The organism is Paenibacillus nicotianae (genome assembly GCF_042681745.1).
Lineage (GTDB): Bacteria > Bacillota > Bacilli > Paenibacillales > Paenibacillaceae > Saccharibacillus > Saccharibacillus nicotianae.
Genome location: NZ_JBHUGF010000010.1, coordinates 2,722,285 through 2,779,955, shown reverse-complemented (window position 1 = coordinate 2,779,955; position 57,671 = coordinate 2,722,285). Strand labels below are relative to the sequence as shown.

Sequence of the window (57,671 nt, the reverse complement as noted above, 5' to 3'; positions counted from 1 at the left end):
GTGAGTTAGTGCATATGTTAATGGAGATTGTCGCCAAAGGTGGTAATCTAGCATTAAATGTAGGGCCACAACCGGATGGACGTTTGCCAGAAGGAGCTATCGATCGGATCAAAGGATTGGGTGCTTGGCTAAATGTATACGGAGAAGCGGTATATGGAACACGCAGTGTAGCGCCTGTGTATACACAAGGGTGGGCATTTACAGGCAAAGCCGCTCAGCAGACAGTCTATGCTTCATATTTGTATGCTAATGAAGCTATAGTTGTTCCGTCGACTATAAGTATTCCTTATATGGAACAGATCGCAAGTATCGATTTGTTAGGAGAAGAAGTTATCGAAGGATTAGACTTTGAACAAAATGAAGAAGGTATTGTAGTGAAATTGCCTGCTTCTGTAACCGATGTAACGATAGCACCGATAGCTCATGTATTTCGTATTCAACAAGCTTAAAAGGTAATATCGGTCTATACAGCAAAAAAAGAGTGGTTATCCTAAACCACTCTTTTTTTTTGTTCAAATATAAGCTTAAAAACGTATAAAAGAACGTATGTTCGATTAATAATCAAAAAAATAATACATCTCTGGTGGGATGCCGGTTCGTTTGGCAAAAGCTTCGGTCGTTTCTCCTATTCGTTGTTCTTGGCCAACAGTTAATAAAGTAATCGCAAAATAGTTGGCTTGTCGTTCTAATTTACCCGGCCAGAAGTAAGAATGTTCTTCTAAAAAAAAGCGGTTAATGCCTTTATGCAGTCGGTCATGTCCAAGTTCATGTGCACATACGAATCGCTGCCATTGATCCGAAAGCCCTTCATTAATAATAATAAAGCGTCGTCTCAATTTTTTGTAATACAATCCCTTGGTTGATTTCCCAAGATCCATGTAGCGAATATGTATGCCGAGCGCTTCAGCAATTTCAAAAGGGCAATTGGTTTTATATTTGCGGACCAGATGAGCTGCGTTCTCTTCCATCGTTACAAGCCACCTCCGAGCGCTTAATCGAATAAGCGCGACTTCTTCTAGTCTAATAAGAAAGTGATTTTGGCAAAGCAAAACTTCTTTCGTTCAAGCGCCTGGCAGTAAAAGCGCATTTCTTCTATAGAATCATTACGTACTTACTATATATGAGATCAAGTGTTTACTTGGACGTAGAATCATCAGAAGAAAGAGGTTTACGTTTGTTCATTTGCTTGGCTTCCCAGAACAAACCGGTTAATACATCTTTGATCCGTTGCTTGTCTTCATCATCAAGTGGCACTCCATCAAACATTAATTCACCATCTTCCTCTAACATCTTTTTAAAATCTCTTTTATCACGCGAACTTGCCCACTCTGGAATTTGTTCTGCTTCTTCAGGGCGCAAATAACCTGCTTGATCCATCATTTCGGAATAAGAAATAGCTAGTGCTTTAGCTAGTTTTTCAATCGTTTGTGGCTTAGGCACACCACGTCTACCATTTTCGATCCGCGAAATTTGTGAAGTGCTGATGCCGGCGATCTCTGCCAACTGATTAATACTCCAGTGTTTTTGCTCACGTATTTGTTTCAAATATAGACCAAATGAAAGATTATCCACCGACAATACACCCTTTCTATAGGTACACTTGCTAAATATTCAATGAAAGTAAGAACACTTATAATATACCCTAGTATTGCCATTAGGTAAACATACTCTTTTATTTCTTTGCCAAAAGGTATGGGTTCGTAAGCAAAAGCGAGATAACTTATGTTTTTTGTGCGAAAATCGCTTTATTTCCGATTTTACCAATATTCTCCGGTATGATATTGTAAAAATATAAAATACGAACAAAATACGAACAAGATCAATAAATTGGAATTTTTAAAAGGTTTAAAAGATAACAAAAAGTGATTTAAGATTTTTTCATTGCCAAAAGGTAATATTTAAAACACCTAAAGTATTGCCAGGTGGTTGTATTTTTTCAGCTCCGTTCTACTTTATAAATATACTAACCCTATTAAAGGAGTGTTGTCTCATGAATTTATTAACTGCTCTGCCTGAATTAGATCGTCGTCAAACTCGTACTGCTGTAGAAGCGGTATTTGAAAAATATCGGATTTACAAAACGATTACTTTTGAAATGCGTGAAACGTCAGTGACTGCTTCTTATCAAGAACGGATGCATGGCCCGACGAATGTAACTAGCGATTCTACAGCAAATGCGGCTATCTATAATGTCGATACACCAGCCGCTCGTCGTGCTTATTGTGAGCGGGTAGAAGCGATTGTAGAACGCTTGGGCGAACGCGAGCAATTGTTGCTTAAAGAGCGCTATCTCAAATACGATGATGTATTCGATTATAAAGTGTACAGTTATTTGTTCGATCCGCCGATCAGTAAAGACACTTATGTTAAAGTCAGAACCAAAGCTTTTTACAAAATGGCGTTAGCACTTGCCGATACAGGGATGATCAAATTGGATGAATTGATGCCCAAAAAAAATCGTACCCGTCGCAGTACAGAAGTCCCTTATAGTTCATAATCGTTACATCGTTAAATAGATCAATTCGATCATTAGAATCAAGCTAGCTAACCCAACAGTAAAGTGGAATATAGATTATGAATTGTGTTACCTTTAGACAGAACTCAATCGAAATGAGGGAAATCAAATCATGAGCCTAAAAACAAAACCTGCATGGTGGATCAAAGTCGCAACAGCATCTGTGTTGCTTTGTGCAGTAGATATCGTACGTTCTCGCAAAGTCGTCAGTCAATCGTGTCCCCAGGCTATCGATACATCGACAGGCAACCATCCAGTGAAATAAGTAATATTCAATCATATAGAAGTCGTCCCAAACGTTTGCTTACGAGCAGACGTTTTTTTGTTTTTATTATCTATGCTTTTAATAATAGATTTCAGTATTCTATTCGAAATGGAGCGGGATAATGATGTAATAACAGAACGAATATAGCTTGATTCGCTAATAGGGCTAAATTGTTTTCACCTTCATTTATATAGAAGAAAAGAATTCACTCAGGCACAAAAAGCGCTATAAAGCCTTTTATATCAACGAAAATCAAGCATATCGAAAGGGGTTCCAATACATCTCCTTTTTACCGCTGTAAGTCATCTATTAACCGTCCTTTTTTCGTCCGATACACCGTCTCCATTAGGAGAAAAACGAGGTAAGATTGTATTATCGGAAATGAAGCAAAAGGAACACCGCAGGAGCATGAATGCTCCAGAACCCATTGCCTAGGAAAAAGGCTTGCTTGTTATCAGTACTATAGATAAAGCTAAAATAGCGGTGTAAAAATTTCTTATTTCATTTCCGACAGTTTATAACCGAAGGAGGTGAGTATCCTTCTCGGTAAAGGAGGAACAGAATTATGGATGCACAAGAAGTCATCCATCAAGTACAACTGTCTTTGACAACGAAATTTCCTGATGTACCGTTCTATCGTGCTGATCAGCATGAGACACAACAACCACGTATTGAATATCGATTAGTCTCTGTAGATTTTACCAGAGAGCGTAGCGATCGTTTTGTGCGTATGTATACATTAGAAATTCGTTATATTCCTAAGACAGGAGAATCACCAGATCATCATACTGAATCTTTATTTGAAGCTTTAGAAACGATTGGATCTGACAACACATTATGTCGTGCTAGTGAGCTTCGTTGGGATACTGATGATGGAATACCACGTATGCGAGTCAATTATCCTGTGCGAACTGTCAAGCCTCCATTACCAGGTGTATTAATGGGAGAATTGGATCAACATCTTCGATCAGTACCACAACGTTGAGCAACTATAACAAAAGCGTTCCATTCAATTAAGAGATGAAGGAGACAATTTGTATGGCAACAGAAACAACCACGTATCGCAAAGAACAATTTATGCAGGCAAGTCAATTTACACGTTTAGAAAAAGATGTATTAGCTGGCCTTTTAGAAGAAGATAGTGCATACACGATGGAACAAGCAAAAGAACAACTAAACCAATTTATGAATGAGGAGGCCAAATAAATGGCTGGTGGAACATATACTACACAAAACAAAATTCGTCCGGGTGTCTATATTAATTTTGTATCAGAGGGTCAATTACCAGGTACTTTAGGAGAGCGAGGAACAGCAAGTATTGCTTTGAATCTTGACTGGGGTGCTCCTAAAAAAATGGTAACTATCGTGGCAGGTGACAATACTCAAAAAACATTAGGCTATGATTATACTTCTTCTCAAATGATGTTAATTCGTGAAGCACTTAAACGTGCACAGAAATTGATTGTCTATCGTCTAAACGATGGAGAAAAATCAACCGTTAAAGCAGGTGTTTTGACTGCTACTGCTCGCTATGGTGGTATTCGTGGTAATCAATTAACAATTACTGTCGAAAAAAATATTAACAACGAGACGTTATTCGATGTTAGTACTTTGCTAGATGGTTCTAGTGTAGATAAACAAACAGTAAGTAACGCAAAAGAACTGGTAGCTAATGATTATGTTGTATTTGCAGGTGAGGGTGCTTTAACAGCTACTGCTGGGGCTCCATTGGTAGGTGGTACAAGTGCAACAGCAACAAATGCTGATCATACTGCTTATTTGGCAGAACTGGAAGCATTGGAATTTCAAACGGTTGGTTTAATTTCGGATGAAGCTTCCCTTAAATCTGTGTATGCTGCTTATATTAAGCGTCTACGTAATACAGAAGGTAAAAAAGTACAAGCTGTTCTTGCCAACTATCCAAATGCCGATCAAGAAGGTGTAATTAGTGTGAAAAATGGTGTTGTGCTTACAGATGGAACAGTACTAGATGCTAAAAAATCTGTAGCATGGGTAACAGGAGCAACAGCAGGAGCGGCAGTCAATTCTTCCTTAACCTATACAGCATATGATGATGCTGTCGATGTAAACGGCAAATTGACACATTCAGAAACAGAAGCGGCATTGCAAAAAGGTGAATTTGTATTTACGGCTGTGAATGATCGTGCTGTAGTTGAGCAGGATATCAATACATTTGTATCTTACACACCTGAGAAAGCACGTCATTTTGCTAAAAATCGTGTGGTGCGTGTATTGGACAGCATCGGTAACGATATGAAACGCATTTTCGAATCGTACTTTATTGGTAAAGTAAATAACAATAACGATGGTCGTAGTCTGTTCCGTTCGCAATGTATTGCTTATCTGGACGATCTACAAAATATTGGTGCAGTGCAAAACTTTAATGCTCAAACAGATATCACAGTGACTGCTGGCAACGAAGTAGATAGCATTGTTGTTGAATTAAATGTACAACCGGTTGATTCCGTTGAAAAAGTATACATGAAAGTGAAGGTGGTTTAATATGACATTTTTAAAAGCAAAAGATACCATTTCAGGGCAAGAAGGACGCGCATTTGCTACTATTAATAATCAGGTTGAAGAGATGTTTTATATCAAAACATTAGAAGCTACAGTAGAAAAGCAAAAAGCAGAAGTGAAAACACTAGGTAGACGCGGAGTGCAGCATAAAGCTACAGGATGGTCAGGTTCAGGTACAATGACCATTTTCTATATGACTTCACGTTTTCGTCAAATGATGTTGGATTATATGAAAACAGGCGTAGATACGTACTTTGATATTGAAGTCACAAATGAAGACCCTACATCTAGCATTGGATATCAAACTATTACTTTGCGTGATGTTAACTTGGATAGTGTAATTATGGCTTCTTTGGACACAGAATCAGATGCGCTAGAAGAAGAAGTAGCATTTACGTTCGATGGTGTAGATATTAATAACAAATTTGGTACACCTGCTCTATAATGGATTAAATTAATACGGATAACAACGTATTTATAATATATAGATCAATGCCTGATCTTCTCATAATGTGATTCGATACAGAGTCGCAACTATAAGAAGATCAGGTTATTCTATATTCTTTTTCGAACACTGTAAATTAAACTATTACCTAACCTTCAGGAGGAATTATTCATGAGTGAATTAAGCTTATTTTTTGCACAAAACGTATCATCTGACGTGGTAGAAGAATTTATTGTATCTTCACGATTTAAAGATGCAGAGGGTAAAGCAGTATCTTGGAAATTGCGTAGCATGAACGAAGATGAGAACCAGGAGTGTCGTAAAGCCGCTACACGCAAAGTTAAAGGAAAAAATGGGGTATACACACCTGAAATTGATCCGAATGAATATATGGCTAAATTGATGGCTGCTAGTGTAACTTACCCTGATCTTAAAAATTCAGATTTGCAAAAATCTTATGGTGTATTAGGAGCAGAATCTTTACTTCGTAAAATGCTGTTACCTGGTGAATTTGCAGCTTTAGGTGAACGTGTACAAGAATTGAACGGTTTTAACCGCGATATGAACGAATTGGTAAATGACGTAAAAAACTAATCAAAGAGGGCGATAGTGAAGCAAACTTTGCCTACTACGCCCTCCACGAACTCAACATCCTTCCACACGATCTGATGAACATGTCCCCATACGAACGTGCCGCTATCTATGCAATGATCTCTATTCGTGTAGAAGCGGAGAAGAAGGCGCAGAAAAAAGGGAAGAGGCATTAGTGTTATAAGTTAAGGAGGTGGAAAAGTGGGAGATATTAATAATATTGTAAATAAATTTAGTTCAACATTAAAGTCAGCTTCTCTTTCCGCTAGTAATATAGTTATTAAAAATTATAATAAAGCTCAACAAACTTTTTTTGGTACACTGCTAAAATATGAATCTAAATCTTTTAATGATTATTATATGAATGGTGCTATTAGAGGCTATGTAAATATGTCTCAAAAGATAAGCGAAGTTATAGCAAAGCAAAAATCTTTAAATGATAATGTTAGTGAAGGGAGTAAAAAAGCATCGTTATTAGGTTCGGCTTTTCAATCCATTGGGAATGAACTTAATAAAAAAGCTATTGCATTATTTGAGGTGCTTATAAAGCCTGATTTTAGTCAAGCAAAAGCAGCTATTGTTAGTGCAGCAGAAGATCAATCTACAAAACAAGTATTTATAGCTAGATCAGGTAATCCAGAAGTTGGCGGAGCAATGTTTGAACAATTCAAACAGGATGCAATTAACTCAGGAGCAAATGTAAAAGAAGCTTTAAAAGGCGCACAAATATTTATGTCTGGTGCCGAAAATACAGACCAGATTAGAGAACTTAATAATATGACGGTTAGGTTGAAGAAATTATCTGGAGCTGGTCAAAGCGAATCAGAGATAGCTAATGTTATTTATGGAGGTATGCAAGGTAGAACTGCACCTTTAACCGCTTTCAATATCCCAGCAACTGAAGATGAGAGTAACAAACTGCTTGAATTAGGAAAGTCAGGAAATGTTGATGGTTATATCTCAGCTATGAATGAAATTATGAATAAACGAGGTATGACTGAAGAAGCTTTAAAAACAATGATGGACGCACCAACCGAACGTTGGGGAACTTTGATGACTAATTTCAATATGACAATGATTGATATTGGATCAGGGGCATTAGCAGCCTTACTACCATTATTAGATACGTTAAACACAGCTTTTCAAGCAGGTACATTTCAACCTTTCTTTGATATGCTTACTACTGGACTGGCATCGATGGCTGCAGATTTTGTATGGTTGATTACTATGCTTCCAGCAGCTTGGCAAACTGTAGTGAATTCTATTTCTATATTAGGTTTAGTTTTATATAATGTTTTGAATATTATTATTGGAATGATTCCTTTTATTTTAGGATTAGCAGTAGTTTGGGCAATATTGAACGCGGGTATGATTTTAGGTGCTATTAGTGCTATGCAATTTGCTATTGCTCAAAGATTAGCAGCTATTGCAACAAATATAGTTACTATAGCTCAAAGGATATTTAATTTTGTAATGGCGGCTAACCCTATTGGATTTGTTATTGCATTAATCTTTGGTTTGATCACAATGTTTATTGCATTAGCAAGTGTTAGTGGTGGGGTTAAAGAAGTTTTAAGTAATGCTTTTGGCTTTATTATGGATTGTGCTGAGAATGCTGTGAATTTTATACTCGCCGTTATTAATGCAGGAATTAAAGGCATAAATACAGTTTCTGGATTTTTTGCTGATTTACTTGGAATAGAATCGAAAGAAATTCCATTGATTGAGGCTACAGCAGATTTTTCGGGCATTAAAAAGTCAGGTCAAAATTTCATTAAAGATTTTTCAATGGATAAGCTTACAGACTCATTAAGCCTTGATAATTTGCTAGGTAGTTCTCCAAAAATAACCAAAGATACAAGTGCTGCAAGTCAATTCAAGCAGGAATTACCAAAAGGAACCGGAGCTACTATGCCATCTGCCGGCATGCCTTCGACTTCTAGTGCTATGCCAGCGATGTCCTCACCAACAATGCCTGCAACAGTTGATAATGTAAACAATGTAAATAATGTTGGTAACATTGAGGGAACTGTTGATATTTCAAGTGAAGATCTCAAAATGATGCGGGATCTAGCAGAACTCCAAGCAATCCAAAATTTTGTAAGTCTCACTCCTACTGTACAAGTTACTACAGGCGATATTAACAGTGGTGCTGATCTGGATACGATTGTTGGACATATTGGTCGAAAACTAGAAGAAGAATTTGTATCGACAGCTCAGGGGGTGTACATCTAAATGGAAGAGTACGGTTTTTTTCTGAGTTTTAATAATGAGACTGAAGTGATGAGACTTCCTGTAAATCCAGAAAAACTAGAAATCAACGCATCTGGAGATGGGAAATCATACAATATTGTTGATCTAGGTGAGATCAATTCGATTCAGCCTAATAAATTGCGTGAGCTTACACTAGAAAGTTTTTTTCCAGGACAACGCTATCCATTTGTAGTAGGTAATACTTTATATACTCCTTATCATTATGTTGAAATGATCCAAAAATGGATGGAGAAAAAGAAGCCTCTTCGATTTGTATTCTCAGGACTCAATGTACCTGAATCCTCTCTCGATGAGAAAATCAAATTAAATACACAGATTGGAGATATCGAATCTGAACGATTTCGATCAAATGAAGCATTTATGGCGATCAATATGGCCGTCAGTATCGAAAAATTTGATTGGTCCATTGTAGCTGGGGATTCAGGAGATATTCAATTTAAGTTATCTTTAAAAGAATATGTTTTTTATCAAGCATTGAAACTCAAATTTAAAGAAGCTAAAACAGAAGTCAAAAAAAAGCGTGCAGATACGAAAGAAGCAGCAAGTACGTATACGTTAGTAGCTGGTGATTCACTCTGGAAAATAGCTAAAAAAAAGCTAGGTGATGGTAGTCGTTATCGAGAAATTCAAAAATTGAACAAAATTTCAGATAGTGATCTTCGTAGACTTCCTATAGGTAAAGTCATCAAATTGCCGCAGAAAGAGGCAGCTAAATGATTAAACTATATATTGATAATAAAATGGGTAAAATGTGGGATGTCTCTAATATTGTAACTGATATCACTTGGAAAACCAGTCGTACAGGCAAACCAGCTACTCTTGAATTTACACTTGTAAGTGATGGATTATATCAATGGAAAGATTTTGATGTACAAAATGGATATATTGTTCGATTTAGTCATAACTTAAAAAATCTTTTTTATGGATATGTTTTTTCAGTCAGTACAGGTACAGATAATGAGATCAAATTAACGGCATATGATCAAGTACGATATTTATTAGGAAACGATACTTTTGTATTTACAAATGTAACGGCAGACGAAGTAATACGTACTATTGCGGTTAAAAATAATTTACAAATAGGTACACTTGCAAAAGGTAGTTACGTTATTCCTTCTATGATCGAAGATAATAAAAAACTATTAGACACGATCATGAAAGCTCTAGATTATACGTTAGCTTATGGTACACAATTACTTGTTTTCTATGATAATTATGGTCAGCTTACACTAGAAAGTAATACAACCACTGAACCAGTCGTCGTTTTAGGAAAAGGACATTTTTTATATGATTATTCGATTAAGAAGAGTATCGATTCAGATACGTATAATCGCATCAAAATGTACAAAGACAACAAAAAAAGTGGTAAGCGAGAAATTTATATTGATCAAGATAGTCAGAATATTGCAAATTGGGGCTTACTACAAAAATATGAAAAAGCTGAAGATAGCTGGAATGATGCACAAATCAAAGAAGCTTCCGCAAAAATGCTTACACTGTATAATCGTGAACAAGTTAGTTTATCGGTAGAAGCATTAGGTGATCATCGCGTGCGTGCTGGCAAGTTTGTATATATTTTATTAAATGAATTTAAAAATCAAGTGTATCTTGTTGAAGAATGCAGTCACAAATTTTCTGGGGGCGAGCATACCATGTCCCTTGATGTGAAGGTGGTGTAACCAATGTTAGATATTATTCGCAAGGCAAGTCTTGGAGCGGTATCTAATACGAATCCAATGGCAGCTTTGTATGGGACCGTTCTTAGTATTTCACCATTAGAAATCAGCGTAGAACAACGCTTCAGTTTACCTGCTTCTGCATTAGTTATTCCTGAGACTATCTTGAAACTTGGATTACAACCAGGAGATCGAGTATTGTTACTTCGTATTCAGGGTGGACAAAGTTATGTTGTACTAGATCGCGTGGTGGACAGTCTATGATTCCTATTGGTTTACAACTACCACCAGAACAAACAATAGATACTGAAGCAGTCACAATGCCAGGTTTAACCTATCAGGTCGATTGGGAACGTGGTGTGATTACAGGGATGATTGATGGATTAGATTCGATTCGTCAGGCTGTACTAAAAATACTCAATACAGAACGTTATCAATATCTGATCTACAGCGAAGATTATGGCACAGAATGGCAACAGATTCTAGGACAAGATCATTTATTTGTTCGTGCTGAGATTCAGCGTATGATCACAGAAGCGTTACTGCAAGATGATCGTATTGAGCAAATTGTGGATTTTCAGACGTATTGGACATCTGGTGAAGATATTCGAGTGAGCTTTACGGTACAGACGCGATATGGCTCGTTTCAAATTAATGAGGAGGTGAGTTAAATCTATGTATGAAACACAGACCTATGAGGTTCTGCTTGAACGTATGTTAGATCAAGTGTCTGATAAATTAGATAAGCGTGAAGGCAGTATTATCTATGATGCATTAGCACCTGCTGCGATTGAGTTAGCCCAGATGTATGCAGAATTAGACATACAAATGAATTTGTCTTTTGCAGATACAGCAAGTGGTGAATACTTGGAGAGACGTACAGCAGAATATGGAATCAAGCGTCAAGCTGCTACGTATGCTGTACGTAAAGGTTTGTTTTTTAAAGGAGACGGTAGCAAAGTAGATGTTGCTATTGGTATTCGTTTGGCAAGTGGAGATTTAATTTATGTGGTTAGTCAAAAACTTGCATTAGGTGAATATGCATTAACTTGTGAAACAGCGGGTGAAGCAGGGAACTCGCCTTCTGGCACACTTTTACCATTAGACTATATTCAAGGTCTTGCTGTAGCAGAGTTAGGAGAAGTCCTTGTACCTGGTGAAGACATCGAAAATGATGAAACGTTACGTGCTCGATATTTACAGGCGATCAATGAGCAACCGTTTGGAGGTAATATCTCAGATTATAAGAAAGAAATTAATGAAATTGAAGGTGTAGGTGGAGTAAAAGTATTTCCAGTATGGCAAGGTGGAGGTACAGTAAAATGTACAATTATAGCAAGTAATGGTCGTGCGCCTTCTACAGAACTGTTACATCGTGTTCAGACTATTATTGATCCTACTGTAAATCAAGGAGTTGGGATTGGAATTGCTCCTATTGGCCATCGAGTGACTATTAATGGAGTAGAGGAAATTCCCATTACTATTAGTACACGTCTAGTACTTGAGGCTGGAACAACAATAGGACAGATTGAAGCGGATCTCAATGATACTCTATCTGCATATATCAAGGAATTGACAACATCTTGGAAAAATGTAGAACAAATTGTTATTCGTTTGAGTCAATTAGATGCACGTATTGTTAGTGTGCGAGGAATTGCAGATGTCAACAATACAAAAATTAATGGAAATGCGAATAATTTTACTCTTCAGCCAGAACAAATAGCAATTTGGGGAGGAGTCGATAAGCTTGAGTAAAAGGCTAATGCACTATGAGCCAGAATATTATCATCAAATTCGTGAGTTTATGGCTTTGTTAGATGTTGAAGAACCAGAATTAGATCTTTTAGAAGAGAGACGTATTCGCTTACTAGAAGATCAATTTGTTATGACCTCTAGTGAACGTTCTATTCGTCGTCGAGAGTTGCAATTACGCATTCAAGCTGATCCGACAAAAGAATCGTTAGATTTTCGGCGCCGTCGAATCATTAACCGTTATACAACTAAACCTCCTTTTACAATCCGTTATTTACAACAAAAGTTAGATCAATTGCTAGGTACAAATAAAGCTATTGCAACAGTAGATATTCAAAATTTTATTTTAAAAATCACTGCAAACCTTACAGATACATCGGTATTTAATGAAGTCAATTATACGGTTCAAAGTATCAAACCTGCTAACTTATTATATGTACAAGGGACTTCTTTGCAAGAGTCACTAATTTTAGAAGAAAAAGCTTATCGCTCAGTGACCACGCGTAATACTAAATTATCTACACGTTGGAAATTGGGAAGTACTCCGTTTGCCGAGCAAGGAGAGGAGATTCGAGTTATATGATTACAACTAAATATCTACAAGAAGTAGCTGCTTATACAGATCGACGTATTGCAAAAGTTACTCTTAACGAATCATATGATATTACAGCGTTTACAGTAAAAAAAGTATCGACTTCAACGATTGAACTTGAATATATGATCAAGTCTGCAGATATCAAAGCCGTGTCTTTATTACAACTCAAAGCTAGTAATGGAGATGTAATTAGTAGCAGTGAAGTGTATATTCCTGTTGTAGCAGATACGGTCATCAAACAATTTATCGAAGTGAAAGGAGCTTAAATATGGATTATCAGGCAAAAACAGACTGGTCTTATAACGATACTGTAACAGAACAAGATATGAATCGAATCGAAGCTGGTCTTGGCGATCTACATGAACGTTTGGATGTTGATTCCTATGAACAACTGACCTTAAAACCAGGTCTACAAATTGTAAATGCTAAAAAAAATTCACCTTTTCAATTAACAGGTTTAAAAGGTCGAACATTAATCAATTTACTTGGACGGACAGGTGGGATGGAAAGTTTAAATGGAATTTTTGTTCATAAAGGTAATATGGTTTTAGATTCAATTAATAAAACTTTAGGTGAAAATAGTCTTAAAGTTACAAGTGCAGCTCAATCAGAAGGGGATTCAGGTATAGCCTATATTCCAATCAATAATTTGAAATCTGGAAGTTATTATGTAGTCATTGCAGATGTTAAAAATGGTAATAATGCTAACGGAATTTATGTAGGATGGGGTGGAGGATTCGGTGGATCGTATACTTCTGCTACAATTGCTGGAAATCAATTTACTACAGTATGGAAAAAATTCAGTCCAACTACTGTATTATCAGGTAATATTGATCTTGCTGTACAATCTATTGCTGGAAAATATGGTTATTTCGATTCAGTACGTGTATATGAGCTAAATAGTGACGAATATAAATCAATTGATAATCTTACAGCAGATCAAGTTAATCAGTACTATCCTTATGTAGATAGTATTTCTCCTGTACGTAATCCATATGCTATTGCTTACGGTGAAAACTTGCTACCTGCTTTGCAAGAGCAAGAATGGAAAAATTCAGAAGGTACACCAGTCGTTAATAATCGTTATAGTGTAGATGTGAGTAATACTAATAAAATGATTCTTAGTTATATTGATGTTATACCTGGAGCTATATATACACTGTCTGCTATTTCTAGCGCTTCTACTGGGCGCATTTTTGTGTATAATATGAATGCTTCGGTACCCTTAGCAGATACTGTAGGAAACGGATTAATATCTGCAACATTTACAGTGCCATCAGGAGTAAATGTAGTTGAAGTAAGATTATTAGGTACAAGCCCAGCTACTGTAAACCTTTCTAATATTATGTTGAACACAGGTGGTAAAGCTAATTTATTTAAACCACGCGAAGATTCAATGTTAGCTCTACAAACAGATCTGTATGCTAATCCAGTCACAGGAGAAGATGCAGATGAAGTATTTGAAAGAGATGGTCAATACTTTCGATTGACTAAATGGAAAAAGCTATTATTAGATGAAAAACTAAATTGGCAACCTTTTGCTTCATTGGCAGGTATAAAAATTGTTAGAGTTGACGCATCTAATTTTAATACTATTTTTGATGATGCATCCACTTATTTTGCCACTAAATATGATGGGGCAATTTTAGATCATAAATTTTCTACTGATAGTAAAGATCAAGTACAGCTTAATACAACAAATGAAGGTAAACGTTTATTCATTTCTATTTCTGCAACTGATAGTGGTTGGGGTGATAACTATACTCCAACAAAAGACGAAATTAAAGCCTATTTTCTTGGATGGAGAATGTATGATAGTTCTGATAGTTCAGGTAATACTTCATATAATCGTACAGACGGAACTAAGAAAGCTTGGACAGTTCTTGCAAGTTATAATAATACCGATTATTCAGGCTCAGTTACAATTGTACCAAACACAAAACCTGAACTCATCAATATTGTCTATCGTCAAATCAGAGATGTTTCTCCTTATCAGTTAGTCTATAAGTTAAACCAACCTATTATTGAACCTATTACATCTGAAGGGCAAATTGATATTGTATTAGGTGATAATCAAGTTGAAGTTGGAGTTGGAATTGTTTTAAGAGAAATGGCTAAGCCGCAGATAACTGTTAATGCTTATTTTATAAATGCACCAGGGATTGTAAGTTCATATTTGAGAAATAAAGTTTCTAAATTTTTAGCTATTTATAAAAATAACCACCGTGATATTTGGGGTTGGGAGAATGTTAATATTACCGGCGCGCAAGCAGGATTAGATGCATATAAGTATGATGAGAATGCTGCGTACACTACCACATATATTATGCAGAAAAAATACCCTGTTCCTAATTTTAATGGTTATTGTGCAACAAATGAGAAATCATTGTTAAGTAATATGTTGGATATAGTTAATAAAAATACTACTCGTCTTTCTGTAGTTGAAAACAAAAAGGCAGATATCGAAAACTCTTCATGGATTCAGCCCACATTCCAAAGTAGTTGGTCTCCTTTTACAACAGGGTATACTAATGGTTACAAAAAAATTGCGGGTACAAATATGGTTGTTTTTCATTTCTGTTTATATGGAGGATTAACTTCTATTGGTACAGTATTTTTTAGATTCCCAGAAAATTATCGACCAAAGCAAAATGTTATTTTTACAGGATTTAGTCGAAATGGCGATAGCTCAGTTTTGGCAACTACAGCTTTTGAAATTCGTAGCACAGGATATGCGCTTGTTGGAACAGGAGTTCCACAAAACGGTGCGTATATGGTTAGTGGTATTTTTGAAGCTGAACAATAAAAGGAGGTTAATTCCATGAAAGCTGTACCCAAAGTAGATGCAACTGGTCTATATATTGAAGATGTTATTCAGGACGATGCCTTTAGTGGTATCGTCCCTTTTTATACCGATCCAACAGATACCGAATCTCCTGTAGTTAGTTATCTAATCGGAATTGCTGTTCCATCTGGACTGTATCATCCCAAGTGGGACTTGGACAATGAGCAATGGGTGGAAGGACTAACACAAGCAGAAATTGATGAATTGAAAAAATCATCGAATAATCAACCTACAACGGATATAACCCAAATCCAGCAAGAACTAACGAATACCCAACTGGCACTTACGGATACATTTGAAAAGTTAACTGCTTCTCAACAAGAGACCACGAATTTACAATTAGCGGTGGCTGACCTATATGAACAATTAGCTAGCATTACTTCTGATCAAGGAGGTGGCAAGTAATATGGCTGCGATTTATGTGAGTCTAATTCAAAAGGGTCTGAAAACAATAGAAGATGTGCCTACGTATCAAGGAATGCGTAATCAGGTGCAACAATTATTGGATAATGTAAAAGAAGCTTAAATCCAACTATAAATAAACCAAGTCTTCAAGCCTCCGGCACTTTGCCTGGAGGCTCTTTTTTAACCTAAATAGAGCACCATACTAAACAATAACAGGAGGAAAGGTCCATGGGTGGGGAGGTTGAAGCCATTGTCAAATCGGTATCGACTGGTGCGGGGGCCATGATCGGGTACTTTTTCGGGGAGTGGAGTGTAATGATCAATCTACTATTGATGCTTGTCATCGTCGATTGGGTAACAGGATGGGCAGCTGCATGGATTAATGGAGAGTTAAAAAGTCGGACAGGTTATAGAGGGATTGCTCGCAAAGTCGCTATCTTTGTGATGATCACGATCGCTCATTTTATCGATAAAGCGGTAGGGGATCTGCATTATTTTCAAGATGCTGTTATTTTTTTCTATTTAGCGAATGAGTTATTATCTGTGATCGAAAATATGGGGCGGATGGGGGTTCCTATGCCTAAAGTGTTACGTCATGCTGTCAAAATATTTGAATCGCACAGTGGAGAAGATGAACCGAATGAAGAGTCCAATTCTTCTTTGAATCGTTCTACACCTTCTTCGACAACCGTCACATCTACAACGACTAGACAGATTGAACCTGACCAAAATGGACATGTAGAGCCTGTCGATTCCCATAATAATCAATCTGACTCTTCCAATCCGACAGCAGACGATAAGCCAAAGCAAGATGAAGATACAACCGTTACCGACGAATTGTCTCCAATGACACAAGCGGAGCGAGATCAGCAATTTGTACGCAAAGAAAACACGTTGGAAAATTTTATTTTTCCAGAGTAATAGTATCTGCTCGCTACAATCTAGGTATTGATCTCAAACCAAATGTAATGCGATATCGGGCAAGATTTTCATACTATTTGTAAAGCAAACAGGTAAAACCAATAGCGTACTACATGCAAATCAAATCACAATATTTATCTACAAATAAAGCAGAAAGAAGGTGAATCGATGCAACCAAAAACAGCAGATGGTGCACAAGGAATTGATGTCTCACACTGGCAAGGCAATATCGATTGGAACAAAGTCAAAGCCGCAGGCAAACAGTATGCGTTTATCAAAGCGACTGAAGGCACGCGTAATAAAGATGTTCGTTTTATAGCCAATATCAAAGGCGCAAAAGCGGCTGGGTTGTTGGTAGGTGCTTACCATTTTTTGAATGCCACCAGTACAAGTATTGCCCAGCAAGAAGCTGCTCATTTTGTACAAAGACTGCAAGAAATTGGCGGAGCTAAAGCCTTAGATTTCCCACCTGTATTGGACTACGAAAATAATCCAAGCGGACTGAGTAAAAGCTCGATCAATGCGATTGCTAGAGCTTTTTTAGAAGAGGTGGAACGTCTAACTCATATTCAGCCTATGATTTACACAGGTAATGCATTTGCTGCTAATTTTGATAATTCACTGAGCAAGTATTCATTATGGATCGCAAGATACAGTAATACTCGTATTCCTGACGATTGTACTGCATGGCAATCATGGGATTTCTGGCAATACTCTGATTCTGGATATGTGAATGGGATCGGTGGCAATGTAGATCTCAATATTTATAAAGGTACATTAGCACAATTAATTTCTAGGTACACCAACAAGGAAGACCATGAACCGGTAGAGGAGGGAAAAGAACCAATGACCGCAGAAGAAAAAAAAGCTTTTCAAGCATTAGAAGCGACTGTAAAAGTACAAGCAGATCGTATTGCTGCATTAACAGATAGTCGTGATCTACTCAAAACCAGTATTACCAAAGTAGATACGCGTATCCAACGTATCGAGCAAACGCAAAAAATGGATATTCCTACATGGGCCAAAGAAGCTGTAGATCGCGCAGTATCTAGTGGTCTGATTCAAGCTGCAGAAGGCGGAAGTTATGACTTTTATCGTTTACTCACAGTGCTACACCGTAAAGGTCTGATATAAAAATCATCTTCGTACTAAAGAAAGTTCCAATCATGTCATAACGATAGCTAACTAAACAAAATAAAACGTAACACCAATAACTTTTTGGTGAAAAAGGAAGGAGTCGTAAAATGGAAGAATTAAATAATGTGTTAGCATTTGCCTCCACCTTGTCGCTGATTGTATTAGCACTTGTGCAAGCACTCAAAACAGCAGTAGCTATCCCTAAAAACCTAATTCCAGTGATCGGTATTGTGATCGGCGTAGGTATTGGAGCAGCCGCTTATCCGTTTACAGAATTGGGATTAGTTCCTCGTCTGTGGGCAGGTGGACTTGCTGGATTGTCTGCGACAGGATTATTTGAATTAGCTTTTAATCCAAAAGTAGGAACGAGCAAAAGCAATTAATATAGTAATATACAGACCGTATCATCGAATGAATAGGTGCATGAACAATAAAAAGAACATTTTTATATCACTGTATTGATAGATGAGTCAGCCCTATCTAATTTATGCTACAACCGTATATCTATATTGTTGAAGAGAGTAGCAGAGTCAAAGTCATTTGATAATTATTGAATACTTCTGCTGGTTGTATGATTTCTTAATGTTCTCAAATAAACAACAAAAAAAGGATCTGGAAAAATCCAGATCCTTTTACTTTTTGCATTGAAGATTATTAAAGTGTCTTAGGGTATACACTTTTTAGTTTACATATATATGCTGACTGGTAAAGTAGCTATACCCTTTTTTGATTTAAGAAGCTACTGTAGCTGTTGCCGCAGGTAGTTTGATCTTTTGACCAGGATAAATCCAGTGTGCATTGGTAAGATCGTTCAGATCGCGTAGAACTTTCCATGTTGTACCATGATCTACAGCGATTGAATACAACGTATCCCCAGCTTTAACTACATATACATCGCTTGCTGCCGGAACCGGTTTGGCAGGAGTTGGTTTAGCAGGCGTTGCAGGCTTAGTTGTAGAAGGCTTAGCAGGAACCGGTTTGGCAGGTGTTGCAGGCTTAGTTGTAGATGGTTTAGCAGGAACAGGCTTCACTGGAGTTGCAGGTGTTGTTGCTTCACCTGTACTTGATGCAGGAGTAGCTGCTTCTGCAATCCGTCCATCTGTTTGAATATTAACTTTGCCCAAAGATTGCATATACTCGATCAATGCTTCGTCTAAAGAACCATAGATACCTGTTTGTGCTTTGCCTTTGAACATCGTGTATTCGTCTCCACCTACAGCCATAAAGTCATTCGTTGCAAGACTATATGTTGCTTTTAGATCAAGTGGCTTGCCACCTACAGTTACAGAGTGGACACGTTTACCTTTTTCTTTCGCTGTATCGATTTTGTAAGTCATTCCAGATACTTGTGTAAATGCTCCTTTTTCGTTCGGGAAATCACTAGCGCCGTTGTTCAATGCCGCTAACAGTTCAGCACCAGTGACATTGATTGACACGATTAGATTACCAAAAGGAAGAACAGTGATAATATCACCTTTGGTTACTTTACCCGCAGCGATTGAAGCACGAATACCTCCGCCGTTAGTAATCGCTACATCTGTACCCGCTGTTTTGCGCATAGCATCTGTTAACAGATCACCCAAATTCGTTTCACCTGCACGAACTTTAGTACGCTCACCATCTAATTTGACAGAAGATTCAGCAACGGTTTCTTCAAGGATCGATTTTTGTGATTCTTGAATAGAATCTACAAGTGCCGCTACTTTAGGATCTGGAGTAACATTTGCTGCTGCTTTTTCGTCTAATACATAAGCTTGTTTTTTCGTGACTTTACCGCCGTCTACCCATAGATCGACAACACCCATATGTTCACCATATTCGCCTGTGCTTGCGATCAGGGTTCCATTTTCAGTTTGCCCGTTTTCAAGCAAAGTATGACTGTGACCATCGATAAATACATCGATACCCGGCACTTCTTTAACTACTTTCAAGCTTGTATCTGTGCTTGATTGATCCATACCCAAATGTCCCAAAGCCACAATAACATCTACTTTACCTTGTAATTCAGCTACCATTTTTTTAGCAGCTACCGCAGGATCGGTAAATTCAACATCGGTTACATTTTTAGGATTTGTTTTGTATGCAGTCTCAGGCGTTTCTAATCCGAAAATACCAATTTTGACTCCGTCTACTTCACGAATAATATAAGGCTCAAAAGGAGCTGTTCCATCTTTTTCAACAATATTAGAAGAAATAATAGGGAAGTTCGCCATTTTGGAAAGCTCTAGCAAACGATCATAACCATAATCAAATTCATGGTTACCTGGCTCCATTGCTGTATAGCCCATTAGATTCATCGTTTGAATAACACTTTCGCCTTTAACCAGTGTTGCAAAAGAAGTACCATGAATCTGATCTCCATCATCTAACAACAACGTATTCGGATTCGCTTCACGATACAAATTAGCGATTCCAGAAAGTTTGGCATAGCCCATATAAGGCGTAGCTTCTGTAGCATGAGCATGAACGTCGTTCGTATGTAAGAGAGTGATATGTGTTCCAGTACCAGCATCTTGTTTAGCCTGCTGAGTAATACCTTCTACCGTTAGTGTTGAAGGTGCGGCCGCAGATAGAACACTGGAAAAGCTCAAAGTTAGCAATGCTGACGCGGCAAATGATAAGACCGTTTTCTTTGTAAACATATAAATGAAATGCCCCCTTTTATTTGGTATTCTCCTTATTCTATCAGTTAATTGTTAACGGTGTCACTAGATTTGAACAAACTATTTGTAAAAAAGTATAAAGAAAAGTTAGTTAATATGACATTATATACATTTGTCCCAAAAAATATTGTTGTTATAGGTTTTTAAAATCAAAGTATATTGATAATTTGTAGAGAACTTATCGCTATATAAAAGAATTTAAATATAAATAAAACGCAATAATTCGATATTACTGTCGTTTGATGTAGCCTTTTGTAACAAATAAACGTTTTATGTGAAAAAACATTGCCAAACAAGTAACAATGATGTAGATTAAGTTCAACCTGTGGTCAATTCCAATTTTAGACATCATTCTCAAAATACATATACAAGAGAATATGCTGGAAAAAAGAATTGAGTACGTATCCATGATTTTCTAATTCAGAAGGGAGTTTGTTGCTTGTGAAAAAGGGATTATTGCTTATGTTTACGTTGATGCTTACATCTGTGTTATTGTTGGCGGGTTGTACAGGAAATAAACCATCTACAACAGAACCTGAAGCAAATGGAACAGGAGAAACCGCTGGTACTGGAGGCGGAACACTAATTGTAGGACGGGGTGGAGATTCAGCCGCACTTGATCCAGCAATCGTTACTGATGGAGAATCGCTCAAAATTGCCCAACAGGTTTTTGATACATTATTAGATTACAAAGAAGGAACGACTGAAGTTATGCCATCACTCGCAGAAAGTTGGACGATTTCAGACGATGCGTTAACGTATACATTTAAATTACGCGAAGGTGTCAAATTCCATGACGGTACCGATTTTAATGCCGATGCTGTTGTGTTTAACTTCAATCGCTGGAGTGACACTAAAAGTAAATACAAATTTGAAGGGGACTCCTTCGATTATTATGATTCCATGTTTGGACCGGAAGAAGATCGTGTTATTGCAAGCGTAACTGCAACTGATCCAACAACGGTTGTTTTCAAATTAAATAAACCACAAGCTCCTTTTCTACAAAATCTAGCAATGACTTGCTTCGGTATTGCGAGTCCAAAAGCAATCGAAGATGAAAAAGAAAATTTCAAATCCAATCCAGTCGGTACAGGCCCATTTGTATTTAAAGAATGGAAACGTAGCGATTCAATCACACTCGACAAAAATCCTAACTACTGGCAAGAAGGATTGCCAAAAATGGATCAAGTCATTATCCGCTCGATTCCCGATAACACTGCTCGTTACAATGCCCTTCAAAATGGCGAAATTGATATGATGGAAGATTTAAGTCCAGATGACTTAGCAAGCTTGGAAGCGAATCCAGCACTTCAAAAAATCAATCGTCCACCATTCAATGTTGCTTATCTAGGTTTCAATACAACCAAAAAACCATTTGATGATCCTAAAGTACGTGTAGCACTAAACTATGCTGTTGATAAAAAAGGTCTGATTGATGCGTTCTTCGCAGGCCAAGCAGAACCGGCAGTCAATCCAATTCCACCAACTTTATGGGGATATAACAAATCGGTTGAAGATTATCCGTATGATTTAGCAAAAGCGAAGCAATTACTTGCTGATGCAGGTTATCCGAATGGACTTGATCAAGAATTAACGTTCTATGCTATGCCTGTACCACGCCCTTACATGCCAGATGGACGTAAAGTAGCTGAAGTTATTCAAGCTAGCTTTGAACAAATTGGTGTCAAAGTAAAAATTGAATCTCCAGAATGGGCGACTTATTTGGAAGATTTGAAAAACGGTACTAAAGATGATCTGTTTATTATTGGTTGGACTGGTGATAATGGAGATCCTGACAATTTCTTCTATCCATTACTTGATAAAGATTCTATTGGTGGTAACAACTATAGTCAATACGATAGTGAAGAATTTCATGATCTAATTGTCAAAGCTCAGCAAGAAACCGATCAAGCAGAACGTAGTAAATTGTATGAACAAGCTCAAGTCATTGTGAAAAAAGATGCGCCGTGGGTTCCATTGGTACATTCTACGCCACTACTTGCAGCTAAAGCTGAATTGAAAGGGTATGTACCTTCACCAACCGGCTCAGAAGCATACACCAATGTCTACATCGAACAATAAAAGCATGGTAGGTGATCAGCATGGGCTCTTACATTTTAAAGCGTCTGATTGTACTCATTCCAGTATTACTAGGCATGACTATTATTGTATTTTCGATTATCCATGCGATTCCAGGTGATCCGGCAGATACGATTCTAGGGGAAAAAGCAACAGAACAGTCTAAGCAAGCTTTGCGTGAACAGTTAGGATTAGACCGTCCGTGGTTAGAACAGTATTTTGCTTATTTAGGTGATTTGCTGACAGGTGATTTAGGAAGTTCGATCCGTACAAAGGAGCCTATTTCGCAAGAAATAGGTCCTTACCTGGCGGCAACGATGGAATTAACAGTAGCTAGTATGCTGTTTGCGATAGTGATTGGTGTTAATGCAGGCATTATTAGCGCTTGGAGACACAATTCGTGGTTTGATTATATCTGTATGATTATTGCGCTAGTTGGCGTATCGATGCCTATTTTCTGGTTAGGATTAATGGAACAATGGATTTTCGCCAATAAACTGCATTGGTTGCCTTCGATTGGACGTGTGAATGTACGTGAACCGTTAGAAACAGTGACAGGGTTCTATGTGATTGATGCTATAATTTCAGGGCAAACTGCGCAACTATGGACAGTAATCAAACATCTTATTTTGCCTTCTATAGCATTAGGAACAATTCCGATGGCGGTTATAGCAAGAATGACACGTTCCAGTATGCTTGAAGTCATGCAGTCTGATTATATTCGTACCGCCAAAGCCAAAGGATTATCTCAATTTTATGTAGTATACCGGCATGGATTGAAAAATGCGTTTATTCCAGTCTTGACGGTTATTGGTCTACAGACAGGTGCACTTCTTGGTGGAGCTGTACTAACCGAGACGATTTTTGCTTGGCCAGGCGTAGGTAGATATATTTATGAAGCAATTAGCAATCGTGATTATCCGGTAATCCAATCAGGCATTTTAATTATTGCTATCATTTTTGTTGTTATTAATCTGCTGGTGGATCTGCTGTATGCTCTGTTTGATCCACGTATCCAGTACAAGTAAGAGGTGATCTGATGACACAAGCAACCCTGAATACCGGATCAGGAGGCAACGTCAAACATATAAAGTCTGGTCCCTGGCGTGATGGAATACGTTCATTTATGCGTAACAAAACAGCAGTGGTCGGATTAGCAATTGTCGTATTCTTCATTATACTGGCTTTACTTGCACCACTTATTTCGCCTTACGATTACAAAGCACAGGTATTGTCTGAACGTCTGCAAGCGCCATCAGCTACACACTGGTTTGGCACAGACGATCTAGGCAGAGATATTTTGACCCGTACATTATATGGAGCACGTATTTCTTTATGGGTTGGTTTTGTATCTGTAATTGGTTCTATTATTATCGGTACATTTTTGGGAATACTGGCAGGCTTTTATGGTCGCTGGGTAGATATGCTAATCTCGCGTGTATTTGATATCTTGTTAGCATTTCCAGCTATTCTGTTAGCGATAGCAATTGTAGCGATATTAGGGCCTTCTCTGCAAAATGCGCTGTATGCGATTGCAATCGTCAATATTCCAACCTATGGTCGATTGGTACGATCGCGTGTGCTTTCACTACGACAGGAAGAATTTATTACCGCCGCTCGGGCGACAGGTGTTCGAGATGTACGGATTTTGTTCCGACATATTTTGCCGAATAGCCTTACGCCGATTATTGTACAAGGAACATTAGGAGTAGCAACAGCGATTATAGAAGCAGCCGGACTAGGATTTCTAGGTATGGGAGCTCAACCACCTGAACCGGAATGGGGCAAAATGTTATCTGATTCGCGTCAGTTTATTCAGACCGCTCCGTGGACAGTGATTTTTCCAGGGGTATCGATCTTGCTCACTTCGCTTGGATTTAATCTAATGGGTGATGGATTACGAGATACATTTGATCCGCGGATGAAACGCTAACCTAGCTACTGTTTTGACAAAATGAAAAGAAGATATGCGAACCGATTGTAGGTCCGTATATCTTCTTTTTTGATATCCAATCCAAGAACGCTAAATTTTTTTCTTCTATATATACAGTAAATTTGTAACGTATATTTTTCAGTGTAAAATGGGTATAAATAGTTTACCATCTAGATAAGCATGTATTTGTGAAAATGCGTTACTTTGCGAAGTGAGCAAAAATGTGTATAATCGCTCCAACCATGTATAGACAATAGATATAGAGATATAGGAGAAACCATATGGAAAATAATTTAAAATCAATGCGTGAACATCGTCAATATGCAGAAGACAAACATGAAGCTTCACGCGAAGCGTATGAACGTGATTATTCGCGATTAATTCATTCACCAACTTTTCGTCGTTTACAAGGAAAATCACAGGTATTTGGAGCAGGAACCGGTGATTATTACCGTACACGATTAACGCATTCTTTGGAAGTGGCACAGATCGCAAGACAAGCAGCCAAAAGTCTACTCAGTCGTTATCCTGAAATCGATGAATCGGCTGCTAGCAATCCCGGTCTGATTATTCATCCTGAAGTTGTAGAATGTGCTTCGATTGCTCATGATTTCGGGCATCCGCCGTTTGGACATAAAGGAGAAGAAGTACTGGAAAGTATTTTAGAAAATTTAATTACCGAAAAAACGCAAAAAGCTTTAAAAGGCAAAAAAGTAACACCTGCTGAACGGGAAACTGTACGTCAGCAAATGCGAGAAAAATACGAACATTTTGAAGGCAATGCTCATAATTTTCGGTTGATTATGTTTTTGGAAAAACGTGAAAATTTGGATGGGCTGAATTTGTGCGATGCTGTTCTACTTGGTATCAACAAATATCCTTATACCGGAATTGTGAACAAAAAAGGGCTGTACCATCGGGAATGGCAATATATTAACCAGATTCGTCAGCAATGGCAAATTCCAGATCGTAAAATTACACTGGAAGCTCAATTGATGGATTTGTGTGATGATATCGCTTATTCTGCTCATGATTTAGAAGATGGGATCAAAGCAGGCAAGATCGAAGTGCATGAACATTTTATGCATGATCCATATACACACAAGTTAATTATCGAAAAAATCATGACACTTGAAGATCGCTTCTGGTTAGGATGGAGTCGTGAAAGTATAGCAGCTAAAGTAGATGAAGTCTTAACAGCATACTTGCGTATTTGGCGTGAAAAGTTGCCTGTTTGTGATCACGATTTCTCACGTACTCGTCGCGAAGTCAAAGCCTACTGGGTAAGTCATTTTGTGAGTCATCTCGGTGTGATTGATGATGGGAATTGGAAAAAGGTAACTTTTATCAATGATCAATCAGAAGATGAAGATTTGTTGCGAACAGTGAGTGTGCTCAAAAGTTTTGCATGGGTGACAATGATTCGTGATCTACGGGTTCAGCGATTGCAAAAACGCAGTGAATGGATTATTCGCCGCTTATGGGATGCTTTTCTTGATCAAGAATCGTCGGTTTCGATTATTCCTTCCGATTGGCTGCAACGATTTGAGCGTGATCAATTAAGCCCGAATCCGGTATGGACATGGGAGCGAATGGTCATTGATTATATTGCAGGAATGACCGACGCATTTGCTGAGAAAATATATAATGAATTATACGGACTCAAAGTGGGTTCGATTTACGATCTAGATTAAACATCATAGAAGAGGTGAAACCATGAAAGCATTACCGCTTGGCATTCTGGATATGTCACCTGTATTAGAAAGCGTATCGGTTGAAGAAGCATTACAACAATCGGTACGATTAGCGCAAATGGCAGAAGAACAAGGATATGAGCGATTCTGGTTATCAGAGCATCATGATATGCCAGGGCTTGCTTGTACAGCACCTGAAATATTGATCACTCATATCGGAGCGCATACATCAACTATTCGTCTAGGTTCTGGTGGTGTATTATTGCCTCATTATAGTGCACTCAAAATCGCAGAAACGTTTCGGATGTTATCTGCGTTATATCCAGGTCGAATCGATCTCGGGATAGGACGTGCACCCGGTGGATCTGCTCATGCCTCGATTGCACTAAGTGGCAATTATTTAGAACATGTTTCTCAGATGCCTGCCTTAATGCAAGATCTTACTCATTTGTTGCAAAATAAATATGAGATTGAAGGCGGAGCTGTTCATGCTAGACCTATTCCTGCACAAGAGCCAGAATGTTGGTTACTTGGCACCAATATCAAAAGTGCAGGTCTAGCTGCTGAATATGGAACAGGATATGTATTTGGTTACTTTATGAGCGATAATGATGGTCAGAAAGCGATCGAGCATTATCTGGAGCACTATCAAGCGACATCTTTACAGTCTCATCCTAAAGTCATGATGGCAATCTCTGTGATTTGCGCAGATACGCAAACAGAAGCAGAGCAGTTGTATGAGCAGTGGAAAAGTAATTCTCAAGCGCCGGGCGGAAGTACAGACGAAATTCCAGCTCCTATAGTAGCAAGCACCGAAACTATTATAGAGCAGTTACAACAATTACAGATTCAATATAAGACGGATGAACTACTGCTTATTTGTCCATTGAAAACGTATGATGAACGTATTCACGTATATCAAAAAATTGCAGAAGCCAATCAATCGGTATCTTCTATTTCTTTATTATAAAATACTAATAATTGGAAAATAGTAATAGTACACAAAAGGTAGACAAAGCTGAATAAATAATCGAATGATTGAATAAAGTGTACTTTTTTAGAACAAAAAAGACTCGTCCTTTTTATGGGAACGAGTCTTTTTATTGTTTTATTTAATATTTTTTACCATAATCAACTAGATTAATAGGAAGAGTTTGATCATTTTGATAAGCTTTCAAATTGGCTAGAAAAATATCCAATACACGTTCTGTATAATGTTCATTGCTACCAGCAATATGAGGGGTGATAATCACTTGATCCATGTTCCATAATGGATGATCTTCAGGTAAAGGTTCAGGGTCAAACACATCAAGCCCTGCTCCTGCAATTACTTGATCTTCTAAAGCTTGAACCAATGCATCGGTGTCCACTGTAGAACCACGTCCTACATTTATAAAAATAGCATTTTTCTTCATCACTGCAAAACGTTCTTGATTAAACAATTGCTTCGTCTCATCGGTCAATGGCAAAATATTCACCACATAATCTGCTTGAGCTAACGCATCATCTAATTGATCCATTGTATACATCTGTTCGATATATTCTGTTGCTTGGCCAGAACGACGAACACCGATCGTATGCATACCAAATGCTTGAGCAAGTCTTGCAGTCTCCTGTCCAATATTGCCAACACCGACAATAGCAATCGATTTTCCTTTTAGTTCGGTAAACGTTCCACTGGTATCCCATGTCTGCTGACTCTGATTACGAATCGCTTGATGAAAGTTACGAGAGAACGACAACATATATCCAAAAATTTGTTCTGAAATAGGAACGGTATGTACACCGTTAGCGCTGGTCAATTGGACTTGCTTATGACTCAACTTTTCTAAAGGCATATTATCTACGCCTGCTGACCAGGTTTGAACCCATTTAACTGGACAGTCTTCTGCAAGAATATAATCGGCTAGCTTTTTAGACCAGCCTACAATAATTTCGGCATCCTGAAAAAGCGAAGCATCTGCTTGTTTGGCAGGAACAGCTTTCAACTCATAATGGGGAGCTGCCTTTTGAATCTGTTGTTTTTGAGCTTCATCTAGTTCTTGTAGAAATACAATGGTAGACATGTTGTTCCCTCCTTGAGTAGTAAAGCTTGAATAGTTATTTCTTTTTTAAATGATATCAAATAATAACCCGCACACCAAATTAGAAGCAGTAGAGGAATGTAGTGTTTTGCAGATTTAGATCAATTGGTGTATACTAAGTGGAAGTAATGATAGAACGTGTGTTCGTTAAAAAGTGTTTGAAGTAGAAGGAGGTTATATGGATCATGGGTACACAAGCAGGACAAGAGCGTGTTTTTGTTGCTTTGCGGATAGGTCAAGCAGCGGCAGAATCTTTAAGTGATTGGAGCGCTTCACTACATGAGAAATATAATTTTCGCAAATGGACACATGCAGAGGATTTACATATCACTATTCAGTTTTTAGGTGATGTATGGGTAGAACAACTACCTCTATTGCAACATGCTATTGCTCAGGTAGCAGCACAGACTCCACCGTTTGCTTTACAGGTGGGATCGTTAGATACGTTTGGTCTGATCGAAGCACCGAGAGTATGGTGGGTACATCCTGAAGGTGATCTTCAATCATTGTATATTCTTCAGCATCAGATAGGACAAGCTTGTACAGATTTGGGATATGTACCGGAAGATCGTCCATATCGTCCACATATCACCATCGCTCGCAAATATAAAGGTGAAATTCCTTTTTCAGAGCTGGATCATACATTTCAGTTGCCACCTGTTGGATGGCAAGTCACCGAGATGGTATTGTGCAAAATACGAGTAGGACAGCAGCCTTCATATGAGAATATTGCTACTTTTCCTTTTGGAAAAGAGTAACCTATGCCTAATATTGGCTTTTTGTCAATTTGACAAAAGATAAGTAACTATACTACTATACGTTCTGCTGCAATTTTGTAATTGAAGGCGGGATGGAAACTGAATTTTCGTTCGTAAGAAAATTCAAATTAGATTAGTAACTTCGGCTTGTAATCGCATATTTGATTGAATCATAAATTGAAAAAATGATTCAAAATTTGAATGTTGGTGTATTCAAATGAAATCGGATAGGTTACATAGAGGATGGAGTAAGCTAACAATATTGGAGGAAAAAAATGGAGTTTATTAAACGCAACCAATGGATTACGCCTTTGCTAGGCGTGCTTTTTATATTTGTAATGTCTATGCCTTTCTGGATGGATAACCGTACAACCAAAGAAGAATCTTTTACTCAATTGCCTATATGGGGAACTAAGCCTGTAGTAGCGTCTGCTTCTCCGCTTGAAGCAAGGACAAGTCTAAGTTTTGTCACCTGGAATAATACACATACCAAAAAAGTGATTAAACAAGTCAAAGCAGAAACAACAGCAGCACAGATCAAAGCTCTTAAAGCTAAAAAATTAGCCAAACAAGCAAAATTGAAAGCAGCGAACGCGCGTTCAGCCAAAGCGAAAGTATCGTCTGGTATTGTAACAGCAAGTTCGTCTATTCATGATTCAACTCCAACCCACTTATACTTTACTCGGACCGAGCTACTTAACCAGAAGGAGAAATCCGAAGCAACCTGGACCTACGCAATGTCTAGTAAAGATCGGCTACTGTTAGAACGTATCGTTATGGCAGAAGCTGAAGGCGAACCGTACGAAGGCAAAGTGGCAGTTGCCAACGTTGTCTTAAACCGGCTACGGTCAGCTAATTTTCCCAAAACTATCAAAGATGTAATTTATCAAAGATACCAGTTTTCGCCTGTAAACAACGGTAGATTTGATCGTGTTAAGCCTAATGCTGAGTCTGTTCAAGCAGTAAGTGCAGCTCTATCCGGTCATAAAGAAGTGCCTGATAATACGTACTATTTTGTGTCCTTGTCTTTGGCGACAGATGATACGATAGAACGTACGCGTACCAAAGTTGTGCAAATTGGACACCATACTTTTTTTAAATAAAACCACGAAATTGGCTGGTTTGTTTTAGTTTGCTGTTTTCTAGTTTATAAGAAGTAGAGGAATTATACTTTCGTTGGTGAGCATGCTAAACTCAATGCGGAGTATATTAATTTATTTCGGAGGTGCATTTATTTATGAAAATCACATATTATGGCCAGTCTTGCTTGCTGGTTGAACAAGATGGGAAATCAGTTATTATTGATCCTTTCCTTTCAGGAAATCCACATGTAAATGTTGCTCCAAAAGATATTAAAGTAGACGCTGTTATTTTAACGCATGGTCATGCTGATCATTTTGGAGATACGGTAGAAATCGCTAATAATAACAATTGCCCTGTGATTGCAGTCGTAGAATTGGCTCAATATACAGCAGGTAAGGGTGTTGAAAATACAGTAGGAATGAACCTCGGTGGTAGCAAGCAATTCGACGGGTTCAAAGTGAAGTACACGCTAGCATTCCATTCTTCATCGATTGAAGAAAATGGTCAAAATATTTATCTGGGAGAGCCTGCGGGTATTCTGTTAACGATGGGTGATAAGACGTTATATCATGCAGGAGACACAGCGCTATTTGGAGATATGAAATTAATCGGTGAATTGAATACGATCGATATCGCTGCATTGCCAATCGGAGATTTCTTTACGATGGGGCCTGATGATGCATTGATTGCAGCAAAATGGATCAAAGCTAATCAAGTCATTCCTGTTCACTACAATACATTCCCGCCTATCGAACAAGATGCAGAAGCATTTGCAAAAGAGTTAGAGCGTGAGGGCATCAAAGGTTTGCCATTAGCAATCGGTGAAAGTGTAGAGATCTAATTCTGTTCAGCAGATTCACTTTGTAATAAAAGAATAAATCTTTAGATAAATAGTACAAAGCAGTATCCAAATTAAAAGCCTACCTTTACTATAAAAGGGTAGGCTTTATTTATTTGCAGCAATAACGATAAAATATATAGATAAAAAGTATGTATTAATTATTAATTTTAATGTATAATAATACACTATATTGCTAAGAAGTTAATGCGATACGTTATTGCACTAATGCTTTGACGCAAAATAATATTTTATCAGAACTATAAAAATTTTGAATTGCCACGATGTCAGGTCAGTGTTAAAATGAGATAACTAATCCAGGGTAAAAGCAAATGCTTATGCTACGTATAATCTCTACTAACAGAGATTCGGATAATTATACTTCTACTATTCATTTCTAATATTATATTCAGATAGGCTGCTTCCAACCATCTGTATCGTTATTTACGTATGCAGGTCGTGATGATTGGAAGAGCAGCCTGTTTTGTTATACCCTATCCTTTGAAATTGCGATATTCACTGTCGTCCTCGTAGTGCCGTCCACTGGCTGTTCTCTTGACATCTCACTTCATAATAGAAAGGTTGCGTATTATGAACATTACTGGTTTGCCTCCAAAACAGGGGCTTTATGATCCTCAATTTGAAAAAGATGCTTGTGGTATGGGTTTTACTGCACACATCAAAGGAACACCTAGTCATCAGATCGTTAGCCAGGCGCTAACAATGCTTGAAAACATGGAGCATCGTGGCGGTCAGGGTAGCGAGCCAAATTCCGGTGACGGAGCCGGTATTATGGTGCAGATTCCTCATCGTTTTTTTGTTAAAGAAGCAAAAGCACTTGATTTTGAATTGCCTGAAAAAGGTCAGTACGGTGTAGCGATGGTGTTCCTCTCCCGTGATGAAGAACTACGTAACCGTCATGAAGACATGCTGAAAGATATTATTGCGCAAGAAGGACAAGTTCTTCTTGGTGTGCGTACTGTACCTACAGATGACAGTACACTTGGCAAATCGGCAAAAGATGCGAAGCCAGTCGTTCGCCAATTTTTTATTGGACGTAGCTCAGAGTTACAAGCTCAAGATGAATTATCGTTTGAACGTAAATTATATGTGATTCGCCGTTTAGCAGAACGTCATATTCGCTTTGCGAGTGAACCGGGTGGAGAAACATTCTATATCCCGAGTTTGTCTTGTCGCAAAGTGGTATACAAAGGCATGTTAACAACGATTCAAGTAGGCGAGTTTTATTTGGATCTACGCAATGAAGAGTTTGAATCTGTTATGGCATTGGTTCACTCTCGCTTTAGTACAAATACATTCCCAAGCTGGGATCGTGCTCACCCTTATCGCTTTATGATTCACAATGGTGAGATTAATACGATGCGCGGAAATGTAAACTGGATGCATGCTCGTCAATCGCTCTTCGAAAGCGAAGTATTCGGTGATGATATCGATAAAATTCGCCCTGTTATCAATCCAGATGGATCAGATACAGCGATGTTTGATAATACATTAGAGTTCTTATATTTGAATGGACGCTCATTGCCACATGTCGCTATGATGATGGTTCCTGAACCGTGGAGTAACCATGACAGCATGGATGCGAAGAAAAAAGCATTTTATGAATATCATAGTTGTCTTATGGAACCTTGGGATGGACCGGCAGCGATGGCATTTACCGATGGGATTCAGATCGGAGCAACACTTGACCGTAACGGTCTACGTCCAGCGCGTTATTATGTGACCAAAGATGATCGTATTATTTTGTCTTCTGAAGTCGGTGTACTGGATATTCCAGCAGAAGATATTCTGTATAAAGACCGTCTGCGTCCAGGACGTATGTTGCTTGTAGATACAGCAGAAGGACGCATTATTTCAGACGAAGAAATCAAAGATAAAATTGCTTCTGAGCAACCGTACGGCGAGTGGCTTGAAGAGCATTTGATGAATCTGGACGAGATTCCAGATGCACCGGAAGCGATTCAACCGGATCATAGTAATATTGAACAATTGCAATTATCGTTTGGTTATACATTTGAAGAATTGCGTAAAGTGCTAGAGCCTATGGCATCTACAGGTGCTGAAGCGATCGGTTCGATGGGATATGATGCACCGCTTGCGGTACTGTCTGATCGTCCGCAACGACTATTCAATTATTTCAAGCAGATGTTTGCACAGGTAACCAATCCGCCGATCGATTCGATTCGTGAAGAGATTGTAACGTCAACAGCAACATCAATTGGCCCTGAGCGTAATCTACTAGATCCACAACCGGAAAGTTGTCGTCAGATTATTTTGAATACACCGGTATTGTCGAACGAAGATTTTGCCAAAATCCGTCATGTTCGCCGTCCTGGATTCAAAGCGATGACGATTCCTATTTTCTATACAGCAGCAGAAGGCGCAGAAGGATTACGCAAAGCATTAGACAATCTATGTGCAGCAGCAGATCGTGTTATTCGTAAAGGTCATAATTTCTTGATTCTTTCCGATCGTGGTGTAGATAAAGAAAATGCAGCGATTCCTTCCTTGCTTGCAGTCGCTTGCTTGCATCACCATTTGATTCGTCAAGGAACAAGAACAAAAGTTAGTTTGTTGCTTGAATCTGGCGAACCTCGTGATGTGCATCATTTTGCATTGTTGTTAGGTTACGGAATTAGTGCGGTCAATCCATATCTGGTGTTTGAATCATTGCAAGATATGATCAAACAAGGATTGTTACGCGGTATTTCACACGAGAAAGCTGTGAAAAACTATGTTAAAGGTGTTACCAAAGGGGTCACTAAAATCCTTTCTAAAATGGGGATTTCGACTATTCAATCTTATCGTGGCGCACAGATTTTTGAAGCTGTAGGATTGAAGCAAGACTTTGTAGATCAATACTTTACATGGACAGCTTCACGTATAGGCGGTATCGGTCTGGAAGAAGTAGCCGCAGAAAGTCTGTCTCAGCATAACCGGGCATTTACAGACAAAGACGGCAACGATAAAGTACTGGATTCCGGTGGTGACTATCAATGGCGTAATGATGGAGAAAAGCATTTATTTAATCCGCAAACGATCCATTTGTTACAACATGCAGTCCGTACTGGCGATTATAAATTGTACAAAAAATATGCAGCACTAGTTGAAGGCGAGAATGAACAACGTCTGACACTTCGTTCGATGCTCAAATTCAAACCAAATGGCGCACCTATTCCTTTGGAAGAAGTAGAGCCATTGGAATCGATCTTCAAACGCTTCAAAACAGGCGCAATGTCATTTGGTTCGATCAGTCAAGAAGCGCATGAAAGTCTAGCTATCGCGATGAACCGTATCGGTGGTAAAAGTAATACCGGTGAAGGTGGCGAAGATCCTGCTCGTTTTGTACCGGATGCCAACGGAGATTCACGTCGTAGTGCAATCAAACAGGTAGCATCTGGACGATTTGGTGTTACATCGAATTATCTGGTCAATGCTGATGAAATTCAGATCAAAATGGCGCAAGGTGCGAAGCCGGGTGAAGGTGGACAGTTGCCAGGTCGTAAAGTATATCCGTGGGTAGCAGAAGTTCGTGGTTCTACACCGGGTGTAGGTCTGATTTCGCCACCACCGCATCATGATATTTATTCGATTGAAGATCTAGCTGAGCTGATCTATGATCTCAAAAATTCAAACCCACGCGCAGATATCAATGTAAAATTGGTCGCTGAAGTAGGGGTAGGTACGATCGCAGCAGGTGTTGCTAAAGGTCGTGCAGATATTATTTTGGTTAGTGGTTATGATGGCGGTACAGGTGCATCTCCGCAAGGATCTATTCGTCATGCAGGCTTGCCGTGGGAACTGGGTCTAGCTGAAACACAGCAAACATTGATTATGAACAATCTTCGTGACCGTGTTGTGTTGGAGACAGATGGTAAAATGCTAAGCGGACGTGATCTAGCTGTAGCTGCTTTATTAGGTGCAGAAGAATATGGTTTCTCTACAGCACCACTTGTAGCATTAGGCTGTATTATGATGCGTGTCTGTCAGATGGATACTTGTCCTGTAGGTGTAGCGACACAGAATCCAGAACTTCGTAAAAACTTTACAGGTGATCCTGATCATGTTGTAAACTTTATGAAATTCGTAGCTGAAGATTTCCGCGAAATTATGGCTGAACTTGGATTCCGTACCGTTCAAGAAATGGTTGGACGTATGGATTGTCTAGATGCTGTAGATGCGGCAGAACACTGGAAGAAAAAAGGTCTGGATCTATCTGTATTGCTACATGAGCCTAAGCTTGCAGAAGGTAGTGAGCGTTACAGAATCCAAAGACAGAATCATCAATTGGAAGAGACGCTGGATATGCAACAATTGGTTCCACTAGCAGCTCCAGCTCTTGAAAATGGTACTTCTGTTGAAGCTGACCTTGCGATCTGTAACGTGAACCGGGCGACAGGTACGATTTTGGGTAGTGAGATCACACGCAAATATGGCGCAGCAGGTTTGCCGGAAGATACAATCACTTTTAACTTCAAAGGATCAGCAGGCCAAAGCTTTGGTGCATTTGTTCCTAAAGGAATGACACTCAAAGTCGAAGGCGATTGTAATGACTATGTAGGTAAAGGATTGTCTGGTGGTAAATTAGTCGTTCGTCCAGATGCCAAAGCTACATTCGTAGCGGAAGATAATATTATTATCGGAAATACGGCTCTATATGGCGCTACAAGCGGTGAAGCGTATATTAGTGGTATCGCTGGTGAGCGGTTCGCTGTACGTAACTCTGGCGCTAATGTAGTCGTTGAAGGCGTAGGAGATCATGGTTGTGAATATATGACCGGGGGACGGGTTGTTGTATTAGGTAGTACAGGACGTAACTTTGCAGCAGGGATGTCTGGTGGTATTGCGTATGTGCTTGATCCAGATCGTAGCTTTGTAGAGCGTTGCAATCTTGAAATGGTTCTACTGGAATCGATTGAAGAAGCGGCTGAACTGGAAGAAGTACGATCTCTGATCGAACGTCATGTGGAGTATACGGGTAGTCAAGCAGGGCAGCGTGTATTGCAAGACTGGAATCAACAATCTCAAGACTTTGTACGTGTTATCCCTAAAGACTACAAACGGATGACCGAGCAAATTCAAAAAGTTCACGATACAGGTCTAACAGGCGAAGCAGCATTACTTGCAGCCTTTGAAGCCAATATGCGTGAACTGGCACGTTCCGGTGCGTAATATGTTAGCATCGTTGGGATGGTTATTAGCTCTTTTCGATTTTATAGAATAGAAAAGGATTATAGCATCTCAAGTTATCTTTATCTCAATAACCTATTGAAGAACCTGTTGTTACTGGAATGATCCAGTCAACAGGTTCTTTTTTTATGTCTGTCTTGAACTATGATACACTGGGTAAAGAATGGCATAGATATTCGCTATTTAGATTGATACATAGAGCAGGAGGAGAAAATATGGAATCCAATTTCGATACAGTGAGATCTTCTACAGAACAACATATGAAAGATTCACTCACAGATACCAAAGCCTCTCATGAAGCAGGTCGTTTACCTGTTGTTCAATTTGTAAATGTAAGCAAAGTGATCGGTGGCAAAACGTTAATTAATCATTTGACACTAGATATTCCCGCAGGTAAAGTATTTGGATTTCTAGGGCCTAACGGTGCAGGGAAAACGACGACTATTCGTATGATGGTAGGTCTGATGAGTATGACAGAAGGAGATATTTTGATCGAAGGTCAAAGTATTCGCACTCATTTTGAAGAAGCCATCGCTAAAGTAGGCGCAATTGTCGAAAACCCAGAAATGTACAAGTATATGACAGGTAGACAGAATCTAATGCAATATGCACGTATGTCTCCTGGGGTAGAACCAGAGCGAATTGATGAAGTGATTCAATTCGTAGGGCTAACCGGACGTATTCATGAGAAAGTAAGTACCTATTCGCTAGGTATGCGTCAGCGCTTGGGAGTGGCGCAAGCCTTGCTTCATCGTCCCAAATTACTAATTCTGGATGAACCGACCAATGGACTTGATCCACAAGGGATACGAGAACTACGCGATTATTTACGTGCATTAACTCGTGAACAAGGAACAACAGTATTTGTATCCAGTCATTTGCTGGCTGAAATGGAATTGATGTGTGATGCGATTGCTGTGATTGATGGTGGGAAATTAATAGACGTACGTGAACTGCATACCACTCAAGAAGCAGAAGCAGATCTAATAGCGAAAATAATAGTTGTTTTTGAACTCGATCAACCTGAATTAGCTGTTCAATTAACGTCATCTGGAACAGTAGAAGGAAATACATGGACAATTGAAGCAGACCGTCAAGAAGTAGCACAACTGAATACATTGTTTGTTCAAAATGGAATAGCTGTGTATGCGATTCGTCCGATCAAACGTAGCTTGGAAGATCAATTTTTAGAATTGACGCGAGGAGGACAATTATGATGAATTTCTGGAGACTGGTACATAATGAAAATCTCAAAATTGTACTGAAAAAGTCAACCTGGATTTTGAGCATTTTAATGATCATCGGTTCACCTATTGTACCGATTTTCCTCAAGATTATAGATGTTCCTTTTAATGCATCAGGCGCACTGTATCAGTCATTTATTTTATATTTTATTGTAATTATGTTATCGCTTATTATTGCTTCTGAATCGGTATCAAGCGAATTTTCAAGAGGAACGATTAAGCTGTTATTGATTCGTCCATGGGATCGTTGGAAAATTTTATTATCTAAATATATTTCTGTGATTTTATTTTCATTAGTGGCTACCTTATTATTTGTAATATTGAATGTCATTTTTGCTTATATTTTGTTTCCAACTTCTTCTGAAAGTAGTATTGTATCAGGAGCTACACCTGATCTTTTACTGACTATTCTATACAATTATATTCGCGCTTTAGTCTTAATTACTGTTGCCTTTATGTTGTCCTCGTTGTTCCGTTCTACAGCGTTAGCAATAACAATTTCGATATTGTTGTATTTCTCTGGAGGAACATTGAATGGCATTTTCCGCCTTTTCCTGCAACCGGAAGATCGTGGAATCGTGAAGTATTTATTATCGACGAATTTGGATCTGACACAGTATTTTAATTCACCTACAGGTACGTTTGGCGTGACCTCATTAGGATTCTCTTTAGGTGTATTGCTTGTGTATATGATTGTGTTTATCGCGATTACATGGTTTTCTTTTGTCAAAAGAGATGTTCGAGCATAAACGATATACACTTGATCATAACCTAAGCGCTATTCTTCTACAGAAGAGTAGCGTTTTTTGATATGGTAATAATTACATTAAATTAGGTGAATCAACCGATAATGAGTTGGTTATAAGGATAGAGGAAGTGATTCACTTATAGAAGTGATTTACTTTTGAAGATTTACAAAGAAGAGTTCGATAGAAAGGAAGCATCGTATGATTTGGCTTGTGCTTATTTGTCTTATTTTTATTTTCCAGACAGGAATTATATTGATTCTGGAGTTTCGTCGTCCATCCAAAGCAGTTGCGTGGATGTTTATTTCATATTGTGTTCCCTTTTTAGGATTTGTACTTTATTATTTTGTAGCTCGTAATTACCGGATTCGTCGTACGATTCGTAAAAAAGGAACCATTATTTTTCGCGAAGTGCGTCACCGCCTGTGGAGACAATCTCATGTAATCCGTCATGCACAAGATATGGGCAATCCGAAATTTGAAAACGAAGAGCGTTTGTTTGGCTTGTTATCTCATTTGACTGAAAATCCAATCACTGCTTGTAACGATATTAAAGTACTAACCGATGGAAAAGTTACTTTTGCTGCGATGTTACGAGCGTTGGAGCAAGCAGAGCATCATATCCATATTCAGTTTTATATTTTTCGAGATGATATGATTGGCAAAGAATTTACCGATGTTCTGATCCGTAAAGCCCAAGCAGGTGTGAAAGTACGAATGTTGTGTGATGGGTTGGGAAGTTATCATTTGAAATACAAATTTGTTCGTCAGTTAAAAGCCGCAGGGATTGAGTTTTATTTCTTTTTACCTCCATTTACTTCTTTTATTCAGCGTGAAGTCAACTATCGTAATCATCGCAAAATTTTGGTGATTGATGGTGAAGTAGGATTTATGGGTGGACTGAATATAGGTGATGATTATTTAGGATATGATCCTAAGCTTGGATACTGGCGGGATACTCATCTGGAGACACGCGGAGATATTGTTTATTTTTTGCAAACTGTATTTTTAGAAGATTGGGAATTTGCTTCAGGGCAACGGATAACCGATTCTATTTATTTTCCCAAGCATCAATGTGCAGGCAATGAGCGAGCATTGATTGTATCCAGCGGGCCTGATCGTAACTGGGATGCCATTCAAGAATTATGTTTTAGTGCCATTGCTGTAGCGAAGCAACGTATTTGTATCACAACGCCTTATTTTATTCCAGATGCAGGCATCTACACCGCACTCAAAACAGCCGCAGTCAGTGGTGTTCAAGTAGATATTATTATTCCTAAAGTATCTGATTCGCAAGTTGTTCATTATGCTTCGTTATCATATATGCAAGAATTGATGCGTGCAGGAGTACGTATTCATCAATATGAAAAAGGATTTGTTCATGCTAAAGTGATGGTTATTGATGATCTATTGGCTTCAGTAGGTACAGCTAATATGGATATGCGTAGTTTTTATAGCAACTTTGAATTAGTGGCTGTGTTGGCAGAGCAGTCGACGATTCAACGATTGATGGAAGATTTTGAGCGCGATCTAGAACATAGTCGCTTATTGAATTATGAACAGTTTATCAAGCGATCCCGTATGCAAAAAACGATGGAGACGTTATCACGAATGTTATCACCACTTTTATAAAATAGCCCTTATCTATACATGTACATGTTTCTGCAACTGTCTATGATCTTAACAAGGAACTGGCTCAAGAATATGGTATAATCGCTCTATCAAAAGATTTGGCAAACGATAGGTCTTGGAATAGCTGATCTGTCGGTTGCCCTTTTATATGGAGGAACACATGTCTGAACGATTACCTGCACTATCATATACATTTATCAGTAAAAGCTTGGAAGATACCGATCAATTGGCTGCTTTTTTAGCAAAACGTTCTGTACCTGGTACGATCATTACATTAGATGGAGATTTGGGAGCAGGCAAAACGCATTTTTCCAAATCGTTTGCTCGTTATCTAGGTGTGACTGCTTTGGTGAATAGCCCTACATTTACGATCATCAAGGAATATGAAGGACATATGCCTTTTTATCATATGGATGTATACCGGATTAGTGAAGATGAAGCGGCTGATCTGGGGTTAGATGAATACTTTTATGGACAAGGTGCTACACTGGTTGAATGGGCAAGTATTATCCCTGACTTGGTGCCAGCCCAGCATTTGAAGATTGAGATTACAGTCAATGAAGACGATACACGTAAGTTTATCTGTACAGGTTATGGAGAGCTTTATTCAGCATGGTGTAATGAGTTAATACAGAATGGAGTTAGTGACAATCAATGAGTGAAATCAACGAACAGCCGCGCAAGCGGTTTTTGGTTTTGGATACATCTACGGCTGCTCAAAATGTAGCTGTTATGCAAGACAATAAAGTATTAGTATCTGAAAATAGTTATGCTGATCGTAATCATTCCGTAGGTCTGGTGAACGGAATCCAGAAGCTGATGGAACAGTCTAACACTGCACGTACTGAATTAACCGGTATTGCTGTTGGCGTAGGCCCTGGTTCGTATACAGGTATTCGGATTGCAGTCACGACAGCCAAAACATTAGCATGGACTTTGAATATTCCGGTAGTAGGCTTTTCCAGTCTAGCGGCACTGGCTTGGAGCGGGTATCAGAAGTATACCCAGACAGCATCAGCAGATTCAACATTTTGGATTATTCCACTAATGGATGGTCGACGTGCTCAAGTCTATACGTCGTTATTTGAGCTTCGAGCAAATAGTACCGTTGATCCAGTACAGTTATCATCTTTGCCACATCGCTTAGAAGAAGATCGAATTATGCTGATGGATCACTGGATGAATCAAATAGCAGAGCAATATCAGGCATTACCACAACAAGAGCGCCCGGATCATATTTTGATCGTAGGGGAAACGGCGAATCATCAAGAACGAGCAGAGCAATTACGAGATGTGGCAAAAGCCGAGTTAACGATATTAGAGTGTGGACTAGATGCAGGGTGTGCAGGAGAAGTAGGAGCAAGTCTGCTTTTGGATGGTACATATGATGATACGCATCATTTGCTACCTAATTACACACAATTGTCAGAAGCTGAAGCGAATTTGCTACGCCAATCGAAATAGAAAGGAAGTGTGCTCATGGCATTATTGTACGAGCAGAATCAACAACAACCTGTGCTACGTAAAATGACGATTGACGATATTCCAGACGTGATGGAGATTGAACATGAAGCGTTCACACTGCCATGGACAGAAGAAGCGTTTCGCAATGAATTAACGATGAACCATTTTGCCCGTTATATGGTCATGATCATCGATGGACGAACGATCGGCTATGCAGGCATGTGGACGATTATGGATGAAGCACATGTGACTAATATTGCGATTCGTGAAGCATATCGTGGACGCAAACTGGGTGAAGGATTATTAATTGAACTGATGAACTGGGCGCTAGAATTAGGAATGATACGAATGACGCTTGAAGTACGTGTTTCTAATGAGATTGCTCAGCAATTATATATGAAGCTTGGATTTACTAATGCAGGTATTCGCAAAGGATATTATTCGGATAATAATGAAGATGCCATGATCATGTGGTGTGAATTAGCAGACGCGCAAGATCAGTTGGAAGGAAGCGTGGAATAAAGATGATGCAACAAGCTATACCAAGTGAAGGATGCCATATTCTAGCGATAGAGACGAGCTGTGATGAGACGTCAGTATCTATTGTACGAGATGGTAAAATCGTGCTGTCCAATCTTGTATCAAGTCAGATAGAGACGCACAAAGCGTTTGGCGGTGTTGTACCCGAGGTAGCCTCACGCAAACATGTCGAAAGTATAACTTTAATGATTGAAGAAGCAATCCAAGAATCTGGAGTTGCATTAGAAGATATCTCAGCTATTGCAGTCACTCAAGGGCCGGGCTTAGTCGGTGCTCTTTTAGTAGGGATTATGGCGGCGAAAAGTCTAGCATTTGTGCTAGACAAGCCTTTAATTGGAACGCATCATATTGCAGGGCATATTTATGCTAATAATTTAACCGCGGATATTCAGTATCCTTCGATGGCACTGGTCGTGTCGGGTGGACATACCGAATTGGTGTTATTACAATCAGAAGGTCAATTTGAATTGATCGGTAGCACGCGTGACGATGCTGTAGGTGAAGCATATGACAAAGTAGCTCGTGCTTTGGGATTCCCTTACCCTGGTGGCCCGTATGTAGATAATCTGGCGATGGAAGCAGAATCGGCAGTGGCTTTGCCACGAGTATGGTTAGAAGCAGATTCATATGATTTCAGTCTAAGTGGATTGAAGTCGGCAGTATTGAATGTTGTTAATCAGAAAAAAATGCGTGGCGAAGAACCGATGATCGGCGAGATTGCTCGTGGGTTTCAAGAATCTGTGGTTGAAGTACTGGTGGAAAAAGCTGTTCGTGCGGTGCGTCAGTATGGAGCCAAGCAATTATTATTGTGCGGCGGTGTAGCAGTTAACCGCGGTCTACGAGCGAATCTAACAGAACGTTGTGAAAAAGAACAAATTGAATTATTGATTCCACCATTTGAATATTGTACCGATAATGCTGCGATGATTGGAGCGGCTGCTTATCTCAAATGGAAACATAGTCAATTTACCACATTAGATATGAAAGCAGAGCCATCTTTTTCACTCGAAAAATGGTCGGTCACATATCAACCTGTAGAGTAAACTGAAAATAGTATAGATTAATAAGAATTTGATATCAAAACATAACTAACCGTTGTCTCTTTTAAAGAGATAACGGTTTTTTGTATATGCTGTTAAAGTAATGATTATAGATGCAAAAAGAAATGCGTAATTGGAAAATATGGAAACATCAATTTCCGATATAATAAAGGTAGATGATAGGAAGATTGTGAAAATATTCTGTTAGCAGAAGTCAAGTATATCGTATATCGTTCTACCAAATAGACAATATACGATAGTCCTTATAAAAGCACGTTTATATAATTAGCCGTTTACAAAAACCATTAGAATAAAGATTGTATTTGTCAAGATGTTAACAAAGTTATCCACATATCCCCTATAAAATGTGCATAAGTATAAAATAAGTGATTATACGAAGCTTTTTCAAAATGATGAAGTAGGGGATATGTTTACCACATTATTCACTCAAAATCTGTGGATAATGTGTATAACTCGGTGGATAAATATGGATATGGATAGAAAATAGTATTATAACAGTGAAAAATGACCCTAATGGGTCATTTTTTATAGTCAATAAATCGCTATTTTTGTGGATAAGTTTGTTCGTAAACTTTTTTACTTGATTTTAATAAATGTTTTGATCTTTTACAATTCAGTGTACAAGTATTGACAAAATAGCTTATGATTCTACAGCTAGTGTTTCCCATTCTTCATAAGCTTGTTCCAAAGACTGTTGCAAATCAGCAATTTCTGCTTGATGTTTTTGTACTTGTTCATAGTCTTGGTAGACTTCAGGTAGCGTCAACTGTTGCTCTAATTCACCGATCCGTTCTTCCCAATCAGCGATTTCTTTTTCCAATTGTTCTGTGCGACGTTGACGGTTACGTTCGTCTCGTTTGGCTTGTTTGCTTTCTTCATAAGAGTTAGCAAAAGATTCTTCAGTGGTAGTTGCTGAAGTTGAATTATTTTTTGATTGTTGCGATGCATTTTCTGTAGCTATTTCAAGTAATTCTTGCTTTTTGATTAAATAATCATCGAAATTACCCAGATAAGAAGTTAATCCTTCTGGTCGCAATTCTAAGATTCGTTCCGCCATTTTGTTTAAAAAGTACCGATCATGCGAAATAAATAGCAATGTGCCTTCATAATCCATCAATGCGGATTCGAGTACTTCTTTGCTCATCAAATCAAGATGGTTGGTAGGCTCATCCAGAATCAACATATTCGCATCAAGCAACATCAATTTAGTTAAAGATACTCTCGCTTTTTCGCCACCACTAAGCGCAGATATTTTTTTGAGTACATCTTCACCGCTAAATAAGAAGTTACCTAACACTGTACGGATACGCACTTCTTCTAGATGGGAGAAGCTACTCCATACTTCTTCAAGTACTGTATTATTTGGATTCAAATGACCTTGTTCTTGATCATAATAGCCAATTTTTACTTTGGCTCCCCATTCAATCTTGCCTATATCGGGTTCATGTTCATCGATCAGTGCTTTGAGCATAGTTGTTTTGCCTGTTCCGTTAGGGCCAATCAGTGCAACCATATCGCCACGTCGTAATTCAAATGAAATCGGCTCAAATAACTTCTGCTTATCTTCATAGGACAAAGTAAGCTGATGTACACGCAATACCTCTTTACCTGATACGACGGAGACACCAAATGAAAAATTCGCTTTTTTGAGATCACCAGCAGGACGATCCAAGCGATCCATTTTATCCAGTGCTTTGCGGCGACTTTGAGCACGTTTGGTTGTAGAAGCTCTTACAATATTTTTCTGGACAAAGGCTTCCATACGAGCGATCTCGCCTTGTTGCTTATCAAATTGCTTCATAGCCGTTTCGTATTCAGCAGCTTTGATATCGATATAGCGACTATAGTTACCGGTATAACGTTTAGAACGATGACGCTCGATCTCAACAATAGTCGTGACTAAGCGATCTAGAAAGTAACGGTCATGAGATACAACCAGTAACGATCCAGAATAACCACGCAAATAATCTTCTAACCATGTTAATGTATCGATATCCAAATGGTTGGTAGGTTCATCCAACATTAATAGATCAGGGGCTTGTAACAGAATACGTGCTAAAGCGAGTCTTGTTTTCTGACCGCCACTTAATGTATCGATTGTGGTATCTTGCGAGAAGTCGCCAAAACCCATACCATGAAGAATACTCCGAATACGAGTATCCATTTCATATCCGCCTTGTTCGCGGAACCATTCCGAACGTTCTGCATACCGGGCAAGTAAATCAGCATATCCTTTATCATCTTCCATCATAGCAGGATCAGCAATTTGCTGTTCCATTGTACGTAATTCTTGCTCGGTATCAATCAAGTTCGCATAGACAGAGCGCATTTCTTCGCCGATTGTACTTCCATGATGCAATCCGCTATTTTGCGCTAGATAACCAAGTGTCATCTCTTTGTTGCGGAAAATCTGTCCACTATCGTAAGACATTTCACCAGCAATAATTTTGAGCAACGTGGATTTGCCTGCGCCATTGACTCCGACAAGACCGATCCGTTCTCTTTCTTCGACTTGTAGATTTAAGCCTTCTAAAATAGGGGTGATTCCATATCGTTTTGTAATTCCATTTGCTTGCAGTAACATTGACTTATCGAGCCTCCACATCATCTATATAATGGACAATCATATATTTGTTTAACAAGTTATTGTATTTAGTTTACATGAAAGGATGTTAATTTGCACCGTATGATCATTTTTAATAGAAGGTGAAGTTGGTTTTTGGAAAGAAGAATGATACACTGTCACTATCGGGATTTTTGCGAAATTTGCAATGGTCATTCAGGCTTATTATCCCTATCACAGCATGGTCTGTATCAGGAGGTAAAGTATGGAAATGATCTCTACTAAACAACGTTTACGACAAGAATTAAAGCGTAAGCGTATGGCATTAACTCCTGAACAACGATTACAAGAATCAGCAGACATTTGTGCTGCTGCTGCATTATATATGAATCAATTGCGTCAACAGAAAAAGAAATCTGCATTAACTATATGTACTTATCTAGCGTATCGAGATGAACCAGATACAATGCCATTATTACATCAATGCTGGCAAGCAGGGGATACTGTACTTGCGCCACGAATTGATGGTGAGCAAGATGCATTATTTCATGTATACCCGATTACAGGTGTTCATGATATCGAACCTGGTGCTTATGGTATTCCTGAACCAAGACATCATTTGCCTGTACTACCTGAATCGAAGTGGAATCAGATTGATATTATACTGGTACCGGGACTTGGTTATGATAGACAAGGTGGACGAATCGGTTACGGTGGCGGATACTATGATCGCTTTATATCCAGATTACAACAACATTCCTCTGATTTGCCTGTATGCGGAGCATTTGTTTTTGGCACGCAAATGACGGAAAAGATTCCGATGGAATCGCATGATTTCCGTATCGACGTGCTGTTTATGGCGTCTGAATATGTGCTAATCAGTCAACAACAGTAAAAGATAGTATTAATACCAGTACAGATCGTAGGCGGGATGAATCAATGACAGACAAACCAAATCAAGAGTATGAAGGATTACCAACACCGACAGGGAAATTGACTCATTTTAATGAGCAAGGTCGTGCCCGAATGGTTGATATTTCAGATAAAGAAAGTACATCACGCACAGCGATAGCTGTTACGACAGTGAAGATGCTTCCTACTACATTGTCTGCGATCAAAGCAGGGCAAATTGGTAAAGGAGATGTACTTGCTGTAGCGCAGGTGGCTGGTATTCAAGCAGCTAAACGTACATCTGATTGGATTCCGATGTGTCATCCTTTGCCATTGACCGGTGTAAATATTATGTTTGAAGATAACGATCATGATGAACTTCAGATCAAAGTGCAAGTCAAAACAGAAGGCAAAACCGGCGTAGAAATGGAAGCTTTGACAGCAGCTTCAGCGGTTGCTTTAACCGTATATGATATGTGTAAAGCATTACAAAAAGATATGGTGATTGGGCCAACGATGTTGTGGTCAAAAAGCGGCGGCAAAAGTGGAGATTTTAAAAGAGAAGAATAGAAGTCATCCATATGTACAATTTAGCCGAATCCTATAAAGTAAGAATAGTGATCCACCTCAATATATGAAAACAGTTGTAATCAATAGATGAATATGCCAGATAGACGGGGAGGGTGAGAGCATGGTTTGGAGAACAGCTATTCTTACAGCCAGTGACAAAGGTGCACGAGGAGAAAGAGAAGACACCAGTGCACAAGTCATTCGCGAATTAATTGAAGAAGAGTTAGGTGGAGAAATTGTTGAATACCGGGTCGTGCCTGATGAGCCTGATGAGATTATTGCAGCGTTGATTGAAATGACAGAATATTTTAATGCTGATTTGGTGTTAACCACAGGAGGAACAGAACTGGCTCAGCGTGATGTGACCCCTGAAGCAACACGTCGTGTCATTCAACGCGAAGTACCCGGTATGGCAGAAGCGATGCGAGCTACAGTCATGAAAAAAAATCGTTCGGCAATGTTATTTCGCGGGATCTGTGGTATTCGTGAACGGAGCCTGATTGTGAATTTGCCCGGCACTCCCAAAGGTGTACATGAGCATCTAGCAGCGATTATGGATCAATTGCCTGAAGCGTTGTTGATGATTACCGGACAGTACAGTAATACCGATGAGCGTTAAGACCGATAAAGTATAGAGTAGAGTTGTTACTGTTCCACAATTTTTTGAGTTAAAGAATTGTGCTTTTTTGTCGTTAACTTACAATAGGGCTAAAGATGAAGTGTACATTTCAATATGCTATGATAAAAAAGACAAAGCTAGCTTTGTCTCATGAATAAGGAGGAATACCGAATGCTAAATGGTATAGGACCTACTGGATTTATATTGTTGATTGTGTTGGCTCTTATTTTATTTGGTCCGAATAAATTACCTGAATTAGGACGTGCTGTAGGACGGACGTTTCGTGAGTTCAAAGAAGGCACGCGCGATATGATGAAAGATGAAGATACAACATCTAAGACTAGTACCGATTCGATTCAGTCCGCAGAAGTGATTCCACCTGCTCAACCAGAAGATAAACGTTAAAGAGTGTAGACGATTCCGAATCCCTTCCCTACGGAAGGGATTTTCTTTTGAGATAGGAGGAACTTATGGATAACCCGGAAAAGCAGATGTCTTTGATCGAACATATAGGAGAATTAAGGCGTAGATTGATTGTTATTATTGCTGTATTATTTCTGGGCATGATTTTGGGACTATTTGTAGCTCAACCGATTTATCAGTATTTAGTAGCCGCAGAGACAGCGCGAAATCTTGTATTTCATGTATTCTCATTTTGGGACGGTATCGGATTGTATATGAAAATTGCGATGGTGGTTGCTTTGTTGCTGACTTTACCAGTAACGGTATACCAGATATGGGCATTTGTGAGTCCGGGGCTGTCAGACAAAGAACGTCGAGCCGCTTTACGTTATGTTCCTTTTGTATTTATGATGTTTTTGTTAGGTGTTTTATTTGCATATTATGTAGTATTTCCGATGGCGCTTACGTTCACATCTAATGTTACTCGAAATATGGGACTCGCTGAAACGTATGGAGTAGTGCAATATTTTACGTTTATGTCGAATATCGTTTTTCCAGTAGCAGCTCTTTTTGAATTACCTATCTTGATTATGTTTTTGACAACTTTACGTATTTTGAATCCAGCACTTTTACGCAAATTACGCAAAATAGCTTATCTAGTACTCGTATTCATCGCTATTGTGATAACACCACCGGATTTTGTATCGGATATTTTAGTAGCTATTCCGTTGTTATTTTTATATGAGTTAAGTGTTATTTTGTCAGGAATTGTGTATCGTAAGCAACAACGATTAGATGCTATGAGATTGCATGAAGAATTGTAAATATGTGACTAATCTCCGACGAAACAAATTACACAAGATAACAATCAAAGAAAAAAGCATTTTTGCCAAAGCGATCATCTGATGATTCAGAGAGAGCTAACAAAAATGCTTTTTTTTTATATGTATTTTTGTAAAAAATCACTATCTTTTTTGGAGAGCAACTATTATAAATAGGAGAGAGAAAAAATAGAAATGGTACTTGCATATAGAAATGAAAACAAAAAAATCGTCAAAATATGACAAATACTGCAAAAAAGCATAGATAAAGCAAAAAACAGCCTCTTTTGTTCAGTATTTGTACAGAGTAATTGTACTAAAATGATCAGGTAAGGAACGAAAAAGGGGATAAATATCATGAAAAAAATATCGTTTTTATTAACCACATTTGCTTTGATTTTTATTTTGCCATTACTGGGGAGTTTGGCAAAATGGGGCGGTTTACCTCCAGGATACGGAATATTTCCTGTACAGAACGATGTACAAGATCCTGGATTTAATTTAATCTATTTTATAGGAGCATGTGTTATAGCTGCTTTTATACTTGCCTTTTTGTTATTTCCACGTTTGTTTGGATTTAAAAAAGAGAAGATTGTGCGTGTTGCCAAATCCAAAGTGTCTTTTCCAATCTGGTTCTGGGCTGCTTTTCCAATATTGCTGATCTGTTGGTTTATTATATGGTCACGTGCAGGATTTGTAAGTTTACTTGAACCGTATACATTTGTACCATTATGGTGGGCATTTATTTTAATTTTGGATGGTATCGTATACAAAAGAAATAACGGGGTCTCTCTTTTGTCCAGCAAGTTATACATAATGCAGTTGCTGGCTATCGTTTCTTGTTTTAGTTGGTTTGCTTTTGAATATTTGAACTTTTTTGTAATGGAAAATTGGTATTATCCTAATAAAGATGTATTTTCGAATTTTGGTAATATTTTTTGGTTTGCTTTATCGTATACCACTGTATTACCAGCGATTATCGAATGGTATTTATTGCTTCAGACGTTTCCAGCTTTGAAAAAAAGATACAGCAATGGGCCTAAAATTCATTTGAACAAACCATTACTTATAGCTTTCTATATCGTAGGGTTGATTCTTGCGTTTGGAATGGGGTATTTCCCGTTCGAGTTGTTCTTTGTGTTATGGGTAGCATTGGTTCCAATGTTGTCAGCCGCGATGGGATTGATCGGCTTTTGGACACCGTTTACATCGATTAAGAATGGGAACTGGTCACCAATCTTGTTAATAGCAATTGCTACAGTAGCCAATGGTTTCTTCTGGGAAATGTGGAACTTTGGTAGTGAATGGTTCAACGAGGGCATTCCGGTCAATCCGAATTATTGGAAATATTCTGTACCTTATTTAGATAAAATTCATATCTTTTCAGAAATGCCGATTCTGGGCTATTTCGGTTATCTATTCTTTGGTGTCAATTGTTGGGTGATTTGGCTAACAGGTGCATATGTATTTAAATTTGATCCTAATTTTGAAGTTGTCGGAACAGGGGATAAAGCGAGGGAACACTAATGATATGGAAAGATCAGAAATATACAGTGATTGAAGAGATCGCCGATCATGGGAGTAAGGCGATCTATCGTTGCATTGATAATCTTTCCGGACAAACAGTTATTGCCAAGGTTCTAGGAGCCAAAGCATCCACATATGAAGCAGTGATGCGTATTAAAAAAGAATACAAAATGCTATCCGAACTTAAAGGTGTAGTGGACGGTGTTATTCAACCTATTCAACTTGAAGAACGTGGTGGTTTTTTTGTACTTACTTTGGAAGATATCAATGGGCAATCGCTACGAAATATAATCCGGGATGAACGATTGGATGTATCAACGATTTTGCGTTTGGCGATCAAAATCGTTGATATTATTGGACGTATCCATGAACAGCAGATTATTCATAAAGACCTCAAACCTGCCAATTTAATCTGGAATCGTACCAGTGATCAGATTCAAATCATTGATTTTGATTTATCGGTCAAATTAAATAACGAAAAGCAAGAATTTCAAAATGCAGGCGTGATGGAAGGGACATTATCCTATATTTCACCTGAACAAACAGGACGGATTAATCGGAATATCGATTACCGTTCTGACTTTTACTCTCTAGGTGTTGTATTGTACGAAATGGTTACCGGGCAAAAGCCACATCCTGCTAATTCAGTTGTAGAACAGATTTATTCAATTATAGCTAAAAAGCCGATCTCACCGTATGACCTTTCAAATGGTCAAATCGCTCGTCCATTATCGAATATTATTATGAAACTATTAGAAAAATCGCCAGAGGATCGTTATCGCAGTGCATACGGGATCAAAGCTGATCTTAGAAAATGTTACGATCCTCAAGCTGATTTTCAGATCGGGCATGAAGATCGTTTGAGTCTTTTTCATATTCCACAGCGATTGCATGGACGTGATGAAGAGTTACAGAAGATGAGACGCATTTTGACCGAAGGGATTCAAGAGCGAGTTCAATTGGCGCTAGTATCAGGAGAAGCAGGAATCGGTAAAACTTCTTTTGTGAATGAGCTACACAGCTTTATTTCACAGGAACGTGGTTATTTTATTCAAGGCAAATTCGAGCAATATAATAAAAATATTCCGTACAGTGCTATTATTCAAGCATTTCGTACATTGCTGGTACAGTATCTCAAAGGGCTGCCAGAAGAAAAGCAACAACTACAGCTTTCTCTCCGTAATTGTCTAGGCAATAATGCAGGTGTGATCACCAAGTGGTTACCTGAATTAGAGCAAATACTCGGTATACAGCCGATGGTAGAACCACTTAATCCTACGGAAGAAAACAACCGATTTTTCTTATCATTTATACGTTTCCTTGAAGGATTAACTGTAGGACAACGACCACTGGTATTATTTTTAGACGATCTACAGTGGGCAGATGTATCCAGTATTCAATTAGTAGGACGATTAATGGAAAGTAGCAATCTCAAAAAACTATTCATTATCGGTTCCTATCGTGCCAATGAAGTGAATCCCGGGCATCCGTTAGCTACAGCGTTGCAGGAGATTGAAGCACAGACAGTAGTTCAACATATTGAATTAACTTCATTATCTGCACAGCATGTGCAATATCTGATCGAAGATACATTAGGCACAACAACAGCGACGATTATCGAGCCTTTACGCGATAATATCTATCATCAGACCAAAGGAAATCCATTTTTTATCCATGAAATTCTTAAAGATTTGTACAAAAATAAAGCGATCTTTTTTGATGATGAATTAGGAACATGGAATCTGAATCAGACGCAAGTTACACAGATGACGATGAACGAAGATTTGATTGATTATCTGATTAGTAAAATGCAGACGTTACCTGTTCACATGCAACAAATTCTTGGATTAGCGGCTGCTATTGGTCGTAGTTTTGACTGGCATATTCTTCATCTAGTTAGTGATGCGACCCCTACATTGATCATAGAGTCTTTGATCCAGGCGGTACAAGACGACATTATTACACCGTTACATTCCAATTATCAAATGTTAAGCAGTGTAGAAGAAGTAAGTACAGAATTGAAGCAGTTGGATGTTCCATTTGCATTCGGACACGATAAGCTTCAACAAGCGTTATATCAAATGCTTGATTCGCAAAGTCGCCAAAGTCTACATCTTCAGATCGGATGGTTGTTACTTGATCACTGGTCAGTCGATAAAGTGCGCGAAAATAGTATGGATATCGCAGGGCATTTGAATAAAGGCATTTCATTGGTTCAATCTGCTCAAGAGCGCGAGCGTATGATTCAGATTAATCTTCAAGCTGCCAAGCGTGCGAAGGAAGCATTTGGTTACGAGATTGCATGTCAGTTTCTCGAAATGGCTTTAAGTCTGTTAGCCACGGATAGCTGGACAACAAATTATCAGACTACATTTGATCTGCATTATCTGTATAGCGAATGTTCTTATCTTATTCATCAACTGGAATCAGCAGAGCAAGCCAGTCTCACATTAATTAATCATGTGCAGACACCGCTTGAACTGGCTACAATCTATGAAATGCAGTCTAACCACTATATGTACCTCGGCATGATGAAAGAAGCGATAGATGCTGGTAAATTAGGTCTGGCGAGTCTTGGAATGTCTGTGCCAACCAAGCTCAATATGGCGATTGTAGGGAAAGAGATTATACGCGTCAAGCTCAAGCTTCGTGGCAAAACAACTCATCAATTATTGCATGGGCCTGAAGTGCAAGATGAGAAAATTAAATTAATCATGCGCCTATTAGTGAGCTTTATTCCGCCTGCATTTATTTCAGGAGAACAGACACTATTTGCATGGGCAGTGTTGAAAAAAACATATTTATCGATTCAATATGGTAACGGCCCTGAATCAGCAGGTGCTTATATCGGGTATGCGATGTTATTGTCAGGTATGGGTGATCTCAAAGGGGCACAAGATTACGGCAAGCTTGCGGTAGATATCAATGAGAAATTCAATGATTTACAGTGGCGTAGCCTTGTCAAAGTGCTGTATACGTTATTTTGCTATAGTTGGAGTCACGAGTGGGAATTGTTGGAAGAAAAGTATAGCCAAGCGATCGACTCCAGCATATTGTCAGGGGATATGTTGTATCTAGCTCATGCTTGTTATTATATGAATCTTTGGAATCCGGCACTCGAAATAGAAAAGTACTTGCAAGAAAGCGATCAGATGATATCGATGATCGAAAATACCAAGTACAAAGAAGCACTAGCAACAGCTCATTTATCGCGCCAGAAGTTTCGTATACTTGCAGGAGACTTGAAGCAGACCGATTCATTTGAGGATGGATCTTTTAGTGAACAAGCGTATTTAGAACAGTTGACGGCTGCCAATTATTATTCAGGCATTGCTATTTATTATATTAATAAAATCCAAATCGCTTTTATTTTTGAAAATTATCGGCAAGCGATCGAATATATCGATAAAGCCTACAAAGTTGTTGGTACACTGGCTGGTTCAACATTTTTGGAAGAGTTTTCTTTTTATACGTTTATGAATATTGCGGCTTGTTATGATGAATTAAGTGTAGGAGAGAAGCAGACCGCTCGTCTACGTATGCGCAAAGAGTACCGAAGAATGAGAAAATGGGCAATTCATTTTCCTCATAACTTTTTAACCCAGCAACATATGATGAGAGCAGAATGGTTACGTATTAATCGCAAATACAAAGAAGCCGAAAAATATTATCATCTTGCTTTGTCTTCTAGTGGACATGGTAATTTTACACGGTACAAAGCGATCGCAAGTGAACAAATTGCCCGTTTCTACAAATCCCGAACATTGAATGAACTGGCGGCTTATTTTTTCAAGCAAGCTTCTTATTATTACTCTGTCTGGGGTGCCAAAGCCAAAGTGGAACATCTGGAAAAACAATATCAAGACTTGATGTATCATGTGCAGTGGATTCCATCGCATACAGAAAGTACACTCACTTCTTCTACAGACAATATTGATATTCACTTGCTATTCAAAGCATCACAGATGATTTCCAAAGAGATCGATCTTGATCAATTGTTACAAAAAATTATGGAAGTTGTGATTATGAATGCAGGTGCAGAACGCGGTTGTATGATTATGCAATCTAATTTTTCACTTTGGGTAGAAGGGGAATATAATCATACAGGCAATAAGATAGATATTACACTCCATCATGATCAAAATCGAGAACAACATCAGCATTTCCCATGGGAGATTATAGATTATGTTGCTCATAGTGGACAAACATTACTGCATAGTGATGCTCGCTCTGGAATCGGAATGGCGGCGTACACGTATATTGCAGAACATCAGCCTAAATCTGTACTATGTATGCCGTTATACAATCAAAACAAATTGATCGCTATTATTTATCTGGAAAATAATTTGATGACCGGTGCATTCACGAATGAGCGCCTCAAAATGATTAATTTGCTATCCAGAGATATGGTCTATTCTATTGAAAATGCCAGCCTTTATGCCAATATGGAAAACCTGGTGGCAGAACGCACAGAAGAATTGGCGATCAAAAATGAAGAACTAAGTAAATACTTTAACATTGTAGATAAAAATGTAATTATCGTACAAACCAATCTGCTTGGTGAAATTACGATGGTCAGTGAAGAATTTTGCATTATGACAGGGTATGCACGCGAAGAATTAATCGGTACCAAGCATCATTTCTTGTATTCTAAAGATCGGCGCGAAGGTTCTTATGATATCTTTGTGATGAATGAAGAGAATACTTGGAATGGCGAATTGATTCAACCGAAAAAAGATAAAAGTCTGCTGTGGTTAGCTATGATTATCGAGCCTATTTTGAATCATAATCAGATTACAGGATATACATTTATCGGTCATAATATTACAGACAAAAAGAAAATAGAACGTATCTCGATTATTGATGATCTAACAGGCTTATACAATCGTCGCCACTTTAATGATCGTATTTTACACAAAATTTTAAAAGCAGCTAAAGAGCAAAAAGGGCTTGCTTTTATGTTGCTTGATATCGATCATTACAAAAAGTACAACGATACCTATGGTCATTATGAAGGTGACCATGTGTTACGGATGATTGGTTCTACCCTAACAGCTCAGATGCGCAAAAGAACAGATATGGCTTTTCGTCTGGGTGGGGAAGAGTTTGCTATTTTGCATATTAGTACAGGAATCGAAGAAGCGCATGAATTTGCAGAATCATTGCGTGCTTGTATTGAAGAGTTACGTATTCCTCATAATCAAAATGATGCTAGCCCGTATATAACCGTTTCTGTAGGTCTGGCGGTTGTGACAGCGGTAGACGATGAACTGACCGAAGAAAAGATTTACCGTTTAGCAGATGAAGCCTTATATCGCTCCAAAACTAACGGCAGAAACTGCGTTACAATCAACGTTTTATAAAGCAAAAGAAATCAATGTGAATGTATCATCATCGCGTTGATTTCTTTTTTTATACCCAGATTGAGGTTTTATTGTTCAGGATTGGGTAATTGTAAGAGTGATTGTATGGTGCGTTATTTCTTATTTTGAACCGAACTTTTATAAATTTACACAAAGAGACTTGAAATTATCGCTCAAGTTGAGTATCATAAAGTTGGTTGTTAGCACTGAAAGGTGTCGAGTGCTAATTACATAAATAACAACCATCACATGAAACAAATCAATATATTATTTTAAGGAGGCTATTTTTCATGATCAAACCTTTAGGTGAACGTGTATTGGTAGAAGCGATCGAACAGGAACAAACAACTTCATTTGGTATTGTCCTTCCAGACTCTGCTAAAGAAAAGCCGCAAGAAGGCAAAATTATTGCTGTAGGTAGCGGTCAATTAAAAGATGGAGTGCGTATTCCTTTGGAAGTAAAAGAAGGCGATCGTGTCCTTTTCTCCAAATATGCTGGAACAGAGATTAAATTCGAAGGTAAAGAATATTTGATTATGAAAGAAAGCGATATTCACGCTATTCTATCTTAATACCAACGAATATACATTTACACAGTCGGTACATGCCGATCTGTCATTATAATGATTTTAAAATATCAAGGAGGTAACTATTCTTATGGCTAAAGAAATTAAATTCAGTGAAGATGCTCGTCGCGCAATGCTTCGTGGTGTAGATGCTCTTGCAAATGCAGTAAAAGTTACATTGGGACCTAAAGGACGTAACGTTGTTCTTGAGAAAAAATTTGGTAGCCCATTGATCACAAATGATGGTGTAACGATTGCAAAAGAAATCGAATTAGAAGATGCTTTCGAAAACATGGGAGCTCAATTGGTTAAAGAAGTAGCAACTAAAACCAACGATGTAGCTGGTGATGGTACTACAACGGCAACTGTTTTGGCTCAAGCGATGATTCGTGAAGGTCTTAAAAACGTAACTGCTGGTGCTAACCCTATGGTTATTCGTAAAGGGATTGAAAAAGCTGTTCGCGCTGCTGTTCAAGAATTGCAAAGCATTTCTAGACATGTGGAAGACAAACAGTCTATCGCTCAAGTAGCTTCTATTTCTGCGGCTGACGAAGAAGTAGGTCAATTGATCGCTGAAGCTATGGAAAAAGTAGGTAAAGACGGTGTTATCACTGTTGAAGAATCTCGTGGATTCGCTACTGAACTTGAAGTTGTAGAAGGTATGCAGTTCGACCGTGGATACCTTTCTCCATACATGATTACAGATACAGATAAAATGGAAGCTGTTCTAGAAAATCCATATATCTTAATCACAGACAAAAAAATCACAAACACACAAGAAATCTTGCCTCTACTTGAAAAAGTAGTACAACAAAGCAAACCATTGGTATTGGTTGCTGAAGATATCGAAGGCGAAGCTTTGGCTATGCTAGTTGTGAACAAATTGCGTGGTACATTCAATGCTGTAGCTGTTAAAGCTCCAGGATTCGGTGACCGTCGTAAAGCAATGTTGCAAGATATCGCTGCTCTTACAGGTGGTCAAGTGATCACTGAAGAATTGGGTCTAGACCTAAAAACAGCTACAATCGAGCAATTGGGTACAGCACGCCAAGTACGTGTAACGAAAGAAAACACAATCATCGTAGACGGTTTTGGAGACAAAGCGGATATCGATGCTCGTGTGAACCAAATTCGTTCCCAACTGGAAGAAACAACTTCCGAGTTCGACAAAGAGAAATTGCAAGAGCGTCTAGCTAAATTAGCTGGTGGCGTTGCAGTGATCAAAGTCGGTGCAGCAACAGAAACAGAATTGAAAGAGCGCAAACTACGCATCGAAGATGCTTTGAACGCAACTCGCGCTGCGGTTGAAGAAGGTATCGTATCTGGTGGTGGTACAGCGCTTGTGAACGTATATGCA

General features: G+C 38.5%; 51 protein-coding genes and 1 pseudogene (2 of these 52 only partly in view). 47 read left to right on the top strand and 5 right to left on the bottom strand.

Features of this window, described 5'->3' with window-relative positions:
• A protein-coding gene (locus ACFSGI_RS16485; protein ID WP_204825287.1) for an alpha-L-fucosidase crosses the window boundary here: on the top strand, positions 1-449 show its 3' portion. 979 nt of this gene lie to the left of the window's left edge; only the last 449 of its 1,428 coding nucleotides appear in the window; its start codon lies beyond the left edge, outside the window; it ends in the stop codon at positions 447-449.
• A gap of 105 nt (positions 450-554) precedes the next feature.
• Here the strand turns inward: ACFSGI_RS16485 and ACFSGI_RS16480 are convergent, their stop codons facing one another.
• Together ACFSGI_RS16480 and ACFSGI_RS16475 are read right to left on the bottom strand one after the other, a co-directional pair.
• Positions 555-968 carry an ImmA/IrrE family metallo-endopeptidase gene (locus tag ACFSGI_RS16480; RefSeq protein ID WP_204825286.1) on the bottom strand — a complete coding sequence of 138 codons (414 nt, stop codon included), beginning with the start codon at positions 966-968 and terminating at the stop codon, positions 555-557.
• 166 nt (positions 969-1,134) lie between these two features.
• On the bottom strand, positions 1,135-1,572 hold the full coding sequence (locus ACFSGI_RS16475; RefSeq protein ID WP_204825285.1) for a helix-turn-helix domain-containing protein: 438 nt from the start codon (positions 1,570-1,572) through the stop codon (positions 1,135-1,137).
• 418 nt (positions 1,573-1,990) lie between these two features.
• Between ACFSGI_RS16475 and ACFSGI_RS16470 the strand changes: the two genes are divergently transcribed.
• The 21 genes and pseudogenes from ACFSGI_RS16470 (at position 1,991) to ACFSGI_RS16370 (ending at position 18,345) form a co-directional block, all read left to right on the top strand.
• Complete coding sequence (locus ACFSGI_RS16470) at positions 1,991-2,497, top strand: ArpU family phage packaging/lysis transcriptional regulator (protein WP_204825284.1); 507 nt, start codon at positions 1,991-1,993, stop codon at positions 2,495-2,497.
• 130 nt (positions 2,498-2,627) lie between these two features.
• A complete protein-coding gene (locus tag ACFSGI_RS16465) occupies positions 2,628-2,780 on the top strand; it encodes a hypothetical protein (protein ID WP_204825283.1) in 153 nt (50 codons plus the stop codon).
• 565 nt (positions 2,781-3,345) lie between these two features.
• Positions 3,346-3,765, top strand: a complete 420-nt coding sequence (locus ACFSGI_RS16460; RefSeq protein WP_204825282.1) for a phage tail terminator family protein — start codon at positions 3,346-3,348, stop codon at positions 3,763-3,765.
• A gap of 53 nt (positions 3,766-3,818) precedes the next feature.
• Positions 3,819-3,986, top strand: coding sequence for a hypothetical protein (locus ACFSGI_RS16455; RefSeq protein ID WP_204825281.1), 168 nt, complete (start codon positions 3,819-3,821; stop codon positions 3,984-3,986).
• Positions 3,987-5,303 carry a phage tail sheath family protein gene (locus ACFSGI_RS16450; protein ID WP_204825280.1) on the top strand — a complete coding sequence of 439 codons (1,317 nt, stop codon included), beginning with the start codon at positions 3,987-3,989 and terminating at the stop codon, positions 5,301-5,303.
• Position 5,304: 1 nt separating this feature from the next.
• A complete protein-coding gene (locus ACFSGI_RS16445; protein WP_069326175.1) occupies positions 5,305-5,766 on the top strand; it encodes a phage tail tube protein in 462 nt (153 codons plus the stop codon).
• Positions 5,767-5,937: 171 nt separating this feature from the next.
• Positions 5,938-6,360 carry a phage tail assembly chaperone gene (locus tag ACFSGI_RS16440; protein WP_069326174.1) on the top strand — a complete coding sequence of 141 codons (423 nt, stop codon included), beginning with the start codon at positions 5,938-5,940 and terminating at the stop codon, positions 6,358-6,360.
• Positions 6,361-6,558: 198 nt separating this feature from the next.
• On the top strand, positions 6,559-8,592 hold the full coding sequence (locus tag ACFSGI_RS16435; protein ID WP_204825279.1) for a hypothetical protein: 2,034 nt from the start codon (positions 6,559-6,561) through the stop codon (positions 8,590-8,592).
• The gene (locus tag ACFSGI_RS16430; protein WP_204825278.1) at positions 8,593-9,348 is read left to right on the top strand and encodes a LysM peptidoglycan-binding domain-containing protein; all 756 of its coding nucleotides are present in this window, start codon (positions 8,593-8,595) and stop codon (positions 9,346-9,348) included.
• Positions 9,345-10,310 carry an XkdQ/YqbQ family protein gene (locus ACFSGI_RS16425; protein WP_204825277.1) on the top strand — a complete coding sequence of 322 codons (966 nt, stop codon included), beginning with the start codon at positions 9,345-9,347 and terminating at the stop codon, positions 10,308-10,310. Before ACFSGI_RS16430 ends, ACFSGI_RS16425 begins: the two co-directional genes overlap by 4 nt.
• Positions 10,311-10,313: 3 nt before the next feature.
• A complete protein-coding gene (locus tag ACFSGI_RS16420) occupies positions 10,314-10,571 on the top strand; it encodes a DUF2577 domain-containing protein (protein ID WP_204825276.1) in 258 nt (85 codons plus the stop codon).
• Positions 10,568-10,978 (top strand): DUF2634 domain-containing protein, encoded by a 411-nt coding sequence (locus ACFSGI_RS16415; RefSeq protein ID WP_204825275.1) that lies wholly within the window; start codon positions 10,568-10,570, stop codon positions 10,976-10,978. Before ACFSGI_RS16420 ends, ACFSGI_RS16415 begins: the two co-directional genes overlap by 4 nt.
• Before the next feature lie 4 nt (positions 10,979-10,982).
• On the top strand, positions 10,983-12,062 hold the full coding sequence (locus ACFSGI_RS16410; RefSeq protein WP_204825274.1) for a baseplate J/gp47 family protein: 1,080 nt from the start codon (positions 10,983-10,985) through the stop codon (positions 12,060-12,062).
• Positions 12,055-12,642 carry a putative phage tail protein gene (locus tag ACFSGI_RS16405; RefSeq protein ID WP_204825273.1) on the top strand — a complete coding sequence of 196 codons (588 nt, stop codon included), beginning with the start codon at positions 12,055-12,057 and terminating at the stop codon, positions 12,640-12,642. Before ACFSGI_RS16410 ends, ACFSGI_RS16405 begins: the two co-directional genes overlap by 8 nt.
• On the top strand, positions 12,639-12,920 hold the full coding sequence (locus ACFSGI_RS16400) for a ketopantoate hydroxymethyltransferase (protein ID WP_204825272.1): 282 nt from the start codon (positions 12,639-12,641) through the stop codon (positions 12,918-12,920). The genes ACFSGI_RS16405 and ACFSGI_RS16400 overlap by 4 nt, the downstream gene beginning before the upstream one ends.
• A 2-nt stretch (positions 12,921-12,922) precedes the next feature.
• On the top strand, positions 12,923-15,460 hold the full coding sequence (locus tag ACFSGI_RS16395; RefSeq protein ID WP_204825271.1) for a hypothetical protein: 2,538 nt from the start codon (positions 12,923-12,925) through the stop codon (positions 15,458-15,460).
• 15 nt (positions 15,461-15,475) lie between these two features.
• Positions 15,476-15,904, top strand: a complete 429-nt coding sequence (locus ACFSGI_RS16390) for a hypothetical protein (protein WP_204825270.1) — start codon at positions 15,476-15,478, stop codon at positions 15,902-15,904.
• A 1-nt stretch (position 15,905) separates the two neighbouring features.
• Complete coding sequence (locus ACFSGI_RS16385) at positions 15,906-16,025, top strand: CD1375 family protein (protein WP_274170676.1); 120 nt, start codon at positions 15,906-15,908, stop codon at positions 16,023-16,025.
• A gap of 107 nt (positions 16,026-16,132) precedes the next feature.
• Positions 16,133-16,561 (top strand): annotated as a pseudogene (locus ACFSGI_RS16380) (phage holin family protein); the annotation flags it as partial.
• Positions 16,562-16,993: 432 nt separating this feature from the next.
• Positions 16,994-17,959 (top strand): glycoside hydrolase family 25 protein, encoded by a 966-nt coding sequence (locus ACFSGI_RS16375; RefSeq protein WP_204825268.1) that lies wholly within the window; start codon positions 16,994-16,996, stop codon positions 17,957-17,959.
• A gap of 110 nt (positions 17,960-18,069) precedes the next feature.
• Positions 18,070-18,345 (top strand): holin, encoded by a 276-nt coding sequence (locus ACFSGI_RS16370; RefSeq protein ID WP_204825267.1) that lies wholly within the window; start codon positions 18,070-18,072, stop codon positions 18,343-18,345.
• Between the two features lie 348 nt (positions 18,346-18,693).
• Here the strand turns inward: ACFSGI_RS16370 and ACFSGI_RS16365 are convergent, their stop codons facing one another.
• On the bottom strand, positions 18,694-20,604 hold the full coding sequence (locus ACFSGI_RS16365) for a 5'-nucleotidase C-terminal domain-containing protein (protein WP_204825266.1): 1,911 nt from the start codon (positions 20,602-20,604) through the stop codon (positions 18,694-18,696).
• A gap of 483 nt (positions 20,605-21,087) precedes the next feature.
• On the opposite strand from ACFSGI_RS16365, the gene ACFSGI_RS16360 reads away from it, so the two are divergent.
• From ACFSGI_RS16360 to ACFSGI_RS16340, 5 genes are all read left to right on the top strand, one after another.
• Positions 21,088-22,707 (top strand): ABC transporter substrate-binding protein, encoded by a 1,620-nt coding sequence (locus ACFSGI_RS16360; RefSeq protein WP_204825697.1) that lies wholly within the window; start codon positions 21,088-21,090, stop codon positions 22,705-22,707.
• A gap of 20 nt (positions 22,708-22,727) precedes the next feature.
• Positions 22,728-23,732, top strand: a complete 1,005-nt coding sequence (locus ACFSGI_RS16355; protein ID WP_204825265.1) for an ABC transporter permease — start codon at positions 22,728-22,730, stop codon at positions 23,730-23,732.
• A gap of 11 nt (positions 23,733-23,743) precedes the next feature.
• The gene (locus ACFSGI_RS16350; RefSeq protein ID WP_204825264.1) at positions 23,744-24,637 is read left to right on the top strand and encodes an ABC transporter permease; all 894 of its coding nucleotides are present in this window, start codon (positions 23,744-23,746) and stop codon (positions 24,635-24,637) included.
• Between the two features lie 281 nt (positions 24,638-24,918).
• The gene (locus tag ACFSGI_RS16345) at positions 24,919-26,331 is read left to right on the top strand and encodes a deoxyguanosinetriphosphate triphosphohydrolase family protein (protein WP_204825263.1); all 1,413 of its coding nucleotides are present in this window, start codon (positions 24,919-24,921) and stop codon (positions 26,329-26,331) included.
• 22 nt (positions 26,332-26,353) lie between these two features.
• Positions 26,354-27,301, top strand: a complete 948-nt coding sequence (locus ACFSGI_RS16340) for an MsnO8 family LLM class oxidoreductase (RefSeq protein ID WP_204825262.1) — start codon at positions 26,354-26,356, stop codon at positions 27,299-27,301.
• Positions 27,302-27,443: 142 nt separating this feature from the next.
• On the opposite strand, the gene ACFSGI_RS16335 is transcribed toward ACFSGI_RS16340, so the two are convergent.
• Complete coding sequence (locus ACFSGI_RS16335) at positions 27,444-28,397, bottom strand: D-2-hydroxyacid dehydrogenase (protein ID WP_204825260.1); 954 nt, start codon at positions 28,395-28,397, stop codon at positions 27,444-27,446.
• A gap of 203 nt (positions 28,398-28,600) precedes the next feature.
• On the opposite strand from ACFSGI_RS16335, the gene thpR reads away from it, so the two are divergent.
• From thpR to tsaD, 11 genes are all read left to right on the top strand, one after another.
• Complete coding sequence (gene thpR, locus ACFSGI_RS16330) at positions 28,601-29,173, top strand: RNA 2',3'-cyclic phosphodiesterase (RefSeq protein ID WP_204825259.1); 573 nt, start codon at positions 28,601-28,603, stop codon at positions 29,171-29,173.
• A 275-nt stretch (positions 29,174-29,448) separates the two neighbouring features.
• Positions 29,449-30,276, top strand: a complete 828-nt coding sequence (locus ACFSGI_RS16325; protein ID WP_204825258.1) for a cell wall hydrolase — start codon at positions 29,449-29,451, stop codon at positions 30,274-30,276.
• 134 nt (positions 30,277-30,410) lie between these two features.
• Complete coding sequence (locus ACFSGI_RS16320) at positions 30,411-31,097, top strand: metal-dependent hydrolase (RefSeq protein ID WP_204825257.1); 687 nt, start codon at positions 30,411-30,413, stop codon at positions 31,095-31,097.
• 588 nt (positions 31,098-31,685) lie between these two features.
• On the top strand, positions 31,686-36,287 hold the full coding sequence (gene gltB, locus ACFSGI_RS16315) for a glutamate synthase large subunit (RefSeq protein WP_204825256.1): 4,602 nt from the start codon (positions 31,686-31,688) through the stop codon (positions 36,285-36,287).
• 278 nt (positions 36,288-36,565) lie between these two features.
• Entirely contained in the window at positions 36,566-37,522 is a 957-nt protein-coding gene (locus ACFSGI_RS16310; RefSeq protein ID WP_204825696.1) for an ABC transporter ATP-binding protein, read from the top strand.
• A complete protein-coding gene (locus ACFSGI_RS16305; RefSeq protein WP_204825255.1) occupies positions 37,519-38,298 on the top strand; it encodes an ABC transporter permease in 780 nt (259 codons plus the stop codon). The genes ACFSGI_RS16310 and ACFSGI_RS16305 overlap by 4 nt, the downstream gene beginning before the upstream one ends.
• Positions 38,299-38,496: 198 nt before the next feature.
• The gene (cls, locus tag ACFSGI_RS16300) at positions 38,497-39,927 is read left to right on the top strand and encodes a cardiolipin synthase (protein WP_204825254.1); all 1,431 of its coding nucleotides are present in this window, start codon (positions 38,497-38,499) and stop codon (positions 39,925-39,927) included.
• A 160-nt stretch (positions 39,928-40,087) separates the two neighbouring features.
• Positions 40,088-40,585, top strand: a complete 498-nt coding sequence (gene tsaE / locus ACFSGI_RS16295) for a tRNA (adenosine(37)-N6)-threonylcarbamoyltransferase complex ATPase subunit type 1 TsaE (protein ID WP_204825253.1) — start codon at positions 40,088-40,090, stop codon at positions 40,583-40,585.
• Positions 40,582-41,391 carry a tRNA (adenosine(37)-N6)-threonylcarbamoyltransferase complex dimerization subunit type 1 TsaB gene (gene tsaB / locus ACFSGI_RS16290; protein WP_204825252.1) on the top strand — a complete coding sequence of 270 codons (810 nt, stop codon included), beginning with the start codon at positions 40,582-40,584 and terminating at the stop codon, positions 41,389-41,391. The genes tsaE and tsaB overlap by 4 nt, the downstream gene beginning before the upstream one ends.
• A gap of 15 nt (positions 41,392-41,406) precedes the next feature.
• Complete coding sequence (gene rimI, locus ACFSGI_RS16285; RefSeq protein WP_379283677.1) at positions 41,407-41,913, top strand: ribosomal protein S18-alanine N-acetyltransferase; 507 nt, start codon at positions 41,407-41,409, stop codon at positions 41,911-41,913.
• A 2-nt stretch (positions 41,914-41,915) separates the two neighbouring features.
• Complete coding sequence (gene tsaD, locus ACFSGI_RS16280) at positions 41,916-42,974, top strand: tRNA (adenosine(37)-N6)-threonylcarbamoyltransferase complex transferase subunit TsaD (protein WP_204825250.1); 1,059 nt, start codon at positions 41,916-41,918, stop codon at positions 42,972-42,974.
• Positions 42,975-43,632: 658 nt separating this feature from the next.
• On the opposite strand, the gene ACFSGI_RS16275 is transcribed toward tsaD, so the two are convergent.
• The gene (locus ACFSGI_RS16275; RefSeq protein ID WP_204825249.1) at positions 43,633-45,576 is read right to left on the bottom strand and encodes an ABC-F family ATP-binding cassette domain-containing protein; all 1,944 of its coding nucleotides are present in this window, start codon (positions 45,574-45,576) and stop codon (positions 43,633-43,635) included.
• 244 nt (positions 45,577-45,820) lie between these two features.
• On the opposite strand from ACFSGI_RS16275, the gene ACFSGI_RS16270 reads away from it, so the two are divergent.
• From ACFSGI_RS16270 to groL, 9 genes are all read left to right on the top strand, one after another.
• Positions 45,821-46,450: a 5-formyltetrahydrofolate cyclo-ligase gene (locus ACFSGI_RS16270; protein WP_204825247.1), complete on the top strand. Its 630-nt coding sequence runs from the start codon at positions 45,821-45,823 to the stop codon at positions 46,448-46,450.
• 44 nt (positions 46,451-46,494) lie between these two features.
• Positions 46,495-47,016 (top strand): cyclic pyranopterin monophosphate synthase MoaC, encoded by a 522-nt coding sequence (moaC, locus tag ACFSGI_RS16265; RefSeq protein ID WP_204825246.1) that lies wholly within the window; start codon positions 46,495-46,497, stop codon positions 47,014-47,016.
• Positions 47,017-47,137: 121 nt separating this feature from the next.
• Positions 47,138-47,635: a MogA/MoaB family molybdenum cofactor biosynthesis protein gene (locus ACFSGI_RS16260; RefSeq protein WP_204825245.1), complete on the top strand. Its 498-nt coding sequence runs from the start codon at positions 47,138-47,140 to the stop codon at positions 47,633-47,635.
• A gap of 171 nt (positions 47,636-47,806) precedes the next feature.
• Positions 47,807-48,040, top strand: a complete 234-nt coding sequence (gene tatA / locus ACFSGI_RS16255) for a twin-arginine translocase TatA/TatE family subunit (protein ID WP_204825244.1) — start codon at positions 47,807-47,809, stop codon at positions 48,038-48,040.
• A 65-nt stretch (positions 48,041-48,105) separates the two neighbouring features.
• Complete coding sequence (gene tatC / locus ACFSGI_RS16250) at positions 48,106-48,861, top strand: twin-arginine translocase subunit TatC (RefSeq protein WP_204825243.1); 756 nt, start codon at positions 48,106-48,108, stop codon at positions 48,859-48,861.
• Positions 48,862-49,215: 354 nt separating this feature from the next.
• Entirely contained in the window at positions 49,216-50,385 is a 1,170-nt protein-coding gene (locus ACFSGI_RS16245) for a small-conductance mechanosensitive channel (protein ID WP_204825242.1), read from the top strand.
• Entirely contained in the window at positions 50,385-55,748 is a 5,364-nt protein-coding gene (locus ACFSGI_RS16240) for a diguanylate cyclase (protein ID WP_204825241.1), read from the top strand. Before ACFSGI_RS16245 ends, ACFSGI_RS16240 begins: the two co-directional genes overlap by 1 nt.
• A gap of 290 nt (positions 55,749-56,038) precedes the next feature.
• Positions 56,039-56,320 carry a co-chaperone GroES gene (groES, locus tag ACFSGI_RS16235; RefSeq protein WP_069326136.1) on the top strand — a complete coding sequence of 94 codons (282 nt, stop codon included), beginning with the start codon at positions 56,039-56,041 and terminating at the stop codon, positions 56,318-56,320.
• A gap of 85 nt (positions 56,321-56,405) precedes the next feature.
• Positions 56,406-57,671: the 5' portion of a chaperonin GroEL gene (gene groL / locus ACFSGI_RS16230; protein WP_204825240.1), read on the top strand. The gene runs 375 nt beyond the window's last position; 1,266 of the gene's 1,641 nt are visible here — the first part of the coding sequence; it begins with the start codon at positions 56,406-56,408; the stop codon falls past the right edge of the window.

Coding starts and splice junctions, on each gene's coding strand:
- ACFSGI_RS16355 (WP_204825265.1), top strand. CDS start 22,728: ATGGGCTCTTACATTTTAAAGCGTCTGATTGTACTCATTCCAGTATTA.
- ACFSGI_RS16320 (WP_204825257.1), top strand. CDS start 30,411: ATGAAAATCACATATTATGGCCAGTCTTGCTTGCTGGTTGAACAAGAT.
- ACFSGI_RS16325 (WP_204825258.1), top strand. CDS start 29,449: ATGGAGTTTATTAAACGCAACCAATGGATTACGCCTTTGCTAGGCGTG.
- ACFSGI_RS16420 (WP_204825276.1), top strand. CDS start 10,314: ATGTTAGATATTATTCGCAAGGCAAGTCTTGGAGCGGTATCTAATACG.
- ACFSGI_RS16390 (WP_204825270.1), top strand. CDS start 15,476: ATGAAAGCTGTACCCAAAGTAGATGCAACTGGTCTATATATTGAAGAT.
- rimI (WP_379283677.1), top strand. CDS start 41,407: ATGGCATTATTGTACGAGCAGAATCAACAACAACCTGTGCTACGTAAA.
- ACFSGI_RS16395 (WP_204825271.1), top strand. CDS start 12,923: ATGGATTATCAGGCAAAAACAGACTGGTCTTATAACGATACTGTAACA.
- ACFSGI_RS16455 (WP_204825281.1), top strand. CDS start 3,819: ATGGCAACAGAAACAACCACGTATCGCAAAGAACAATTTATGCAGGCA.
- ACFSGI_RS16410 (WP_204825274.1), top strand. CDS start 10,983: ATGTATGAAACACAGACCTATGAGGTTCTGCTTGAACGTATGTTAGAT.
- ACFSGI_RS16425 (WP_204825277.1), top strand. CDS start 9,345: ATGATTAAACTATATATTGATAATAAAATGGGTAAAATGTGGGATGTC.
- ACFSGI_RS16245 (WP_204825242.1), top strand. CDS start 49,216: ATGAAAAAAATATCGTTTTTATTAACCACATTTGCTTTGATTTTTATT.
- tsaE (WP_204825253.1), top strand. CDS start 40,088: ATGTCTGAACGATTACCTGCACTATCATATACATTTATCAGTAAAAGC.
- tatA (WP_204825244.1), top strand. CDS start 47,807: ATGCTAAATGGTATAGGACCTACTGGATTTATATTGTTGATTGTGTTG.
- thpR (WP_204825259.1), top strand. CDS start 28,601: ATGGGTACACAAGCAGGACAAGAGCGTGTTTTTGTTGCTTTGCGGATA.
- ACFSGI_RS16480 (WP_204825286.1), bottom strand. CDS start 968: ATGGAAGAGAACGCAGCTCATCTGGTCCGCAAATATAAAACCAATTGC.
- groES (WP_069326136.1), top strand. CDS start 56,039: ATGATCAAACCTTTAGGTGAACGTGTATTGGTAGAAGCGATCGAACAG.
- ACFSGI_RS16340 (WP_204825262.1), top strand. CDS start 26,354: ATGAAAGCATTACCGCTTGGCATTCTGGATATGTCACCTGTATTAGAA.
- tsaB (WP_204825252.1), top strand. CDS start 40,582: ATGAGTGAAATCAACGAACAGCCGCGCAAGCGGTTTTTGGTTTTGGAT.
- ACFSGI_RS16335 (WP_204825260.1), bottom strand. CDS start 28,397: ATGTCTACCATTGTATTTCTACAAGAACTAGATGAAGCTCAAAAACAA.
- ACFSGI_RS16360 (WP_204825697.1), top strand. CDS start 21,088: ATGTTTACGTTGATGCTTACATCTGTGTTATTGTTGGCGGGTTGTACA.
- ACFSGI_RS16415 (WP_204825275.1), top strand. CDS start 10,568: ATGATTCCTATTGGTTTACAACTACCACCAGAACAAACAATAGATACT.
- ACFSGI_RS16400 (WP_204825272.1), top strand. CDS start 12,639: ATGATTACAACTAAATATCTACAAGAAGTAGCTGCTTATACAGATCGA.
- ACFSGI_RS16470 (WP_204825284.1), top strand. CDS start 1,991: ATGAATTTATTAACTGCTCTGCCTGAATTAGATCGTCGTCAAACTCGT.
- tatC (WP_204825243.1), top strand. CDS start 48,106: ATGGATAACCCGGAAAAGCAGATGTCTTTGATCGAACATATAGGAGAA.
- ACFSGI_RS16375 (WP_204825268.1), top strand. CDS start 16,994: ATGCAACCAAAAACAGCAGATGGTGCACAAGGAATTGATGTCTCACAC.
- ACFSGI_RS16305 (WP_204825255.1), top strand. CDS start 37,519: ATGATGAATTTCTGGAGACTGGTACATAATGAAAATCTCAAAATTGTA.
- ACFSGI_RS16310 (WP_204825696.1), top strand. CDS start 36,566: ATGAAAGATTCACTCACAGATACCAAAGCCTCTCATGAAGCAGGTCGT.
- ACFSGI_RS16445 (WP_069326175.1), top strand. CDS start 5,305: ATGACATTTTTAAAAGCAAAAGATACCATTTCAGGGCAAGAAGGACGC.
- moaC (WP_204825246.1), top strand. CDS start 46,495: ATGACAGACAAACCAAATCAAGAGTATGAAGGATTACCAACACCGACA.
- ACFSGI_RS16260 (WP_204825245.1), top strand. CDS start 47,138: ATGGTTTGGAGAACAGCTATTCTTACAGCCAGTGACAAAGGTGCACGA.
- ACFSGI_RS16350 (WP_204825264.1), top strand. CDS start 23,744: ATGACACAAGCAACCCTGAATACCGGATCAGGAGGCAACGTCAAACAT.
- ACFSGI_RS16275 (WP_204825249.1), bottom strand. CDS start 45,576: ATGTTACTGCAAGCAAATGGAATTACAAAACGATATGGAATCACCCCT.
- ACFSGI_RS16240 (WP_204825241.1), top strand. CDS start 50,385: ATGATATGGAAAGATCAGAAATATACAGTGATTGAAGAGATCGCCGAT.
- ACFSGI_RS16450 (WP_204825280.1), top strand. CDS start 3,987: ATGGCTGGTGGAACATATACTACACAAAACAAAATTCGTCCGGGTGTC.
- tsaD (WP_204825250.1), top strand. CDS start 41,916: ATGATGCAACAAGCTATACCAAGTGAAGGATGCCATATTCTAGCGATA.
- ACFSGI_RS16345 (WP_204825263.1), top strand. CDS start 24,919: ATGGAAAATAATTTAAAATCAATGCGTGAACATCGTCAATATGCAGAA.
- ACFSGI_RS16365 (WP_204825266.1), bottom strand. CDS start 20,604: ATGTTTACAAAGAAAACGGTCTTATCATTTGCCGCGTCAGCATTGCTA.
- gltB (WP_204825256.1), top strand. CDS start 31,686: ATGAACATTACTGGTTTGCCTCCAAAACAGGGGCTTTATGATCCTCAA.
- ACFSGI_RS16370 (WP_204825267.1), top strand. CDS start 18,070: ATGGAAGAATTAAATAATGTGTTAGCATTTGCCTCCACCTTGTCGCTG.
- cls (WP_204825254.1), top strand. CDS start 38,497: ATGATTTGGCTTGTGCTTATTTGTCTTATTTTTATTTTCCAGACAGGA.
- ACFSGI_RS16430 (WP_204825278.1), top strand. CDS start 8,593: ATGGAAGAGTACGGTTTTTTTCTGAGTTTTAATAATGAGACTGAAGTG.
- ACFSGI_RS16440 (WP_069326174.1), top strand. CDS start 5,938: ATGAGTGAATTAAGCTTATTTTTTGCACAAAACGTATCATCTGACGTG.
- ACFSGI_RS16460 (WP_204825282.1), top strand. CDS start 3,346: ATGGATGCACAAGAAGTCATCCATCAAGTACAACTGTCTTTGACAACG.
- ACFSGI_RS16465 (WP_204825283.1), top strand. CDS start 2,628: ATGAGCCTAAAAACAAAACCTGCATGGTGGATCAAAGTCGCAACAGCA.
- ACFSGI_RS16270 (WP_204825247.1), top strand. CDS start 45,821: ATGGAAATGATCTCTACTAAACAACGTTTACGACAAGAATTAAAGCGT.
- ACFSGI_RS16385 (WP_274170676.1), top strand. CDS start 15,906: ATGGCTGCGATTTATGTGAGTCTAATTCAAAAGGGTCTGAAAACAATA.